This is a genomic window from Caballeronia mineralivorans PML1(12) (genome assembly GCF_001028175.1).
Taxonomy (GTDB): Bacteria; Pseudomonadota; Gammaproteobacteria; order Burkholderiales; family Burkholderiaceae; genus Caballeronia; species Caballeronia mineralivorans.
Genome location: NZ_AEJF01000194.1, coordinates 1 through 56012 on the forward strand (window position 1 = coordinate 1; position 56012 = coordinate 56012).

Sequence of the window (56012 nt, forward strand, 5' to 3'; positions counted from 1 at the left end):
AGCCGCCGCCTGCTGGCTGCTCAGAATCGTCCCGGCGAGCCTGGCATAGGCGGCGACATACATCCGCGTGCCGATCGTGCTGGCGACCGGTCCTAGGAGCGCGGTAGTTCGCGCGCAGCGGTGAGAAGTCAAAGAAGTGGGTCATGTGGTCGAGACTCTGTCTAAAGAAATTCCGGCCACTTTATGAGCGTTTCTGCGTTTCGAGAAGATGTTCAAATCTCGGCCAGATACGTTTCCGAGCATCGAAATCGATCACTCCCTTAGCTGTAGCGCTTCAATTTATTTTGAACGACTGTCGAGCCCACGCACGAATAGGCCCCTTTTCGAGCAGATAGAGAAGTAATAAAGGATAGAAAATTTTGCGAAGAACCGCATAAACCGTATTCTGCGCGGCAAGCAGACCGTCGGTATCTCAAGGGATTCTGACTGGATCTAGGGGTGATTTCTGCTCGGCGAGCAGACTGAGAGCCTTATCTGGCGGGGGTTTCAGCCGAAATCTGTGCTAGACGAAGAGTCGGACCCACGATACATTCGCGTCCATGGCATCGCGAAAGCGGGCGCCAAAAAGACGAAAGCCCAAGGTTTCGCAGACCTTAGGCTTTCAGACCGAACCGGATCGGCGGATCGGCAGTGCATTTGACAAGTGAAAGGGACGACTTAGGGCGTCCATGACAAGTACCAGTGAATACTAGCACGCCATGTTAATTTTTGGTAGGAGTGCTACATAGGTAAATTGCCTCTGCATTGCTGTACCGCCTTCGAATATTGAAGGCGCATCGTGCAAATCAGTTCCTCTACGGCTCCGGCCGTATCAATCAAGCCTGACGCTCCGACATTGTCGGCGAGCGAACTGGCCCGGCAATCATCCGCATTTCGCGCGACCCGTACCGGCGTTCCCGGCGTGGTCCGCGTCAACAATTCCGGTTCATTCCGCGCAACGTACGTCGCCGCCGACGGCAAGCCTGCGCGGCTCGGACTGTTCGATACGATCCCTGAGGCTGTGACCGCGATCAAGGGCGCATATGCCGCCCTGGTGGAGGTCGCGTAATGGCTCGCGCTCGCAATATCAAACCAGCCTTCTTCAAGAATTACGACTTGGCCGACTTGGGTCCGCATGTTCAACTGCTGTTCGCGGGTTTGTGGTGCCTCGCCGACCGTGAAGGCCGCCTCGAAGACAAACCGCGCTTCATCAAGGCCGAAGTGTTCCCGTACTATTCCGTAGACGTAGACGGTGGATTAACGTTGCTTCACGAAAGTGGTTTTGTTAAGCGGTACAGCGTGAACGGTCGTCGCCTGATTCAGGTCGAGGGATTCAATAAACATCAGTCTCCGCATTCGACAGAAAAGCCATCCGAGTTGCCTGGCATCGAACATGCGCAGCCCGCAAACCCTCGTCAGATGGGCGTAACGGTTAGCTCACCGTTAGATAACGTGAGTTCGCGAAAGGACTTTGGTGGAAATCGCCCTGATTCACTGATTCCTGATCCACTGATTCCTGATTCTCCGATTCCCGCACACACCGTCGCTCCCGTCGAAGCGGCAGCCGTGGATAACTCGGCGCAGCAACAAACCTCTGACGCGGGAGAGAGTGAAGGGTCGAATGGTTCTCAAACGCACCTCATTCCTGAAGACCAAGCGCCTCCGCAGGTAGCCGCCAAGTCCTCCGCAAACGATGCTGCGTTTGATGCTGCATGGTCGCTGTATCCGAAGCGCTCGGGCGGTAACAACCGGGCGGACGCGCTGAAGGCATGGAATGCGCGCCTCAAGTCGGGCAAGCGGGCCGCGGACATGATTGCCGGTGTCAAACGGTACGCGACGTTCTGCATGGCGAAGGGCAACGTCGGAACCGAGTACGTGAAGCAGGCATCGACGTTTTTCGGGACGTCGCTCCACTTCGAGGAGGCGTGGACGCTGCCGACAGTCGCAGGGCCGCAGGGTGGCGGCTTTATGACTACGCAGGAGCGCAACCGCGCTATCAGCGAGGCAAACATGCGCGCATTCCTTGAGGACGATGGCGTTACGCCACTTGACTCGCTGCCGGCCCCCGCAGACCCGTACACGATCGACATGGAGTGACCATGCAAACCCAAGACAAAGCCGAATTTACCCAAGCTCTGAACCTGTGCTGCTCGACCCTGCGCCAGCCACTGCCTGAACCGAACGCGCTGAAGCTCTGGTTCAAGATGCTCGCGCCGTACTCGATTGAGCAAGTGAGGGGCGCGCTTCGCCATCATATGCAGACCGGCCGCTTTGCGCCGGTGCCTGTCGACGTGATCGGCTACATCGACAAGAGCATTGATTGCTGGGTGTCCGATAACGAGGCGTGGGCTATCGCGAAGCTGGCCTATGCGAAGCCAGGCGATCCTGGGCGCAATACGGTCGTTGTCTGCAACGAAATCGAGCAGGCGCTCGACCATGTGCGGCATTTGCTGGACGAAGGCGACAACTTCAACGCGTCACGGGCATTCCGCGATTGCTATACGCGCATCGTTGACGTGGCACGCCAGAAGCAGCAAAAACCGCGCTGGCGCGTCTCACTCGGGACCGACAATTCGCAGCACGAGACGGTTATCGGGAAAGCCGTCAACGAGGGCCGCATTGCCCTTGCGGACGGGCGGGCGGCATTCCCCCTGCTTGCTTGCCCGGGCGACAACAAGCCCATCGATCCGAAGATCGCAGCAAAGAATCATTCGAAGATCGCCGAAGTGATGGCGGTTCTGTCGAAGCCGCGCGCCGCCGCCCCTGCTCGCGACAAGGCTCCGGAAATCTCCGAGGCCGAGCAGCAGAAGGCCGAGCAGAAACGTAGGGTCGAGGAGTATCAAGCATCGGAGGCGCGAAAGCATGCGCTTGATGAGCGTGAAGCGGCGCTGGCTCTGCGTGAAGCGGCGCTGACCGCGCGTGACCCGTGGGCAGTGCTGTCGATGGTCGCTTGCAGGCCAATCGACTTCCCTGACCTAGCGGCGCGCGTCAAGGCGATCATCGGCGGCAATAGTGGGGCGCCAGCATGAGTTTGCAACCAATCAGCCCGTCACGCTTTTATCGGTGTTGCGCGGGTTGCGCGTAATCGGGATGCCGCGAATTGTTACCGTCACGGGTGCATCAATGTCGGCGGCCAGCATGGCGGCGAATGCCGCCGCCATGGCGTGCAACTGCGCGTTGGTGGGAATTTTCGCTTGTGCGTATGCGGCCAGTTCTGCTGCTGCTCGATGTCGATGCGTGTGCATGCTGTGCCCCGTGGCATTGTTTCCGTTAGAGGAATGCACACTGCGCCGACGCGAGGCCAGATGTCCACTGCGCCGTTAGAGGTCGCTCACGGTTTTCGAGGCGCGACGCGGATTTGTGCGAGTGTGATCGACGAGGATCAGAAATTCGGAGCGTCGAAGGCTCAGGAATCGCAGGTTGTATATGGAGAAACTGCGTTGATGTGCATTGTGATGCGCATGACAGATGCACACAAAGGCGGTCGTGATTGGCAGAATGGAAACCACTGCAGCGAACGATTCGCGGCAGACAACCAGCAGTCAAAAGAGGAAATCAAATCTTCGCCGGGCAGTTTTTCTTAAAGGCGATTGAAATGATTTCAAACAGTAATTCCGGTAGTAGTTTGGTGGAGCGGGGCGACCTGATGGCAGTTCTGTCTCTTAATGGTGTAGCGATTCGCAGTGATGCGCTCGGACGCTACTCGCTTAACGATTTTCACAAGGCGGCCGGCGAAGCCGACAAGGATCGTCCGAATGAGTGGCTCAAGCTGAAGAAAACGAAGGCGCTGCTCGCTGAAGTCGAAATAGAGGGAATTCCATCTATTGAGGCGAAGCAGCGAGTCGGCACGTTCGCGGTCGAGAATCTAGTCATTGCATATGCGATGTGGATCTCGGCAAGGTTCCACGCGCATGTCATCGAGACGTTCAAGCAAGCGGCAATAGCGAAGGCCAACGCTGCACGCGTCGAACCCGAGTCCGCGAAGCCAGCGCTCGAAGACAAGACGATCGCGGTTGTTTCCAGGGGCGTCATGCTGCTCGATATCCTCGCCGGTTCGAAGTCGTACGGCCTTACGAAGGAAGAGCATCGCAACGGCATCCACAAGCTGTTCCGAACGAATGGGCTCCCGACTGACATGCTGCCCGCGCCGACCGATGACGCGTTTTCTGGCGAAGGAACGGCGACGCATATGCTGCTCTGGTTTGGCCGCTGCTTGCCCGCACAGCGCTTCTTCAAGCTACTTGAGGACCACGGGATTGTCTTTCGCCACGTGCGCCCGTCAACGAAGAAGGATTGCGTAATGCGTTATTCGTGGCGATTCACGACGGCCGGTCTGCGCTTCGGATTTGACAAGGATCTTCGCAGTGGTCGCGACTATCGCCCGCTGTTCTACCCGAGTCGGTTCTTGGACCTGCTGCGCATCATTGCTCCGGACGTGCAACGCCTCGTAGACGGAGGCGAGTACAAGCCGCGCTGGCCCAGGAGTGAGAACGAGCAGCACGCACGCGAGTACCGCGCGAAGTTCGAGAAGAACAAGCCGGTCGACCAGGCGAATTCGGCGCACGAGGCATACGCCCTGCGCTGAAGGCAGGCGAGGCTCGCTCCTCAAATTCAAGGGCGAGATCCTTCTGCCTAAACGACAGAGAACCCAATATATTTAAGGAGCACCCATATGAAGCGCACGCATATTTTCTTTCCCGAGCCGATGGTCGCGCGGCTCAAGGTATTGTCTGCGAAGCAGGGCCAGTCGATGGCGGAATTGATCCGCACGGCTATCCTGGCGCTCTTCGAAAAGCACGGCGTGTAAGCAAAATCCAAGCCGAAAGATCGGCACTTTACAAAATCTCAGGACTACATCCTTTTAAGGACATGCATCATGAGTAAAACATCAACCGATTGGACCGCCGACGTCGCCGAGATGGACGCCGACATCGCCGCGCAACGCGCTGCAGGTAGCAACGTAGTGCCGTTGAAGGCGAAGGCCGGCAAGCGCCCCACGCGACGCCCGGTGACGCGTGTTTGGGATGAAGCCGAGGTCGCGAAGCGTGCGCTGGACCTGTATGCGCTGGAGCGGACCGCGGTGGTCGCATACGACCGCGCGATCGAACGCGCCGAGCAGTTCAAAGAGAGTCGCGGCCTTGAGCGCGTCGACCATAAAGACCCGGACTTCCGCCGCTTCACTGCCAAGACGTGGGATGCCCATCTGAGTGCGAAGGCGGAAGTGAAGCTCTCGAAGGATCGGCTGACGACCGCATGCAGGAATTGTCTCGGCGGCGGCGCTCCAGTGAGGACCGCGAGCTCCTACTCGAAAGCGGATATCGCCAATGTGACCACGCTCCACGAGAAGATCGTGGCCGGGACTATCAGCATGCAAGACGCGCTCGCCGTGAAGTTCGAGAACGGGAGCCCGATGATTACCAGGGAGGTTTTCCTCGATATCTCGCGCGACGAAACGTACATTCCGTTCTGAACGCCACGACGCTCGCTCCGATCGTCGCCGAGCATGGGTTTGCCCATCCCATCCCGTCGCATCGGTCGGATTGGTGCATTGAGCTTCTAGCGCGGTGCATCGAAGGCCGGCGCCCTGGACAAAAAATCGTTTGGTGAGTCTGCTCCAAAAGCAGACGATTGTGCAGCAATGATTTGCGGGAATCCACGGGCAAAATTCTGCGTGTTAAGAAGATTTAATTCAATAAAATCAAATAGATATATTGATAAAACGGTTGCGCGAGATGTCTGCGCACGGTATTGTTTAGTCGTCGCTGAGACAAAGGCGACTCGGGCTTGGAACCCCGAAAACGTGGGCGGAAAGCTCCCGTCTTAGGGGGTTCCGTAAAATGCTTTGGCGCGTTCTCTATGAGCGGGGTCATGGCAGGGACGGTTTCGACCGTGCCGGTTCCTACGTTCCGGTGTTCCAAGCCTGCCATGTTTCCCCGCTCACCCGATTGGAACCGGGCCTGCGGGGTTTATACCTAACGTAGGAGTCCTCCATGAACGTCATCTCAATTCGTCTCGATCAAACTTCAATCGTTCAACACGTCTTGCTCGGAAGTACGGACCGCACGTTGTACACCGCCATAGAGGCGCTGGAGCTGCAGGCGATCTTGTTCGCCCGGATTGCGCCACTCCTCGCAACGGGCGATAACATCGCGGACCTTGTGCGGTTCGGGTGCGAAGCTACCCACGAGGCGGTTATCGATTGCCGCGAGCACGCTAACGAGGGGGGCGCCCTAGGAATCTTTGATTGCATTGGGCACGTTATCAGCGGGCATCGTGCGGCGAAAAACTTGCTTTCGGCCATCGTGGAGCTTGGTGATGATGAAGTGGGAAAGCTGGCTCAACTCGGCGTCAACCTCGCGACGGCGGTCATGAGTGATCTCGGCTGCGAGTGAGGCTCCGCGTATCTTGATGGCGCTCGCGGAGTACCGCGCGCTCCGCTTGAATAATCGGGGTGGTTTGTCCTCGACTGGCAAGCCGCCAGCCGTCGCCGGAAAGGACCATCGAATGAAGACAGTTTTCTTGTTAATGGCGATGTACGACGCCCAAGTCATTATCCCGATCGAAGTCGTATGCGCCGATTTCTTTGCGCCGCTGACACTGCCGAACCTCATGCGCAAGATTTCGGCCGGCGATATTGCTCTGCCGCTCATCCGTATGGAGCCCGCATCACAAAAGACTGCGAAGGGTGTGCATATCCAGGACTTCGCGAACTTCATCGACGCGCGGCGCGCCGCCGCAGTGAAAGAATGCGAACAGCTTTGCGGAGTTCGGTTGACGTAATCAAGATGCCCAACGAACAGGACATGCAGGACCTTTCCACTAAATGAACAAACCCATGAGGCCGATTTTTTTTGATCTCCAGACTGCGGCAGACATGACATCGCTGTCAACCAGGGGCCTTCAGGCGCTCGTACGAGCGGGAGACATCCCGAAGCCGCGCCCGGGATTCCGCGCCCACCCCGTGCGCTGGCCGCGTTCAGGGAGCCAGGGATGAACGTCGACGACCTCATGCGGAAGGCGTTCGCCCCCGCCCGCGATCCGCGCAGCACCGAATACAAGGCCGGCGTGCGCGCGCTTCTGGCGCTCCGCATCAACGGCGTCAAGTTGGTGCAGCCGTACGAGATGGGCACAGTACAGGCCGATGCGTTCTATGCTGGCATCGACGAAGGTCACCATATCTGGCGCGCGCTGCGGGAGATGGAAAGATGCGCCCGAGCCTCTTCGTAAAACTGGTCGACGTCACCAATGAGGTCGTGCACTGTACGCGCAACCCGATCGAACGCCGCGCCTCGACCAGTCTGCTATTCGACGTGCTGATGGCTCTACTGGCCGACACAGGGCTGACGCTCGGCGACGTTCGCGCGATGGCCCTGCGTGAAGCTCCGGGCGTGCGTGCGGTCCAGATCCACGCATCCGCCGCCGCTTATGAGGCCGTGCGCCGCCTTTCGACTCGCCTGTTGCTGGAAGATGCTGCGTGAGCACGCTCGCCATCGGCGTCGCCGTGGCCGTCCTGATCGTGGTGCGCGCCCGCATCAAGCGCAGAAGGCTCGCCCAGTCGGTCGACGCAGCATTCCGCTACAGGGGGCGCCCGTGATCACGCTCAAGCTGCGCGCCGGCGACGCGAACGACCCGACTGTGCCGGAGTTGCTGAATAGCATGCACCCGGCTTCCGCAAGCATCCGCAGCGATAGCCATGCCCCGCGCCGTGAAGGAGAGAGTTCGGGAGCTTGAGAGCGCCAAAATATCGACAGCGGTGCTACTTCACGCGTTTGCCGACTCCATCGCGCAATACCTGGCGAACACGACAGGAGGCCGGGTGGATATCGCGATGCACAGTCTGATCACTATTTCGAGACTTCCGACTGGAAACTCTTCCCAAAGGGATAAGCTTTGAAACTGCGAGGCACGCTATGATGCGCGTCGATAAAAACAAGATGTTTCGTTTCTAAACCGGGGAAAACGCATGAAAAAACTGATCATCGCCGCAACGCTCGGCGTACTGTTTTCCAGCGCGGCGAGCGCGGACGACGTGAAGCTAATCGAAGATAACGTCGGAATCGCCAAAATCCTGCATTCCATCCCGGCGATCAAGGGCGATCTTGGCAATCGGCTGGCTGGCGCTGGCTTGACCGTGACCGGCATTATGGTGCGCAAGATCTCGCGTGACGACGTGGCTGAAGACCCGCTGCACGTGACGTTGGGCGATTTGGAATACACGATTTACACCACCGGGGAAGCAGAGAATCCTCCCTGCGCGGTCCTCGGGACGCCGGAACTCATCAAGCGAGGCCGTCGCGCTATTCCTGAAACGCGCACCGCTGCATGGCTGCTTACGGGCACGTGCGATTTGCCAGATTGAGCAGGAGCACACCATGAAACGGGCCATTTTCGCCGCCGTACTGGCCCTCGCCGCCGTCGCCGCGCACGCTCAATCCGTCGTTGTCCAGTACGGAAACCTCGTCTACTTGCAGGCCTCGGGCGCGACCGAAGTGCTCACGGAGTCGGGTGCCGACGGGAATCCGGTGATCTCTCCGGACGGGAGCCTGATCGCCTTCACGCGTCTGCACCCTGGAGAGCAGGAGGACTCGGAGGATGCCGGGAGTGGCTTTCTGCGCGACGTGTACGTGATGCGCCTCTCAGACCGCGCGGTGAAGAAGATCGTTTCTGCCGCGCACTCGGAAAAGCCGGAGGGCGAACTCTCTGGAATCAACTCGCTTGCGTTCTCTCGGGACGGATCGAAGCTCTACTTCAACACGTCCGCATGGGCTACGTCAGAAGCGATTCATGCTGTTTCGGTTCAGGGCGGCCGCGAAAGGTTTGTTACCAATGGAAACGGCGTAGCGGTCGTCAGGCGCGGCAAATATGCGGGTTGCCTGGTGACGAAGCAGCATCGGTACATGGCTGGGCACGGCTCATGGAATCCGTACATCCTGCTGACGCCCGAGGGCAAGGAAATCAAAGCACTTGGCGAATTTGGTGACGATGCTCGCGCCGACAGCGCTGCCCTTCGAAACGTCGAGGCTCAGCAATAATTGTCGGCTACGCCGAGATTTTCGACATTCAGGTGTGCGCCGGGCTTTCGCATCCATCCGTGGCGGGTTAAGCGATGAGGGTGCACTGGTCGTCCTCCTGCGTTGCGGGTTTGAAAGTCGCTTTTGACCCTTCTCGGACCTTCGGGGCGTGCAGGTGCTGAAGGTCGCTTCCAACGCAAAGCAGCCGTTGAAGCCTTATGCGCAGTCATCAAGCCCCAAATCGAAGCTGGCACCTAAAGTGCGGAGATGACGATAAAATAGCAGCGTCAAGCAAGCGTGCGAACAGACCAACACTCAAAACTATGAACAAGAATTTTTTTCGTCAGGCGGCCGATATGGCCGATGAGGCCATTACCGCGCTTGCTGAATATGAGACATCTCGAAGTAGCACGGATCCCAAAATTTTCAACATAATCAGGAATATGGGCGTTATTTTCCTAGACGGCGATAAACTAGAATCTTCCGTTAAAGCTGCGATACCTCTAAAGCAGCAGCATGATTTTATTCAGGCAGTCTATACGGCGGTCCGTTTAAATTCGTTGCAGAGCGCGCCGGGAAAAAATGCAGCAACCGAGTCAGCCCTACACTTAATAAAGACAACGTGCCAATCGTTGGCAACGGCACCTGAACCTGAACCTGAGCCCAGCTCGCTCCGTACAGTGTTTTATTCTTGGCAATCACAGCTACCAAACAACACTAACCGTGGATTTATTAAGGATAGTTTAGAGCGCGCCATAAAGGATTTGAATTCATCGCTGCAATTGGAGGGCCGCGTTGGCTTGGATTCTGATACATCTAATACGCCGGGATCTCCCGACGTGATTAATACGATCCTCCAGAAAATTGATTCGACTGACATATTCGTTGCGGATGTTTCATTGATGGCCTGGAATCAGCCAAACTGCAACGTAATGTTCGAGCTTGGATATGCCATGAAGTCTTTGGGGGATAAAAAAATAATAATGCTCTTCAATGAAACTTATGGGGAAACAAAGGATCTTCCTTTCGATCTTGGATTCAAGAGGCAACTTATCTATCGCTGCGCCGAAACGGACGAGAATAAGGCTGATGCACGGCGACTGTTGGCGACGCGACTAAAAAACGCGATTGAACTCGTACTCTCACCGAGCAATGGCAGTTAGTGAGACGTGAAGCCAGGTTGGTCGTCGGCCCAGGTCGCTGGCGCGACGACGAAAGGGCGCTTGGGCTTCGTGAAGTCGGTTTGGGGGCGAAGGTGACGTTCGAATGTCTCTGTCGACGACCGGTCCAACGACTCGAAATGGCTGGACCCGGTCCGGCGTTGAACTGACGGAGTGGACCGCCATTGATCGGTCGCGTCGGGCAGAAGTCGATCCTCTACGGCCCCCAAGCTTTCTCGATAACGGAAAGTCGCGCGCCTCGTGAATAAAGAAGCGGCGGTGGTCGTAGAGTAAAAATACTGAGGGAGTCTCCCAAATATCGCGTGGTCTTGCGAAAGCGTGCCACCGACGCCCTCCACCCGGCTATTCATCGGCCGCTTGCACCGTCCATGGCTATTCCGATTTCCCGATCCACGAGTTGTAGTCCCATGCGTTGTAGTTCCATGGGGCGACTCGCTCAAGATGCGTGATTTTGGGCTTTGGCATCAGGATTGATAAGTCGCCCTCCGGTTTCACGAGTCAGGCCAGCTTGCGTTCAAGCAGGTCTTCGCGCTCCGACGGAATGAACACCCAAGGAGTGACCGGCCAGTCGACTGGTATGCACAGGTCACGGACAAGGGCGAGGCGAAGAGCAGGCCAGTTAGTGCACCAACCTGTCAGACGTTTCGAGAGCGCGTCGAGGGATTTCGAGTACGTGATCTCGCATAGGAAGACCTGCCTCTCGCGCATGTTGATGGCTACCGCATCGCAAAACCAATGCATCCCGCCTTCCGGATTTGAGCCGGGATGTAGCTGTATGCAGCACTCGGTGTTCACGAAAACGGCCCCATCTGCGCGCAAAAAACGGTTACCACGCCCTGATAGTAGTCCACGATTTTCCTATGTTCTTTTCACGAAAATTCAAGGTTTGGGCGGCGGCTGGGTATTCCGGAGCATCGTGACCGATGATTCCGGATGAACGTGACCGGCCATTCCGGTTCATCGTGACCGCCCATTCCGGGCGAACGTGACCGATTTCGGAGGGCTTCCGGAATCACTGGTCACGATGCCGGAATCATCGGTCACGATCACCGGAATACGCAGCGGCCACTCTTACAGTAGGCGCCAAGCTTAATGCTCCGGTATTCGCTGGGCCGCAGCATTACACTCTTTGGGCTAACAATTTAGCATGGCTACCGGAATGGCCGTTCGTGGCCGATCGTCGCTTGATCGCCATCGGCAACTGTGATCGGCTGTATCGTCATCGACTATCCATCGCCGAGCGCCGATCCGCGTGAGTGGTTGAATGCAACATTTTGCCACGCGGAAAGGACGGTGAACGATGGTGAACAGGATGGGGAACGATGGGGAACGCCACGCGGTTCGTGACCCTACGATGGTTCCATCGAATACATGGGGTAAGCATCATGGCAAAAGAGAGCCGCGTCAGTAATGAGGACATTGAGCGGGTGCGCCGAGAGTTTGAGGATTCGGGCCTTACCACGCAACAAGTGGCTGATTTACTTCATGTTTCCAAAACCTATGCCCACAAACTCATTACGACAAAGGGCTGGAAACGCTCCTCTGACGCGCCATTTTCGGAGAAGAACGCCTCTGCGGCTGCTGTCGGATTATTTACAGAAAATGCCCGCATTCCCGAGATCAAGACGCCGTCGCCCGATGGGGAACGCCGTCGCAATGATGCGCCTGCCACGGGATCGGCTCCGCCTTCTGCCCGTGCGCCATCCGCTCCTGCGCCGGGGACGTATCTCATTCCTGAGCCGCCCCTTGGCCTCACGGAATGGGAGTTGAGGGACTGGACCGAGGCTGAGTGCAAGAAGCTGCTGCAGGCGCAAAACGACCGTCACTCGCAAGAGTTGAGGGCGCTGCAGGCTGACTTTGCGGGCGAAATGCGCAAGCCGGGTGATGCGGCTGCTGCGCGGCGGATCAAGTCGCTGACTGAGGCGACGAAAATCCGGCAGGAGATGCAGCAAAAGGCTCTTGAGGGCTGGATTCGTATCAAGCTGCTGCAGTTGCCGGTGCTGGCTGCCGGTCGCGGCTCGGTGCGCATTGTGGTCCACCATATCCCGGGCGTGGCGATTAGCGAGGACAATTCGGACGAGGCTGTCGCGCGCCGGGCCGGTGCTGCTGCGGTCCAGATGCTTGCGATTGCCCGGCGACGGAATGCGGCTGAAGCGGCCGAGGATGTTGTCGCGCGCGAGGTTCGTTAATGTCTAAAGCCCAAGCAGCCCGAGCGCATCAGGCGTTCTACGACATGATCGACCAGCGCGACGCTGCCAAGCGTGCTCGGCGGCCCACGGTACCGGTGGGTGAGCCGGTGACTGTCCTGGTGATCGTGCCGGTGGTGTTGCCTATGTCGGAGATCCACGCGGCTGCCGATCGTTTGATGGACACGCCTGAGTATCAGGCCCATGCACGCATGCTTGATGCGATGCTCGCCGACATGCTCCTAGATCCGCTCCCGGATGTTCCCATCAAAGATTGAGCTTTTGCGTCTCGCCGCGTCAGCATCGGATGCCCGCTGCAATCTCGGGTAGTGCTTCGATTGGTGAGCAAGACAGTTACGCGGGATTTAGCATGGACTGGTTGAAAACGTATGTGCCATGAAACTCCAAGGTTTCTTCTCCACATTCGATGTACATGTGGTTGACATGCCGAACTGCATCGAGGCTCACGCCGAAGATTTGGTCCGCCGTGAACATGCCTGTACGGCGTGCTTTTTGCCAATCGCGTTGCATCTGCATGAAGTGATCGGAGAATTCGATTTCACCATTTGGACCCTCTAGAAAGCAGGCAAAAGCGGCTATCCCCTTTTGCGACGACAGTGCGCCGAACACTTGAGAAGAGACCTGGAAGAACTCCGCTGTTTTGGTCACCCGTGCAAGATGTTTCGCATTGACGTTGGTGAGGCGGCGTAGACGGCTAAAAGGATTGTTTAATCCCTTGAGGAAATCTATTTTTGACAACCCGAAGTCGACAAACGCCCAGTACGTCAGCAGCAGCTCAATCCTCCTCACAACTACGTGGATTTGCTGAAGTTCGTCGTCGTCGAGACCAATTTCGTTCCCGTGGGCGACGTTGTTGCGTACTTTTTTTATGAGTTGAAAGTCCTCATCAGAGATATTGATGATCCTGATAACGTCTACGTCGCTGGCCGCTATCGTCGCCTCGTATTTCTGAGAGAAACTCTGTCCTGGTCGGGACGAAAAAATTCGACTGACTGCGGCGAGTATGCTTGTAACGAGTGCTTTGTTAAGGCTAGGTGCGAGTTGTTCTAACGTCGCCTCCATGATACGCATTTTCCGAGACGGGGGCGCCACGACCGCTCCTTTTCGATGTCCCATGTGGTGACTGACGTAGCTATCGAGCAAAGTGACGTAGCCGAGCGCCTCGTACTCCCAAAAATCGTCGTAGCGTTGCATTCCAGCGAGGCGAGTCCAGCGAATTTTTCGATGCTCTGAGCCGAAGAAATTTTGAAGTATTGTCTGCCATTGACCATCAAGGAAGTGCTTTTGGATAAAACAGCTCAGTAGAAACCGATCATTGGAGAGGTCGCGCGGAACGGGCTTGAACGTTGGGAAATACAGTCCACAGAAATCTTGTGAGGTGGTCCGCAGGTACAATTCTAAGATTGAGATTGGATGACCAACAAGGATCGAAAAGAGACACGCAAGTTGCATTGCTTTCCCACGTGCCTCGTCGAAGGTGATAACCCCAGCCGTCGGCTGGATGCAAAAATCAACGTGTTCATGCAATATGTGATCTTCGCCTCGATGATCGAGGGTGCCGACATATTCTGTCGTGAGATTGAACTGGCGCCCCGCATCCACGAAATCTGTGTCTATGTGTTGAGGCAATCTTTCCCATGTCAGGGTGTCGCCGACCGTTCCATTTATGCTGCACCATTGCAAAAACCACTCTGATATATCGCTGTATCGAATATCCACGCGATCAAACTGAAGATCTGGTACTTCGCCCGTGATCAGATAGTCGGCGTAAATGGTGAGCCCGTATGCGACGCAACCGCATAGGGCATAGTGCTTCCCCTTATCGTCTATCGCCCGCACGACCCCAAGGGGATATTTATCTTCTGAATGTGGAATCGGACTGAGCATCGACAACTGAGCGCTTACCTGTTGGCCTCCGCCAAACGTCAGCTTCCCATTACCTAGATCTCCAAGCTCGTCGTGGCGCAGCTCGACCGCATATGTATGCTCTTCGGCAAACGTCATATTTTGACCCCTCGGTTTTGTTGGTTGGGCAATTATCAGCGGCGGATGGGTGGCACGCAATCGTCGAGGTAGCGTCGCGTCGGAGCCGCGTGAAATCGAACGGATAAACCGGTAGAAGATCACTCGATTCCACGCTATCGTGTGGCCCATGAAACCATCCACTACCTCGAACTACGCCGCCTTGGATGCTTGGCTCGCATGGCAAGCCAAGCTCGACGCGATGCCGCAACTATCGCCGGCCGAGAAGCAGCAGGCCACGGCGGTGCTGATCAGGCTGATGAAGTTGCGTGAGATGCGCCGCTCTGACGCTCGATAGCGCTGCGTAGAAGATAGGACGTTTCGGCATACCAGGATTCCGCAAATACAGCGCCGGAGGCACGCATGGCCCGCAAAATTATCGACCGCGAAGCATTGCTCAAGATCATCAACGACCACTTGGAAACCGTACACGTTTGTAGAAATCTCCATGTTTCTAGCCTTGGAGTCGACCTGCACAGAGCGAACGGCGGAAACTGGACGACTAACGGGCTCCGACTTTCTGGAGACGATCATGATCAAGTCGCATGCGGTGAAGCGATCATTGTGTTCATGCGAGACTTACAGGAACGCTACGATATTCGAGTGTAGGCTCGCCGTTCCCGGATGATCGGTACGCCGGGGGCGTTGCGGCAATGGGCCTTTGAGCGCTCTAATGGTCGATGTCGTCGACGACTCGCACCGCCTCAGCAAGCGCGAGGTAGTTAGTCGATGGCGAACCGCTGGTCTGCGCAGAGGCATTTTACTCTTCGTGGCTTGCTGGCAGCGATCGTCGTGCACCACTTGCAAAAATTAGGCGGCTCCCTGCTGTCGGAAGCGCTCGACCTGTTCCTCAATTGCCTGCTGGGGAATGGGGGGAACTATATTTACGGGTATGACGACCTCACAGTCCACGGGCTGCAAATTAGCGATCTGCAATTCTGCGATCCCATTTCCAAGTACATTGTAAAAGTATGTGGAATAGGCGCGGACGTCGGCTTCGTCAGGTCGGTTTTGTGGCGTATGGCAGAGACCGCCTTCCTCCAGTTGCGTGTGCGCTCTGCCGTGACGAAAATCCAATACAAATGGAAGGACTATTGTTAAACGCTCATTGAGAAGCACGACGCGAACTGCACCCGCACCGATCGCCTCGACGCGCATCGTCATTGCCTCTAGACCGGGGATTGGCCCGTCGGGCCAAAGACCAAGGGATACCTGATGGCCGTCAAGCTGATCAACTGTTTCCGGGACTTCCCCGGCCTCTAGCTGCGCTAGTGAGGCAGCCTCCATGAGGCCGCGCCACGGCGCCAGCCTATTTCGGTTGGCGTAGGTTTCGCGGTCGTTCTCTATCTGTAGCTCGCGTCCGACGTAGTAGCGCGCCAGCGCTTCCATGACGCAAAGATCACTCGATATACGTCGCCGGTCGGCTGGTATATCTGGATCTACGATCTCACCGTGTAGACTCGCATGCGCGACGGCACAACGTCCGCTCTCAAACAAGTGATCGCCCACATTCAAGCCACTAGCCCGAAGCTCCGCGATTCGAGCTACTGCTCTGTCGTCGGTCAGATTATCGAGATTGGCGTTGATCCATTGGCCTTTCGTTCTGCCATTGGCAAACTGCGACTCGATAACCTTGTGGAAACTCAGAAACGAATAGTTATCGTGGACATGGCGGAGGCGACTCCCTTCGCGATAAAAGCCAAGTGCCTTGCGAGCGCGTTCATCGCGAACAATCGGCATATGATTGCAATTGAAACTCTTTGCGCTCATGGTGCCGGTACTCGAATAGACGTTACGCGGATCGCCATACAGCATCGGGTGACTGCCGTAGGTATACCCACTCACGTCAACAAAGCCACATTTGTACCAGCCAAGAATTGACGTGAAACGATACACCTTCGCGAGGGCATCATCGACGTTGTCCCTGTCGCACGCGATTGTGATACCCGGGGGAGACGGCTGCTCATTTCGCTTGGAGCCCCGCAGAATAAAGTCGTCACCGTCATATGTCACCCAAACGTCGCTGGGTGGCCACGGAATCGAAGTAGCGACACCGGCCGTCAGCCAGCCGAGGCGACTCCGAAGCTTTTTATCGACTGCGTCACCAACATAATGTGGAACGTAGGGACCCGCCATAGTCACCCTCCATCCTCTGAGATAGCGCCGAGTATAGAGTGATTCTGGGAAGCCAAGCGTTTGTCGCTGACGAATTCGAACGCTTGATACTGATGCAGTTCTTCGCCGAGAAGAGGGCTGCACGCAGACGCTAGATCCGGGCGATGGCGAGTTTGTTGAGGCTGAGCGGCTTTGGCGCCTCGTGCTGCCGCCATACCGGCGATACCGGCAAACCGTCGAGCCCCAGGATCTTCGGAAACGGCCACACAACGGCTGGCCCACTGGGCCGGATGATGGCGACCCGGAGCTTGCATCCACACGAGACACGCTTGCCGTTGCGGACAAAGCGGACCGGCATGATCTTTTCTTGCCCACATTGATGGCAGTAGAACACCCAGCGCGCGCCGTTCTTTCCGTGGTTCAAGTAACGGATGGCGGTGAGCATGTTCCAACGCTTGCCGGTGTGGTCGATGGTGTTGATCATGAGGATGATTTTACCCAGCTTAGCGGCTCGGTCGCGGCGGATGCGTGCCGTGCCGCAATGGCCCGCGCGAAGGTCACCATGGCCCCCGCGTCGCCGTCGATCCCAAGCGTGTTGGCAAGCCGCGCAAGCTGCTCGACCGACAATCCTGCGAATACATCGCCCTGCGGTGCCGCGGGGGGCACGCGGCGCCTCAGATCCGTGCGGACGACACTGCCTCGCTCCGCCTGGCAACCGCAATCTGTCCGGCCGCCGTACCGGATATCTTTCGCGGTGGCGACGATGCTCGATCCGCAATCGCATGTGAACCGCCAACGGGCGCCGCGCGTCCCTCGCTCGACGTAGGCCGTCGCGGTCAACATGCCATAACGCTCGCCGGTGATGTCGAAGTAGCTCTGGCCGCGCAAGCATCCGCACGACTTCACTTTGCCCGTGGTTACCTGGGTGGCTAACAGTGGTTTGAAAGTGCCGCACGAGCACACGAATTCCCACCGCGTTTTGCCATTCTTCGAATCCTCAACCTTGCGGATGGCCGTCAAGCGACCGAATACCTTGCCGGTGATGTCGATAGCGCTGCTTCTGCGCGGTGCCGCCTGCTTTGCCAGCTCCGCCGCTTCTGGCGCAGTCTTGCGCTCTGCGCGCGGCTTGTCGCTTAGGTGCGTGGGGAGTGGGTGGCCGTGCCGCTGGTATCGCGCATACAGGGTGCTGTAGTGGATACCGGTGCGCTCGGCAATCTGTTCAAGTGTTTCGCCATCAAAGAGGAATGCTACAAATGACATGTCCGTACCATATCCGGTTAATTGATATTGATTCCACTATGCCGTAAAGGCCAACGTAAGAAAGGCCCGGTCTGACTCGGCCCAAATGCACGTGCGGATGGTTGACGGGTGATGTGATACTCGTCGATCAATCGACCACGCTTAATCGAGGCGAGCGTCGCGCGAGTAGCTGAACGTCGAGAGGCATCGCGCCCAACGGATGGCGGCCGGATCGTCCGCGGGGACCTCAATGCGGAACTGTCGGCTCTCTGTGCGCAACCAGGCGATGGTCTGCCGGTCGACCAGGCTGTCGGCGTACACGGGGATGGCGAGCGCGCGCAGCATGTCATCGGGGCTATGGTGTGCGCGACCAACGAGGACTCCGACGGGCGAATTCATGGTGATTTCCTTGGTGTACATGGCGATAGAGGTACGTTCAAGTCACGACACAGAGCGTGCGTATGCGTAGGTGCCGACCTGGATGCGATGCCAGCACGTCGTGCTCAGCCACGGGCGATAGGGCGGCGGAGCCTTGAGCGTGCGCAGGTAGGCAGCGAGATCGTGCGCAGGCTGCGCGGGCTCAGGCTTGGCGCCGCAGCCGCATGAGGTCGTGTGGCCGCGCAGGACGGCTTGAGCCGGGGCCTTGAATGTCGTGGCGCATAAGCAGCCGAACAGGACGATGCTCTTTTTGCCCATGTACTGATCGACGGCCAGCGGCATAACAGACCCGTAGAGCTTTCCGGGTTCGAAGCTGAGGCGCTTGAGTAACGGGTGGAATACCCGGCGAAGCTCTGCTGGTGCCTGCGGACGTACTGCGGGCGCAATAGCGGGCGGCGGACGAACTGCCTTGTGTGCATCGGGGAAGGGTGAGTCAGTGGCAAGCATCCTCGTCTCGATCACTGCCAGATCCTCACCACGCTCTGCCGCGATGTCTGTGAGTGCCCGGCCACGCCATGTGAGGGTGCCCACAACCGGCTCGATCGGCTTGGGCGACGCGATGGTGGCCGCGATCTCGGCGACCGGCTCCGCGTCGTCCTGATCGAACGACCGCTCATATGCGAGCGCCTGCTCGGGTGTCATCGGCGGGAGCGGCGCTCTGCGCCCGGCGCTGCGCTTCGTGCTGACGGGTTCGTCATCGAGGTCATCGCCGAACACAGACGACCAGGCGGGGCTGAGTTTGCCGCGCGGCTCACGGTCTTCAGTCTCTGCGGCCTCGCGCGCAGTGGCGATGCGCGGCGGCTTCTTGACCTTCGGTGCCTTGGGCGGCTTCGGTTCGAGCTTGGAGTTCTTCCCGCGTGCCCATTGCTCGGCAGTTCGCGGGAGCATGTCGAGCATGTCTTCGCCGCGCTCGCCGTCGATCCAGATTTGAACTAGGTCGAACTGCCGGCGCTCTGCGTGGCGACGTGCTTCGCTCGGGCCGGTAGATAAGCCGATGTCGACTGTATCGAGTTTTCCGCTCTCCAGGCGAATCACGAGGCTCGTAGGCCTCAGGCATGCCCCCCATTTGCGGGCCGGAGCGCCTTTCGAATTAAGTCCGCCATTGTTGGTTATCTCGCGCTCGCGATTCCAGCAAGACACACAAATGGTCTTGCTGCGGATCAGACGCATCCGGTTGATCAGCCGTTTATTCGTCGTCTCGTCGCGCAGGCAGCGAATACAACCCAAGCCGTTGGCGGCAGCGAACCTCAGGTGGCGGTCGGCGTTCGGATCGTTGAGGACATCCAGCTTGGTTCGCTCGACGTTCTTCTCGTGGACTTTGCAGCCTTGGCAGGAGACGGAGCGCGTGCCCCGGTTCGCATAGTTTGCGGCACACGCTGCCTGCGAAATGTCGGCCGATAGGGTTTTGCAGTGAAAAACGTACAGCGACGGGAATTCCTCGTGCTGGCGAATGACCACGTCGGCCTGAGTCATCATGAAGACCGGTAGACCACTCGCGCGCGTGACGCCCGCAATAACGTCGTTTCCATGCCGCATGGGATGCCCCACCTATCTATCTGCAATAGGTCTATAGGAAGGTCACGACCTCATGGCGAGAAGGGGCTAGATAGTGCGGTATGAAAAGGATTTTCGATGGTTCGGCGATGCCTGCCACGCCTCTTCGAATGCGAAATCGATCGTTCTACTTTGTAGCGGCGAATGTGGGCTCGAAGCCCGCCACTTTCCCCTTGATGTACCGCGTGAATCGGATGGCCCGCTGGTATGAATCGCGAGCACGCCGCCTCATTACCTGCCTGTTGATCCGTATATTTCGGTCCATGGCGAACTGATATGAACCTTCCGACGCACAAAAACTCGTGACGCCATCATTCAAATCAATAGTTCAATTTGAACTGTCCGAATCAACCCGAGCGAATGGGGGTCTCATGTGACAGACCATGTAACCGAAGGGCAGGGGGACGACCTCATTTCAGTTACGGAGGTCGCTGTGCTGCTGGCAGTTGGGCGCACGACGGTGTTCCGCCTCGCCAAAGAGCAGGGGTTCCCTAAAGCGTTCAAGCTAGGGAACAAGATCATTAAGTACAGCCGTATCGAAATGCTGGCGTGGCTCAAGTCGAAAAAGGATAGGTGACCATTTCAGAGACTGACCGCCGCCATGTAATGCGGCATATCGAAACGTAGCAGTGCGAGATTAATGAGAATCCGCATAAGACGATTGAAAACTCAACGACCAGCCTCGCCGATGGCGCTGGCCGAAAAGGAGCTAAGAAAGTGAAGACGAACTCAAATAAGGGTGCCTTTGAACACTTGCAAGCGGAACTCGCGCGGGCCGCGACGGGTGAGCCGATGGAGAAGTCGCAACGCGCAGGCGTGCCGGGGACGCAGGCCACGGAAGCGGGAGAACTCGACCAGGTCGAGCTTATCGCGCAGTTGAAGTCGACCAAGGTCGCTCGCGTCGACATGACGAAGGCACTTGCTCCTGCATTTGATAAGGCGCGTGCGCTGGTCAAGTCGCTGGAAGCGGGGTATGCAACCGATTCGGATGGCATGACTGGCGGCGATGCTCTGCGCAAGCAATCACTCCCCCGCAAAGTCTTCGTGAAGATGGAACCGGCGCCGCTGACTGGTGACCAGATCACGAAGGCCGCATCTGCTGCTCTCTCGGCCGGCGCGATTACCGGCGCTGAAGCGAACCATATCGCCACGCACGTCGCGCTGAACGGCGGCAAGCATTGCGATCCTGACCTGCTGAAGAAGATCGGGAGCCACGTTAAATGAGCGCGCGAAAAGTCCGCATGATTGTGCGCGTGCAACCGAGTGCTCAGGACGCGATGCAGATGGCCTCGAAGGGTATCGCCGCGGGCAAGCTGTCGTCCCACGATGCCCAAACCGTCGAGCGCTGCATCAACGGCAAAAAGGTTATCCCGGCTGACGTTCTCCACCGCGTAAAGCAAGGTGCCAAATGAGCAAACTACCTACCAAACGCGACCAGGAGGCCGCTATGTCGAACGTAGACCTGACGTCGAAAATCGCCGCTGCAAAGCTGGCTCTGAACACGGTTTTGCTCGAAGGCGGTGACACGTCGAAACATCGTGCGTCTCTCCGCGCGCTCGAAGGCGAGCAGCAGAAGCTCGATGCTGCCGTGGTCGCACAGGAAGCCGCACAACGGGTCGCCAAGGAAGCCGCGGCCCGGCTAATCAATGAGGACGCAGCGCGTCTGCTGGAGGCCAGGAATAACCGCATTGCAGCGATTGCAACACGTTTCGCTATTCCGTCTAACGCATAACCATTCGCATCTACTGACTCAAAGGATCAACTATGTCACATGCAATTTTCGCTCTCGCGGCTGCTCGTGCCTCCGTCGTTAGCGCTGCTGAAAATGCCGACGCTGCCCATAAGGCTCAATCGCAGTTGCTCGTTCGCAAGGCCGATGCTGAAGCCGCATCCGCTGCAGCCCTCACAGATTTCCGCGCCGGGAAGATCGACCAGGCGACGGCGTCTTTGCTCAAGGCATCCGCAGACGCGGACGTGCAGGACCTGCAGGCTCTGATCGACGGGAGCGCCACGGTTCTGACCGCGATCAATGACGAACTCGCTCAGGCTCAGGCGAAGGCGGCCCAAGCTGAAACGGCTGCTCGCAACGAGGAGCTTGCTCTCGTGGCGAAAGAGTTGGATGAGCAGATTCAGGCGCTTGAGAAGGTGTTTCTCGATGCCATTCGGGAGCGCGGTCGTATCTACGCGAAGCAGAACCCTAAATCCAGTGGCAGCATTGGCTCCGCATTCAACTTCTATCGCGCCTCCCCTGAGCTTGATGCTTTGGTGCGGCAGAACGCCATCCCCAAGGCAGCCTAACAGCACACGTAAGCCGGCCTAGTGTCGACTCGCTATCCCATAATATAAAGGATTCCTATCATGTATAAAGACTACGTCGGTGAAGCCTCAAAACGCCAACTGCTCCACCTTCGCGACTATCTCCTCAAAGAGACCCTTTCGCACGTGGAACGCCATCAAGAAGAACGCTGTGTCGGCATCGCTCCTACGGCGCTCACCGAAACGCAGATGCTCGAACTGATGGGCTACCGGATGCGTCTTCGCGACATCGAAAAGCATCCACAGTTCCCGCGCTATTCAAGCCTGCCGCCTGTTCCAGCATTCTGTGACATCGGAACTCCGCTCAGTCACGATAGGTTTGAGCGGAGCGTTTACCAGACCGCGTTCAGCAATCTCAGTGATGATGTGAATGCCGAAAGGCAGGCTGCGCGTGGCGTGCAGTCCGCATAAAGCATCGTGCGAGACGCTCGCGCGCGGCTCGTCATACATCCCAGCCATAAAATGGAGTTGCCACTATGAACCAGAAACGAATCCTCTCGAATCCTGGTAAGCCAGGCGGGGCGATCGATACCGTCGTGCTCGACGTGAATATGAACGTCACGTTTGCAGGCGAATACGGGGCCGTGACCCACAACAACAAAACGTCCGTGCTCGTTCCCCGTGGCTCCGGCACGCCGAACGTATCGGTATCCAACTGATGCAAGTCAATCTCCGCAATCCGAACATTCAGGTGCTGCTGCACAAGGTCGTCGACCGTACGACGGCTGCAGGCAGCGCGCCAGTTACGTCGACGAACGCCCCGACGAGCGGCGCGAATCTGTCCGTGACTGCCTCGGGCTCATTGACGTCAAACATTTACGACCTCACGCCGTGGCTTGGCGAGGGCTCGCAGGTCCGCGTGCAGAAGTCCGTTCGCGAGCCTGCGGGCGCGTTCTCGATCTCGTTCGCCGACAAACTCGATAGCGGCCTGAAAGACACGCTATACGCGCTGATCGAGCCGATGGATCTCATCGAGATCCGGTTCGCTGGCGATGCGTGGAAGTACGCTGGCCGCGCACAATTGCCGATCATGATGCGCGGCTTTGTCTCGGATATTGAGCGTAGGCAGTCGATGGGTTCGGATGGCAAGCCACGGCGCACGGTGGAAGTGGTGGGCCACGACTATCAGAAGATCCTGCAGCTTATCCAGATCTTCAATATCCCCACGAGCCCGGACTCGGCAGATCTGATCTCAAGTTTCCCGCTGTTTTCTAAGTACGGTGAAGCGTTCAACGTGCAGAAGTCGACCGCCTTCGTACTCGCTGCATTTAACTCGATCGTCAATCCGTATATCTCGAACATGCAGCAGGCGGTGTCTTCATCCGCCGCTGCGTTGCTTGAGATCGCTACCGATATCCAGGTTCCGGACGCGGTGGTGTCGGTGCAGCTAGGCGCGTTCAACAGCGGGACGGTGCAGCAGCTTCTGGAGGAGTACCTTGACATCGGGCCGTTCAATGAATTCTTTGTCGAGGACCGCGATGCGGGCGCATGGGGGCCTGCTGGACCGTATGCAGTCTATCGTCCCGTGCCTTTCCTCGACGCTACGCAACGATCCCCTCTGCAGCCCGTGGCTGGTTCGGTAACTACTGGCGTGTCTCCTTCGGGGATTTTCGCTCCCACGGCTAACTGCGTGACGATCAAGAGCGACTCTATTGTGTCGATTTCGGCCCGGCGCAACGACGCGAACGTCGCCAACTACTACTGGGTCGATGCGCCGAGGTTCAGCATGAACTATGACGATCCCTCGAAGATGATGGCGAACTTCTCGGCGCTGCAGGATTCGTCGCCTTACTACGTTCAGGACTATGGCAACGTCAATCCGTCGCTATACGGCACTCGCAAGCTCGAAGTGGCAACGCAGCAGGGCGGCGCAAGCGAAACGAACAGCGGGAATGGGACGCCTGCCGGAGATAACCGCTGGAAAAACCAGAACTCATTCCTCGACTGGATCACGAAACGGCGCAATTTGTTGATTCAACTCAACAGGGACAATGTCGTGTTGGAGAGCGGATCAATGCATCTGAAGGGCAACGAGAACATCAAGGCGGGCTCGTATGTCCAGGTCAACTACGGGGCCACGTCGAACAACGCGCTGGGCGGCATTCAGTCGATCCATTATGCCTATTCGGTGACACATGTCTATGAGCCGTTCGGCAACTACTTCACGGAAGTGGAGTACGACCGCGGGACGAACTTTATCGATCGGATCACTCAATCGCAGGGCGGCGTCCCGGCCTATTACGCTGAAAAACTCCAGCCACAATAGTAGGACTGGCTATGCTTTCCTCCCTTGACGATCCAACGAGTCCGCCGATTGCTGGCACGTAATGAGAAAGGCCCCTGTTGTGTTGAAGGGGCCTTTCCTTTGGAGCGGCGTATGCGCTAGTTGATAGCAGCAATCGACTTTGCTGTTCCGCCGTTGGCCTTGTAGTTCACCCATGCTTGATGAATGCTTTCACTGCAACTGACTATCCACTCGGCGTAATGCCGACGCGCTCCCATATCGATCACCCCAGATACTTCCTCAATCTCATGCTGATGCGCCAAGCCTTCCCTTGCATTTTCGATGGTTTGCTTGCATGACGAAATTTGCTTCGCTGCCTGTGCTGCCTTGTATTCCGGCGTGCTTTCAAGCGCGATCTGGGCCTGGCGATCGGCATTCTGCTTTGCAATCGCGGCATCGCGCGCTGCCACCCACGCCTCCTGTTGCTTCTCTCGGGTAGCCGCCTGTTCAGCAAGCATAGTCTGCGTGCGCGCTGCTTGCGCTGGATCGCGGCAAGTCCTAATCGGACCGTTGTAGGTGCAAATCATGCCGCCGCTTGATGTGTTATCGATCATCCATCCATCCTTTCCAAGCGTTACGCCGCCGCAGGCGCTCAGGGATGTTGCGATGACCGCGGCAAGAAGGAAGCGTTTCATGGTGGTCCCCGGTTTCTCAGGCTGTTATGTTTTTGCCACTGGCACACTACTCCACACCGAGAAACATCGCCACTCATTCGCGTATTTTTCGAGGGCGTCGAGAGGACACTACCACTCGTGACGGGAAAATCTAAATTAGGAACAAACGTCGAGCATCGTCCCTCGACCGCTTCATTGGCCCCTCTTCACCGAGGGGCTTTTTTTTGCCAGTCAACCAACAGAGGGGTGCGCCAAGACCTTCGTGAAACGCTGCTGAAAACGATCGTCTGAGAAGAAATCGTGACGCCAAAGTTGATTCATAACTTTGGAGTTCAGTCTCGACCATGCGTCTATTTGACCGTTTCAAGAAGGGGCCGACCGGGCTTTTTGTTCTCGATATCTATCGGGCCGGGAAGCTCATCGAGCACTTTGAGGAAAAGAACCTCATCGTCATCGGCTCTCAGCAAACCCACGCGCTGCTTCTCGGTGGCTCCGTGACCGGCCAAAGCGTTACGCAGTTCGGCATTGGCACAAATGCGACTGCACCTGTGTTCGGCAACACGACGCTGACGGGTCAGTACGCCAACGCTATTACCGGCGTCTCCTATCCGGCGATGAACGAAGTCCAGTTCGCATTCGCGATGGGTTCAGCGGATACGCCCGCATTCGGCATGGCGATCTCGGAGTTCGGTCTCCTGACCACAGTTGGAACTTTATATGCCAGGAAAGCGCGCAGCGCGCCCTTGAACTTCGCCAGCGACATCAGCCTGAGTGGTACCTGGGTGATCTCATTCTAATTAGGAGTAGAAAGTGGCGTATTTGCCCGAAGTAGAAAACTACGACGTTGGCGTATATCAAATTGCAATCAGCGACGGAGTAATTGGCTACAACCCGACCAATCCCAACACTGCCGCCAATCAGGGTATCAGCAACCAAGCTGCGCTCAACCTCGCGAATCGGACGAACTGGCTCTATACGAACCTGAATCTGGTCATCGCGGGCACGACTATCCCGCCGACGGTCGCGCCGCTGAATAGCGCGGGCTTGACGGGTACGCCGACGACGCCGACGCCGCCGCTCGGCGATAACTCGCTCAAGATCTCGAATACCGCTTGGGTGCAGTCCCTCGTGTCCGGTGTCTTGAATCTGAGCGTCGCGGGCGGCACAAACGTGTCCCTGAGTGCGGTGCAGGCCGGTAACGGTACGCTCAACTTCACGGGCGCGCTGACGGCCAACATCGCAGTCATCCTGCCGAACGTGCCGGGTAAGTGGGTCGTGGAAAACAACACGACTGGCGCTTTCACGCTGACGGTGAAGACGGCGGCTGGTACTGGCGTTGCGGTGACGCAGGGCAAGATCAATTCGCTGTTCGGCGATGGTACGAACATCTATCCCGAGCAGAACGACTTTTCCTCGATCCAGCTTACTGGTACGCCGACTACTGTGACGCCGCCCGTTGGCGACAATTCGACCAAAATTGCAACGACGGCATCCTGCTACCAGCTTAAGAATGGTGTTGTGACGGTCAATGTCGCGGGTGGCGCAAACGTGGTGCTGACTGCTGCTCAATACGGCAACGGCATCATCCTGCTTACTGGCGCGCTGACGGCAGCCATTGAGGTCATCGTGCCCGCGCAAGGGGGCACGTACGTTATCTCGAACCAGACGACCGGCGCGTTTGCTCTGACTCTTGGGGTTAGCGGCGGGGGTAGCACGGCAGTCATTCCGCAGGGCCAATCGGTGCTCGCGTACTGCGATGGTACGAACGTTGTGCTCGCGGGCAACAATTTTTCGAACGTGGCGCTTACGGGAACGCCGACGACGCCGACTCCGACTGCATTGGATAGCAGCACCAAGGTCGCGAATACGGCATGGGCGAACGCTATCGGCCCGGTTGTCGGAAGCGTGCGCAATGCCGCTATGTCAGTTACAGCGGCGAGTGCAAGCGCGACGTTCACGGCAGACGAGATCATCGTCGAGACTGCGCTCGGCGGTGCTCCCTTCCGGCTCGCTAGCTTCAACAAGACTATCAACCTCGCCGCGACAGGCGCGGGCGGCATGGATACGGGCGCCGCGCCGGTTAGCGGGTTCGTTGCGCTGTATGCGATCTACAATCCGACTACGCAGACGGCTGCGTTGCTCGCGACGAATGCCGCGGCGCTTCAACCGAACGTCTATGGCGGGGCTAACATGCCCGCTGGCTATACTGCATCCGCGCTTTTGAGCGTCTGGCAAACAAATGCATCTAAGCAGTTTGTTATCGGGTATCAGCAAGACCGAGCAGTGACCATGTCGCAGTACACTGCGCTTTCGACGTCTACCAGCGCGGTCACTTCGCTATCGTTGGGGGCAAACGTGCCGCCCAATGCTCGATCTGTAGATGGGGTTCTTCTCATCAGTAATACTGCTGCGTCGTCAATGATATTGTCGATCGCCGCGCTGTCTGGAATTCCGGGCAGGACACTGCAGATGAACCCCATCGCTGCGGGGCAGACGTTTCAAACCAGCTTTGTAAATGTGGGCTTAGCCACTGCCCAAACCATTTTCTACGCGGCAAGTAGCAGCTCGGGAACCCCGACATTCGGCATTTACATTACAGCGTACTATATCTAAATGACCACGATAAACGTTCAATTTTCGGATGCGACTGAAGCTTCCGTGACTTCGTATTTCGGATGTCCGCAAGATCCGGATTTATACCCGAATCAAGCGGAGATCAGCGCATCGGATGCACGGTGGAAAGCATATTTCGAAGCCCAACTGGCATCGATTCAACAATACCTGCCAGCGCCGGTTACTTCCTGAGAATCCAGATCGGCGCAAAAGCGAAGTATTGATCAAGATACCCTGACTTTGTTGCGTCAGTCGTCGATATCACAGCGACTGTTCCGCAACCTAACCTGGGCGACCTTTACGAAGACGGGGCATTTAGGGCTCCGCCCCCGATCGCCTAACCTTTTAGCTGACGGCCACTCTAGTTTTGAGCCCGGGCCAATGGTGCTTCTTTCGACGTTCTAAGCACGGAAATCGGCAACCTGGCGAAGTATTGCGGTAACACTTCCGGATGGTCATTGAGCGATTTTTCTAGGCTGGAATTGACGTCAACGCCCGGCACGTCTGTGAATACGCGGGCCACTTCTCCCATCGAAGTCGGAAGCCCAAGCGCGAGAGCGACAATCATCGCGGCCGCCGCTAAGCGCGGGCCAGTGACAATCAATTCTCCGGCGAGGATGGCGAGGACAGCCAATCCAGCCATCGACACTCGCATACCAAAATCGTTGTATGCGCCAGCCTTGTAGAGGGGAATCAGCATCAATGATGATAGCGCCACGATGAGCATTGCTCTACCGTCGCGTTTGGCGAACAGCAGGATGATTCCAAGAACAGCAAATTCGACTACTACGAATAGGAAATATGACGGCCAACTGAAACACGGTGCGCCGGCGCTTTCGCTCCATACGCATCTATTCGCTGGCGTGCCGATGAATCCGTGGGGGATTTGTCCGGCCGAATTGGTCAGATAGAGCATCGTCGGAAGAGCGATAAGCACGAGGGCAACTACCGGTCGCCAGTCGAATACGATTTCCTTGATACCGTTGCGCCATGCGAGCACCAACGCGAAAGGCGCGAGGCCGATTGCAGCGAAAGGCGACCATAAGCAGATCGCGGAAAACGCCAACGCAAGATATGGCAGGAGAGTCGGACGCTTGGCTTGCAATAATAATATTGCGGCGCCGAGCCAGACGGCGATCGCGTGCTGCGGGACCCAAAACAGGGACGTCATGTTGGATGCGTATTCAATCCATCCAGCCCACCATTCGATGTGGTAGATCAATCCGACCTGAAAGTGAGTGATGGCGCGGCCAACAATATCGGCGCCGCTGAACAAGATGAACACCAGCGGCATAATGACCGCTGCTCTCTTCGTGGTAATCAAGCTGTTGAGCATCCTGAAAAACAGAAAGATGCCCGCCAATGACCATAACCCGGATGGGCCGCTCTCGCTAGTGAGTGCGGCCGTACATAGAAATCGGCACGGCCTAGAATCGATATGTCACCATCAGCGTGCTCGGGCTGTAAATTCCTTTGCAATATCCTCAACCTGATCCAATCGGGTCACTGCCAAAAAAGCATTGAACAGTACGAAGGAACGGACGCGGATTTGTGACGCCAACCTGAATTTGCCCGCTCCTTCAACGCCGCGCTTCACATAGTCCTTCAGCCCGCCGAGAGCGGATTCTTTTTCGTCCCGCGCAAGGTGGTATTGCGCGACTTCGACCTGTTCAACCGTTAAAGCTCCACGGTCTACTGGTCCATGATCGACGGTTTGCGCCCGAGCAGGGCGTCGCGTAGCCGGCCGATCAGCGGCTCGGCTGATTCGTCGCGCTCGACCGCCTCAAGGAGCTTTAGGGTGTACGAGGCCAAGGCGTCGCGCACGCCGAGGCGAGTCTCGCTTATCCTTGACCCAATACCTGTTTTAGCGCTAATACTCCAATCGCTTTAATCGCCTCGAACGTCAGTTCGATGCCCTTGGTTTTTGCCGTTGACTTGATCGTTTCCCACACTGGCGACGATCGCATGGTGTCTAGGAGATCGTGCCCAGCCATAGTCAATCGTGGGGTCGATCGCCCATAAGATATGTGACCGTCGGCGCCTCTCAATACCCGCAGGCCTTCTACGTATCCGTTGTCAATGAGCATTTCAAGATGGCCGGCGATTCGGCCTTCGGCAGCGTTGTACTCCTTCGTCTGCTGCTCAAACTCCTCCCACGGTTGATCAGCCCACTTTGGCTCTTTAGGGATGTCCGCTAGGACGTCTCGTTCTTCTTCGATGTCGGTAAGCTGCTGCCGCAGAAGGTCCCATTCGCGTTTCATCGTTTTCCTTTTTAGCGGTGGCGTGTGGTTTGCTGTGCTGCCAGGAAGGACCGCAATTCACTGCTCAAGCATCATGTCGATTAGCACTTCTCCGCCGACCAGCGCGTCGCGCTTGAGCGTTAGTCCGCTCTCACGAGGTGGTCCTGGGAGCCCTTAGACTCCCCAAGCAGCGCGTCGCGCAGTTCATCTATCAGCGGTTGAATGAGCGTCGGCTCAAACTTGTCGCCCGGCTCATACGTGTCGAGTACCTTGTCGAAGAACCACATGAAGGCGTCGCGCACCGCAAGCCGCGTCTTGCCGTTGATGACGAGCGCCTTGAGGATGTACTCGCCAAGTTGATCCGGTGCGTTCCACGGGCCGGTCAGGTACTGGTCCGAGGGGATGATCCCGAGGAAAAGGCTGTTCATGCGCCGGCACTCGAAGTCGAGCCGCGCCATGAAATCCTGATGCCCGAGTAGCCCGAGCGTCTCCACCGTGAAGTCGCGGATGAGCCGATCGACCACGACAAAATCGCCAAGCGAAGGTTGTGCGTCGGGTAGTTTGGCCTTGTCCATGTGATCCCCGAGACTCAAAAATATGTTAAATAGATCAATGCCTTGGCCGAGCATTGAGCGTCATTTGTGCTCTGCGTGGGCCTTGCGTGCCCGCGAGGCTGCTCGCCCTTCGAGTTATTTAGTGAACTGGTGGCTTTCGTGCGTGATCTTTCGGAAAGTGCCGTCTGCGTCGAAGCTCAGAACCATGTGATACCCGGGCGCCTGCCATTGCAGCAGTATGCCGCCCGCAACGGCGCTTCGAGCCGACGGCGCTCCCACTGCGGCGATAATTTCATTCGCCGTCTTGCCGGTCATATTGCCGAGATCAATGAACCGCAACGCCAGTGCGCGGCCCCCGCTCAGTGGATCGCGCGGTTTCGCGCGAGCGCGAGAGCGCGATGCTGCTGCCAGCAGGAGAAGAAAAATAAAAATGACGGGTATTGCGGCGAGCATGGGTTTGCGATCCGGATTTTATTGTTTAAATGCCTGGAGCCGTTCCATGGCGCTGCACGATACCGTGTAACCCGTTGGTTTACCACTGGTTTTTGCGGTGCTGCTTACCTGCAACCGAGGTACAGGACGCCCGCGGCATCCGCGCTATCCTTCCCGAGTCTGAAGGCCGAGGTTTAACGCAGCAAAATCAAGCAGTTACGCCTGCTTTCGCTCAGGTCCAGAAGTGCCGAAGCAGCGCCTCCGCGAGGATGATGGTGACGCCGACTGCGTACAGCCTGCGTGTCATGCGGCGCTCGAAAGCGTCAAGTGTTGAATGCATCGCTTGATTCCTCGTTTCGACCGGTCTCGCCGCGTTGGATACACCATACCTCACGGGATCGCCGGTCGTCCACGTTGCCCGCACGTGCAACCTCGTGAACCTGCTTCGTTTGAAGTGCCGTCAAGGGTACAGCCGACTCGGGATCTGTATCTAGCTCCTTGGGGTCCGTGGTACTTGGCCCGTTTGCCTACGTGCAGCGTAGCAAGCTGTGGCCTTGCTGAGCGAGTAGGTATGGGAGACCAACGGGACCGCAGAGGTGCAGGACGCCCACAACGAACAATGCGGACTCCTGCCGTCGCGCTTGGTCTAGGATTTTCGGAATCCAGTTTGTGTTTCGTCGCCAGACCAGTTCAGACATGGTGTGGGGTATCAGTTCGATGCGCTTAGCGAGTAACGCCTCGAAATACGAGTAATCGCGGCTCTTCCACGCATCGAGCATCTGTCGGAATTCGGAGAGTCCTGCGTCACTCTGTGCAACATGGCTGAGAAACGCGATTTGCTCATCCATTGGTGCGCTTGACAATATGTGCATTTGGTCGGCGCGTGATTCAAGCTTGTCTACCTGCTTTGCCTCGCGCTTTGCTTGGCTGCGGAGTTGTTCGTCCACACCGAGATGGCCGTGGTATCCGGCCGCCGCCGCTGCGTGCACCATGAGTTGAAGAGCCACCCAGCCGGGTTTGGTGGTGTGCAGGCATCGTGCATCAAGGCCTAGGCGCGTCACGTGTGCTTGAACGTTGGCTAGGGTGTCGGCAGGAATGCGGTCGTGGGGTGGTGGCGTGCCTGTCGGCAACTGGATAGGGGTCGGGTCTAGGGCCTCGGTGGAGTCGAGTTCGAAGATCACACGAGCAGCGTTAGCGAACGCCGTGTACTCCGCGGGCAGAAGCTGAATAGGGTTCATGTCCGTTGCGTGGATCGACCCTAGGACATAGGTGTTGCTGCCTTGGAGGCGCCACAGCATTTGAACCTCGCGAGTTGAGAACCTTGAGAGCCCATTATCACCGTTCGGTTCGTCATTGTCCGGTCGGCTTCTCGCTAGCATTTATTCCGGAAATTCGGTGCGTTCGGATGCGATGTTGGAGGCGTGCAATAAATCTTGTCGGCGCGCCCGAGTTCAGTGTCGATCTGCCGCAGTAGTTGGTTTAGCAGCTTCATGCGAGCTTCGAGCGGCCGGTTGTTCACGGCAGCGGTGCGACAGCCCTCCGCGATGGTGCGTAGCTCCGAAAGGAAGTAGCGTTGTGACTGTACTTCGAGTATCAGGCGGCGAACGTCGTCTGCCTGGTACAGCCGCCACCATGCGCGAAGCTCCTCGTACTTCGGTGGGTCGAACAGGGGCAGGATCATTTCATGGACATTCAGTACTGTATGGATATACAGTATAAACCGTGTTCGGCGGCGCTATCACCGACCTTCAGGGAGGGGCGTATACGAGCTACAAGATTGGCGACACCAAGATCTTCGAGGCACTTTCGGAGTTTCCGGCTGCGAGCTTCGATTTCAAAGCCGAGACTTACAAGGACTACTCGGTGCCTGTCTTTCGCCGCGGCGCGGATGGCTTCGGCGCCGACGCAGCGACTTTCGGCATGGTGCCGCGCAAGCGCATCCTGCCAGGCGTGAAGATCTTTGACACGATGAACGCGCGGGCCGAGTCCGTCGGCGAGAAACGCATTTTCAGCGGTGCCTGGAAGAAACTGCAGCTTTGCTTGATCCCGTGTGAGAGTTTCTTCGAGCCAGACTACGGCACAGGTAAGCCGGTGCGTAGGACGTGCCTCGCCTTCCTCTTCCATACCAAAGACAGGCTGGCGAGGAAGATGGCAACGTGTGATTCGCGCCGCTGGCGCTGAATTGCCCCTTTGATGTGGCGAACATCGTTGCGCGACCTATCATGCATAGAGCGTCCTTTGATTCATTCACGATAAGGGGGTGCGCTATGGCCGACCACTGGAAGAGGGTTCTCTTTTCTCCACGCGGACGCGCACCTCGGTTGCACTGGTGGGTTTCGCGCCTCCTCTTTCTTCCGTTCATGGGTCCCGAAAGCGTCTATGAAGATCTGTCATTCGGATGGGGACTGGCGTTTTTTTGCTGCGCGCTTGTCTTTGGGTACGTGATAGTGGTCATCGAAATCAAGCGCTGGCACGACATCAATTATTCGGGCTGGTGGTTTTTGATCAACTTTGTGCCCTTGATAGGGTTTCTGGTGGCCCTCTTTCTTTGCGGTGGTCGAGAAGGCGACGCCGGGACGAACCGGTACGGACCGCCTACGACGCCGAACGTAAAAGCGCTGACGCCTGACTAGCCGCCGTGGTTCGCGGCCGAAGAGCGGTAGCCGACCCGACCTGGACCGATGTCCGATAGGCTTCGTAAGCGGTCGCTGCGGTCGCTGCGGTCGCTGCGGTCACGGTGGCCGGAAGGCGGCTACAGGGTCGACAAGTGACTATCGCGACTGGCAGTAGATACTCGGCAGCGCGAGCGCAATGCGCATACGGTAGCGTCGAAACAGAATGGCCTAGGCGCCTCATGCTCCAGTGGGGAACGGGATGTCCTGCGGATGCGTCCATGTCGCCTACGCGCAGAAAAGAGGTAGTGAAAGCAGTAGGTTAGGAGGTCGCGCGAGCCTCGCGAATCCTCAGCACCCTGAGCGGGATCTCTGTGGCGCGCTGCTTCTCGGCCGGTGTCAGGTGCGGCAGCGCGTTGAACTTGGTTTGCCATGCCTGCCATTTTTCGGCGCCCGTGCTCACGCCACCTCCAGTTCGGGAGCGCGGGAAACCTTCGGTGCGCCGTGTTGGCGAGCCTGCCAAAGGTCATACGATGCCTGCTTTGCAATCCAGAGGTCCGCGCGACCACCGCGCTCTACTCCGAGCCATCCTTCGATGCGCAGCGCCATCTCTGGCGAGATACCGGCGCGGCCGTGCAGCACGCGCGACAGGGTTGCCCGGGTAACGCCAAGCTGTTCGGCGGCTTCAGTGACATTCAGACCGAGCGCCGGGAGAATGTCCTCGCGCAGGGTTTCGCCGGGGTGCGGCGGGTTGTGGATTCGGCTCATTTTGCTTACCTCAGTGATAGTCCTGATAGTCGACCAATACGGCGTCCGTGCCTTCAAATCGGAAGGTGAGACGCCAGTTTCCATTTACTGACACGGCGTAGTGTCCTGCCAGCGCGCCATTAAGGGAATGCAATCGCCAGCCCGGCACGTTCATGTCCTGCGCAGATTGCGCGTCGTCCAGGTGGTCTAGCTGGCGGCGCAACTTGGAGGCGTGGTCCGGACGGATGCCGGCCCGACTACCAGTCTCAAAAAACGCCTGCAGCCCCTTGTGGTCGAATGTTTTTATCATTTCTAGTGTGTCGTGTATGGCTACACTATACATTTGAGCGCATGAAAGGCAAGCAGAATCGCTTAGGATGCAAGGGGAATGCTGGTGCGCCATTTAGAATCCGGCTGGCGGCATCGAACTGAGGCGGCGGTTCAGGTCGCCGTGCAACATCCGGCGCGGAAGCTTACTGGATAAGGCTAGAACGCTGCTGCATCATTGGGGTGTGCATTGTAGGAGAGCTGCAATTCGCCAATATTGATTCCCGGCATGCCGCTTTTAATGACAATCGCGTCGCTCTCGTGTCATTTGAACGGACAGCCGAAGCAACACGGCACCTATGGTGATTTACTCGTCTCGGTCGTCGGGCGAGAGTCGTTCCCAATTACGAGCAACCCAGTCGGCGAGCGCGCCGCATGCGTCGCGCAGTGTCAGGGAAAATGGCTCGCCTACGGCAATCTCGTCCTCGAAAAGTTCAGTGACTTCCAACTCGGTCGTGGTGGTCCCTCTTGGTCATAGTCACGGCAACAATAGGCGAAGGGCGGGCTTCGTACACCTCCTAAACTTGGGAGCCCAGCGACCGTCGACGTGGTGCTAACACGTATGGGAACATTCGAGGTTGTGCTGCAACCTGTGATAGTTGGGAACTGTAATCATCCCCTCGGTACACCGGTAAACGCACTGTCTGCCGGTATTGACCAGTCGATGGCTCGCGGAGCGCCAGCAAAATGTACGTAACTGCTGTCCAGTTCGCATGTTTCTCTTGGTTAGATAATTCGAGCGACTAAAATCAATCAAGCGCATTGCCGGCAATTTCTTTGTAGTTGGCCTTCGTCAGACCACGACGTGCTTCGGCGATATGTTCCGGGAATGGAGGACGAAAGATGCCCGACGCTACTCTTGATGTACTTACAACGCCACACGAACTCGCGAACAGCGTGTCATCAAAAGCGATAGTTTGTGTTCTCGTCTGGAGTGAAGGTCACGATGGGATGGAAAAGATCGCGCTCCTCCGGGATACCAATTCGTCTTGGTCACTACCCAAGGCATACATACAATCAAGTCTGGTGAATGACCGCAAGGCCGTTCTCGAGGCTGTGAAACTCAGTGTCGGGATCGACCTCCAGAAAATTGTTCATAGGTCCAGCGAGCAACTTGAAGTGGGTGATCTAACTCGAGTGTACTGGCACGCCCGTCTCAAGCCGGGTCAAGCATGCACCGTGTCATCAAACAAACTCGATTGGATGTCGCCACAAAAGGCGTTTCGTATGATGAACTCACGAGACGACGAGGAGGCCCTGCTCTTATACATCGCGACCCGACCTCATGTCATTGATGTTAGTAATCGCTATAGGAGCTCCTTCGTGGCTCGCCAATTTGCCTCGCCGAACGGTTTGCGATTGCTTGGGGACTTGCGTCGCGTCTCGACCCGTTTATCGGCCTACCCACAGACTCGCGCGCAAGATCTTAACTATTACGCTACGCAAATCATTCTTGCTAGGGCGTTAATGGCGTTTTACCAAAACGACTATGGTGGAAGCTGGAAGTGCCTTGGTGACGCGCTGCGACGCGAGCTTTTTCTCATGAATAAAGATGACCTAGCATCTCAGTGCAAGATTATCAAGGAGCAGGGTTTGAGGAAGCTCGACGGTTGGAGACTGGATGCGTTTCGCGACATCATGAAACTTAACTCAGAAAAGATCTCCCCCGCGCTACTGAGCCAAGCATCATGGTTAATTGCCGACTCGCAGGAAACCGCTTTTTACAGCATCCAACTCATACAGCGTCAGGTAAATGTCATCGTCACGACGTTGGTGGTTAGCAGCGGACTTTTCTTGCTGAATATGAATGCGTTGGGAGCGTTAAATGTCGGCGCCGTCAATTTCAGCGTGAAGCAACTTACTGGATCCTTTTTACTTGGGGCAATTGGCGCATGTGTCAGTACGCTGATCGCATTAGCCGGCCCTCAGAAGCTGCGCATTCCAGATCGGTTGATGAACTCTGTTATTGCCTTTGCAAGGCCATTCGTCGGCGGGGGTTCAGCCTTAATCAGTTCGTTCTTTCTCATGAGCGGTGTTATTGCGACTGACAGGCTGTCACTACCTTTAATTTATGTTGTCGCATTTGCCTTCGGATTTAGTGAGCGTCTTGTCATAAGTACTGTCTCGCGGCTCGATAAGTGAAGCGTCTGCACGGCAGTTTCTTAATGCTTGACCGGCTAGTCGTTGCGCACTGAGTGGTTAATGTGAGTGGGTTATGCGTGCAACTGCTTGATTTCAAAAGAGTTGCAGCGGCCTGCAAAGCCGTTTAGGCCGGTTCGCATCACGCGCGTAACCGGTGGTGGCCTCATCGTTGTAGATGGTGTCGCTTTCGACCCTGCGCCAGTTATGCGGCACGCAATGAAGCTGGCCCACAACACGCACGTACCTCTGTGGCAAAAATGGCGCTACGGCACTAGGCGAGAGTTGTCCTGGGCAACCGCGGCCGATCGCTCGATCTCTGAGCGTGTCGACTCGCCGCCGTCTAGCCAACGAGATCGTAGCCGAGAGAGCTTCGGGAAGGGTTTCTCGAAAATAGCCGTGAGAGTCTCCATGAGGAGGGTTACGCAGTGGCGTTGATCGAGACTACATTCCACGGCCGACCCGCGGCGCACGCAACGATGAACGCGGCCCATAGTTCTAGTGCTTCCCGACGTTCGGGGATGTCTTCCCGCACGTCGTAAATCCGCTCCATGCCCTTGAGCTTGTGATTGAGTGCGAGTTCCGTGATCTCATTGGGGATTTTCATGTTGCGCATGTGGCCCTTGGCGGTGCTTCGGGTGTCGTGTGGTGTGAAGCGGCGAATGTCCAGCCCTCCGCGGGTGAATGCGCGATCAATCGAAGCCCATAGAGTCGTGTTTCCGACGTGCGTGTCGCCGTGTTTTTTCCGACGAAGAGCAGTGCGAGCAGGGAGTACCCATTCGGAGTCACCGGCGATCGCCTTCAGGCACTCGAACCAATGTCGCACGGTCGGCGTAATCGGCACAAGGAAGCCCGCTCGCGTCTTGACCGATTGATCCGGTACGACCCACGTGTTCCTTTCGAAATCGACATGTTCCCATCGTGCTTTTGCCAACTCGATCGAGCGAACACAAGTGGCGAACAGGATGCGAAGCGCAAGGCCATTCTCGCGTCCGATCGTATCGTCGATTCCGACAAGCAATGTACGCATCTCGTCTTCGGTGAGCATCACGCGGGGCTTCACCGGAGGCCGCGGACCCATAAGCGCCTTGAGTGTGATTCCGACGCAAGGGTTGACATCGATCATGCGCTTGCCGCAGGCGTGCGCGAATAACTGCGTGGTTGTTGTGAGGAGGCGTTTGCAGACTGTCCATGAACGCCCGCTCTTTTCGATCATGTGTACGATATCGGCCGGCGCTACCTTGCGCACCTCAAGCGGACCGAGCTTTGGCCGTACGATATTTACGAGGTCCCACTTTCGATAGTAGATAGTGCCGTCGGCCAACGGTGGCTTCAGCACTTTTTCCTCGAAGTCGTCGGCCAGATCTTTGATCGTCCAGGCAGACACGGCGCGTGCGCGCTCGGTGCGCTTCTCGGTAGCCGGATCCGCGCCGCTGTCGATCGCTGCTCGGTGGGTTCGTGCCAATTTGCGCGCGGCAGCTAGAGCCAGATCGGGATAGTTACCGAGCGTCAGTTCTTTTCGTCGGCCCCCACCGACTCGATACCGCAGGATCCAACTGGCCGTACCGCCCGCCGAAAGCGTAAAGGTTAGGCCATCACCATCGGATATTGCAACGGGTTCGCCTTTCGCGACCCAGCGTCTGATCTGTAGATCCTCAAGCTTGTGCGTTTGCTTTGGCATGGCCGTCCGGGTGGGTAGCTAGAAGCAATCATTATATGCTGGCTACCCACCTAGCTACCCAATCCATGTGAGCGAGGCGGAGACAAATTGAGACATCTGGGGCTTGATGCACAAGGGAAAGCGGATGATTGCCGGGGTGAGAGAGCCATGCTGAAACATGCTGAGACAACAATGAAGATTGCAGGTGGCAATTTTCATGATTTTGCAGCGCCTTTGCTGACAGTGCTTTTCGAGTGATTAGACAAGTATTTTCTCTGCTGGCTGCCCATGCAACTATCCACCTGGCTAGCCAGTCGGCGTGTAGTGACGAAGCCTGCATATGGTCCTCGATGATATCGCGTGCTATCACGTTGGCAAGCACCTTCAAGGCACGACAACGATCGCGCGCGTGAGACCGATCAGCTTCGTGCAAACGTATGATCATGTCGAATTCTCCCAGGTCCGCGGCATGCTAAATATTTACTCATAGGGATAACAATAGAGTGTTGCAGGTAGCTGCAACCGGCGTGTTGACGCCGGATGGCCGGTTTTCCTACTATGATCGGCATCCGGGCATCCGGGCATCCGGGCATCCGGGCATCCGGGCATCGCCGCAATCGACCAATCGGCTAAGGCCGAGACAAGCCCTCTGACTGCCGGTTCTGTCCCGCTACAATCCCTGAAACGCCAAGCAAAAGGACAACCCCATGGACCTGATCATTCGACGCGCGGCGCTCGGTTCTTCACGCGAACTCGTGGACATTGGCATCGAAGGCGGGCGTTTTGCCGCGATCGAACCGCATCTCGCGGCGATCGGTTCTGAGGAAATCGACGCCGCAGGCTCTCTTGTCACCGCGCCGTTCGTCGACGCGCATTTCCACATGGACGCCACGCTGTCCTACGGCCTGCCGCGCGTGAACGCATCGGGAACCCTGCTCGAAGGCATCGCGTTATGGGGTGAGTTGAAGCCCGAGCTGACACAAGAGGCGCTGGTCGACCGGGCAATGCAGTATTGCGACTGGGCCGTCGCGCGTGGCTTGCTCGCGATTCGCTCGCACGTGGATGTCTGTGATCCGCGTCTGCTTGCCGTGGAAGCGCTCCTCGAAGTGAAGCGGCGCGTGAGCCCGTATCTGGACCTGCAACTCGTCGCGTTCCCGCAGGACGGCGTTTTGCGCAGCAAGGGTGCGTTCGACAATTTGAAGCGCGCGATTTCGATGGGCGTCGATGTGGTCGGCGGGATCCCGCATTTCGAACGCACCATGGCCGAAGGCGCCGAGTCCGTGCGGCTTCTATGCGAGTTCGCGGCGGAGAAGGGCGTGCGCGTGGACATGCATTGCGATGAATCCGACGATCCCATGTCGCGCCATATCGAAACGTTGGCGGCAGAAACGCATCGGCTAGGGTTACAGGGGCGCGTCACGGGTTCGCACCTTACGTCGATGCATTCCATGGACAACTACTACGTGAGCAAGCTGATCCCGTTGATACGCGATTCCGGCGTGGCCGCGATCGCGAACCCGCTGATCAACATCACGCTGCAGGGCCGCGCCGATACCTACCCTAAACGCCGGGGCATGACACGTGTGCCGGAGTTGATGGCAGCAGGCATAGACGTCGCATTCGGCCACGATTGCGTGATGGACCCGTGGTACAGCCTGGGCTCGGGCGACATGCTCGAAGTGGCGCACATGGGTTTGCACGTCGCGCAGATGACGGGCATCGACGCAATGCGCGCCGCCTTCGAAGCGGTGACAACCACGCCAGCGAAGATTCTGGGTATCGATGGGTATGGAATTGCCGTCGGCAACAATGCGGATTGCGTGGTGCTGGATGCACGCGATCCTGTCGAAGCAATTCGATTGCGGGCGGCACGTACCGCTGTGCTTCGTCGCGGCAAGGTGATCAGCCGGGCGCCGGCGATGCGGGCGAAACTCAGCCTGCAAGGGCGTCCCGATGAAGTGAATTTCCGCCTGGATCGATAAGACGGGAACCGCAAGGAGAAGGCCGCTCCAACTCACGCTGGAACGGCCTTCTTCGATCATGCAAACAGCATCGACGCTGTCACAGCATCAATGCGCCGCCTCTGGCGACATGCCGTTATGCCGTAATAGCGCATCGATATTCGGTTCGCGGCCGCGGAATGCCTTGAACGAGTCCATCGCGGGCCGGCTGCCGCCCACTTCCAGAATCTCGCGCCGATAGCGAATCCCCGTTGCCGCATCCAGCACCGAACCACCGGCCAGTTTCGCGGCTTCCTCGAATGCCGCATATGCATCCGCTGACAGCACTTCCGCCCACTTGTAGCTGTAATACCCCGCGGCATACCCGCCCGCGAAAATATGCGTGAAGGTATTGGTCCAACGCGAGAAGGGCGCTTGCGGCACGACGTGGAAACGCTCGTTGATCTCGCGCGCGAAGTCGTTGACGTTGATCGAACCCGCCGGATCGTAGTCGCTGTGAAGCTGGATATCGAACATGGAAAGCACGATCTGGCGCAACGTGCCGAGCCCGCTCTGGAAGTTCTTCGCGGCGAGCATCTTGTCGAAGAGTTCGCGAGGCAGGGTGGCGCCGGTGTCCACGTGGCCGGACATGTCGGTGAGGACGTCCCACTCCCAGCAGAAATTCTCCATGAACTGCGACGGCAGTTCGACCGCGTCCCATTCCACGCCGTTGATACCCGATACGCCCAGTTCATCGACGCGCGTGAGCATGTGATGCAAGCCGTGCCCGAATTCGTGGAACAGGGTGATGACTTCGTCGTGCGTAAAGCAGGCGGGTTTTCCACCGACGGGTGCGGAGAAATTGCAGGTCAAATACGCGACGGGCGTCTGCACGCCACCTTCACGGCGTTTGTGCCGCGAGCGGGCATCGTCCATCCACGCACCGCCGCGCTTGCCTTCGCGTGCATACAGATCCAGATAGAACTGCGCGACCAGCGAGCCGTCCTTGTTTTCGACGCGGAAAAAGCGCACGTCCGGATTCCAGACGGCGGCTTCATCGCGACGAATGGACACGCCGAACAACGTCTCCGTGACCTTGAACAAGCCCTTCAGCACGGCTTCTTGCGGGAAATACTGCTTCACTTCGTTTTCCGAGAACGAATAACGCTGCTGGCGCAAGCGCTCGGCGGCGAAGGTCGAATCCCACGGCTGCAATTCCGGCATGCCGAGTTCGGTCGCGGCGAACGCGCGCAACTCCATCCAATCTTTCTCCGCGTGCGGACGCGCGCGCACGGCCAGGTCCTCGAGGAACGCGATCACCTGTGCCGGCGACTCCGCCATCTTCGGCGCCAGCGATACCTCAGCGAAGTTCTGATAACCGAGCGCGTGCGCTTCTTCAGCGCGCAGCTTCAGCTGCTCGACAACATTCGCCGTGTTGTCCCATTCAGGCTTGCCGTTACCGTAGTTCGCGCTCAGCTCGGATGCTCGCGTCACATACGCGCGATACATCGCTTCACGCAGCGGCCGATGTTCGGCGTACTGCATCACAGGGAAATACGAGGGGAAATGCAGCGTGAACTTCCAGCCTTCGCTGCCTTCTTTCTGTGCGGCTTCGCGTGCCGCTTCGATCACGTCTTCCGGCAGCCCTGCAAGCTCGCTTTCCTTCGTGACGATGTACGAAAACGCGTTGGTGGCATCGAGGACGTGATCGGAGAATGCCTTCGATAACGCCGCCTGTTCTTCCTGCACGCGCGCAAAACGGGGTTTTTTATCTTCGGGCAACTCAGCGCCCGACAAACGGAAACCGCGCAGCTCGTTGCTGAGCATTTTCTTCTGTTCGACTGAAAGCGATGCGTGTTCTTCGCTCGCCGCAATCGCCTTGTATTTCTCGTACAGCGCCAGATTCTGCCCGACGCTTGCTGAAAATTCGGTCACGCGGGGCAAATTCTCGGCGTGGGCGGCGCGCAATTCGGGGGTATCGGCGACGGCATTCAGGTGGCCGATCACACCCCACGCACGCGACAGCTGCTCGCTCGCGCGTTCCACGCTTTCCACGATGTCGCGCCAGGTAGCCGGCGTGTCAGGCGCGCTGGCGTGATCGACGGCGGCTTTGGCGTCGGCGAGCAGGACGTCGAGCGCCGGCGTGACGTGTTCCGGTTTGATGTCGCCGAAGCGGGGCAGGTCGGAGAAATCGAGCAGGGGGTTGCCCTGAGCTTGGGTCTGAGCCTGATTCGCTGAATTCGCGGTACTCGATGGTGTCGAACTGGACATGGCTCTCCCGGTCTCGGATAAAAATGAATGCGAAGATGAATGTGAAGCCGCGCCCGACACAGCACGCGATTTCGACGGTTGGGCTTTCACTATTGTGGGGACGCACCCGCCGATTCTCAAATCGATTCTGGCTAAGGCGGCGATTTACGCGATCGGCGTTGCGCTTGCGCGTTTCAGCGCTGCCTTGCCTTTAATCCCGGTCCTGCTGCATCGCACGTTCGGCGGCTTCGATGGTATTCACCAGCAGCATGGTGATGGTCATCGGCCCGACGCCGCCCGGCACGGGAGTGATGAAACCGGCCACTTCCTTCACGCCCGCGAAATCCACATCGCCGCAGAGTTTGCCGTTGTCGTCGCGATTCATGCCCACGTCGATCACCGTTGCACCCGGTTTGACCATGTCGGCAATCAGGATGTTGCGCCGGCCGGTTGCCGCGACGACGACATCCGCGTTGCGCGTCAGCGCAGCCAGATCGCGCGTTTTGCTGTGCGTGATGGTGACCGTGGCGCCGGCTTCGAGCAGCAGCATGGCCATCGGCTTGCCGACGATATTCGAGCGTCCGATCACCACCGCATTCGCGCCTTCCAGCGCAATATTGTGCGCTTCGAACATCTTCATGACGCCATAGGGCGTGCACGGCCGGAACAGCGGTTTGCCGGTCATCAGCGCGCCCGCGTTCTCGACGTTAAAGCCGTCCACGTCCTTGGCCGGAGCGATGGCTTCGATGACCTTGTGGCTGTCGATGTGTTTCGGCAGCGGCAGTTGCACGAGGATTCCGTGCACGTTCGGATCGTTGTTCAGGTCGTCGAGCCGTGTCAGCAATTCGCTTTCAGTCAGCGTGGCGGGAAAGCGGTCGAAGACGGAATGCAGGCCGTTGTCCTGGCAGGCTTTCACTTTGTTGCGAACGTAGACCTCGCTGGCCGGATTGTCGCCGACGAGGATGACTGCGAGGCCGGGTTGCTGGCCACGCGCGGTCAGGGCGGCGGCGCGTGCGGCGACATCGGCGCGAAGAGTCTTGGAGAGGGCGTTGCCGTCGATGATTTGGGCAGTCATAGGAGGTCTGGGCGGGAGAAAGCCCGCTGCTTTTCTTGAGGGCGCAGGGTCGCAGGAGGCCTGTTTGCGCCGGTGGGGCGCGGCTTTGCGGTCGGTCTTGAATTATACCGGACGGGGTGATTGCTGGCGCTTCAGGGCAATTCTGCTGGGGGCAGAATCCAGCGTGTGAAACTCTGGTGCGAACGCAACGAAACCTTGGCCGCTGGCAGAACCCGGCCAAACCCGAGCGCCCGCGAACTGCCCGCTGACTATGCCGGGAGAACCAACCCCCCGGCATGCCAGCGAGAAAAGCTAAAAGGCTTACTGAGCCTGCTGCGCCTGCGGCTTATTGGAAAGCGCAAGCCGGAGCAAATCGGCGACGGTATTCACGGAGAGCTTCTCCATGATGTTCGCGCGATGCGCCTCGACCGTCTTGATACTGATCCCGAGATCATCGGCGATTTGCTTATTGAGGCGCCCGGCGATAATCCGCTCCAGCACCTGGTGTTCCCGCGCTGTCAGCTTACCCAGCCGTTCAGCCGCAGCACGTTGCTGCTGCACGCTCGAACTTTCGGTACGCGCCTTATCCAGCATGCGTTCGACCAACTTTCGCAGCTCGGCTTCATCGAACGGCTTCTCGATGAAATCCATCGCGCCTTTCTTCATGGTCGACACGGCCATCGGCACGTCGCCGTGACCCGTGACGAAGATGATCGGCAGTAGCGAATTCTCCGCGATCAGCCTCTCCTGCAATTCGAGACCACTCATGCCGGACATTCGCACGTCGAGTATCAGGCACGAGATCGCGCCGGAATGGGCGATCGGGAGGTACGCATCGAGGTACGCTTCCGCGCTCGCAAAACACGAGACGCGGTAGCCATTGGCTTCAAGCAGCCAGCGCAAAGAATCACGCACGGCCTCATCGTCGTCGACGACAAACACCGTTTCCTGAGTGGTGACTGTGCTCATAGCTCTCCCGTAACAGTTTGTTGTGTGGGTTGGTGACTGAGAACTTCCGGTCCGCTATTACCCGGACCATCGGCTTCTCCGATTGGCAAACTGCAATGGAATGTGGCGCCCGTCACGTTGCCCGAGGCATCGATATTGTTCACCACCCAAAGACGTCCACGATGCGATTCAATGATCGATCGGCAAATGTTCAACCCCATGCCCATACCGTCGGACTTGGTGCTGTAGAAAGGCTCGAACAGGCGCTCAGCCGTAGCTTCGTCCACGCCCGGTCCCTGATCCACCACGCTCACGCAGACAAAGCCGCCGTCCACGCGCTGCACGATCACGCGGATCACAGGATCGGCGGCGTTCGGCTTGGCGTCGTGCATGGCTTCGGCTGCGTTTTTCAGCAGGTTCACGAGCACTTGTTCGATCAACACCGGATCCACATGGATCACGGGCATGCGCGAGCGGATTTCAGTGAGAATGCGGATCTTGCGTTTGCGCGCTTCGATTTCGGCCAGACCGACCGCATCGGCGACGATATCGGCAACACGCGTGGGTTGGCGTTTCGGTTCGCTGCGCTTCACGAATTCGCGAATGCGCTTGATGATCATGCCCGCGCGCACCGCTTGCTGCGCTGTTTTTTCGAGCACGGGCAAGAGCGCGTCCTGCGTCATGCGGCCGGATTTCACCAGCGCGACGCAACCCGAACAGTAATTATTGATCGCGGCCAAAGGCTGATTCAGTTCGTGCGCCAGCGATGACGCCATTTCGCCCATCGTCATCAAACGGCTCGTGAACTGCAGCTTTTCTTCCTGCTGATCGGCGAGTTCCTGTGCTTGCTTGCGCGTGGTGATGTCGGTCGCGATCTGCATCTGCGCGAGATGGCCGTCCACCCATTGAATGTACTGGCGACGCACTTCGAACCATTTCTGAATGCCTTCTACATACACTTCCTGCGCGTCCGATGTGCTTTCGGTCAATGCAGTAGCGGGGAGGCCGGCGTAGGTATCGACCATATCGATGGAATCGGACGACGCCTGTGCCGTATCGAAACCCGCACCCGCGAGTTCCAGATGACCGTCCGGACGAATGCCGAACAAGTGCCGGTAATAGCGATTCGCGAACAGCAGTTCGGCTTCGTCGGCGGCGAGCACGGACACGGCGGCGTCGAGGCTTTCCAGCACGGTCGTGAACCGTTCATGCGCGGCGGCGAGATCTTCGCGGGCGCGGCGTGGTTCGGTGATATCCGTCATCGACGACATCCAGCCCGTCTGCCGTCCCGAACTGTCGATAAGCGGCGAGACATAAAGCCGCGCGTGGAAGAACGAACCGTCCTTGCGGCGCACGCGCAATTCGAAACCGGACGAGGGCGCTTTGCCGCGCAAGGTCATGTCGAGTTGCCGCTGCATTTCCGGGTAGGCGTCTTTCGGCCAGTATGGAAACGGCGCCACTTTGCCGACGAGATCGCTTTCATCCCAGCCGGTCATCCGGCAAAACGCCGGATTCACGTGGGTGATTCGGCCGTGCATGTCGAGCACGCGCATGCCGATCAGCACAGAATTTTCCATCGCGCGGCGGAAGAACGCTTCGGCGTAGAGCGCTTGTTGCGCCTCGAAGCGTTGCCGCGTGTGTTTCCAGAGACTCCACAAGCTCCACAACACAAAACACGACAAGCCGGCGACGAGCCAGACGAGCGTGTTATTGGTGAAATTCGTGAGTTGCGGATACGAATAAACGCGTACCGATACCCCTTGTCCTGGTGGATCGAGCGGCAGATCGTAGAACATGTCGCGCGGCAGGCGCGGCCGGCTCGAGGTCGTCGCGAGCTCGCGATTGTTCAGATCGGTGATGGAAATCTTGTACTTCGCGGAGAGCTCGCCGGGAATGTCGTGCTTGAGAATGCCTTCGATTGAAAACACCGCCGCTATGGAGCCGAGAAACTCGCGGTCGCGATAAACCGGCGTCTGCAACGTGATGTAGCCGTTGCCAAGGTCGTCGTAGAGAAGCGGGGAGTAGATCTGGCGGCGGGTGGTGCGGGCTTCGTCGAAGGCGGCCTGGACGGCGTCGTCCATTTGCGCGTCGGTGGGTTTGGCCAGCCGGGAGCCCAGCACGGGCAGCGGCGTATTCGGCCAGCGCGGCTTGTGCTGCGCCGTGTACCAGTTCATGTAGAGGATCTCGGGATGCCCCTGCATGATGTCGCCGGTGGAACTCTGGAACGACTGCGGGTCGCCGTGACCGCTCGCAATGTCGCGCGCCAATGCCTGAATCTGTTCCTGCGCACCAGTCATGGAAAGCCGGATTTGCTGCTGCGCCCAAGCGACGTTACGGTAGAGCGTGTCTTCCTGCTGCTGCTGCTCGCGCCGGTTGAGACTCCACAAAATCAGGCTCATCACGACCAGAAAAACCAGGATCGAGATAAGCGGGGTCAGCAAGTACGAGTTTGACCACCACGGTCCGTGGTGCCAGCGGGTCGGCGCCGTGTCGTTAAGTTTCTTCGACGAACGCGCCGAGCGTGCGAAAAGCCGTTCGGTCAACATGCGCGCAATTGTAACGCAGCGCCCGGCTGTTAAATGGCGTAAAAAGACGGGAAAAGGCCTGCTATTGATCGCAAGGACACCAAACGTCTATCAAAAAGTCCTTATCCCACGGTGCATTGCAGCATTTTTCCGCATTATGAGATTGACTCTCATGATTCGAAAAATTGCTTGCACTACCGTTCGGAGCCTCTTTAGAATTGCCGCACGCGCGCTTGTCCCTCATTGTTTTCCGCGATTGTGTCTTGCGGATGGCTTAAAGGCTCGCGTCGTCTGTTCACAGAGCGTTCCTCAAATCAGGAGACGAGCATGTCCGCTGTACCCGACGAAGTGATGAAATATGTCGCCAACGCCAAGGACGACGAAGATCCCCAGGAAACCGCTGAGTGGCTAGAAGCCCTCGACGGCGTGATTTCGGCAGTAGGCCCGGATCGCGCGCATTACCTGATCGAAAAGCAGATCGAATTCGCCCGCGTGCACGGCGAACACCTGCCGTTCTCTGCCAACACCCCGTACATCAACACCATTCCGGTCGCCGCCCAGTCGAAGATTCCCGGCGACCAGGACATCGAGCACAAGATCCGCTCGTACACGCGCTGGAACGCCATCGCCATGGTGCTGCGCGCCGGCAAGGACACGAACGTGGGCGGGCATATTGCTTCGTTCGCGTCGGCGGCCACGTTGTATGACGTCGGTTTCAACCATTTCTGGCACGCACCGTCCCCCGAACACGGCGGTGATCTCGTGTTCGTGCAGGGCCATTCGTCGCCTGGCGTGTACGCACGTGCGTTCCTGCTCGGCCGCCTGAAAGCGAGCCAGCTCGATAACTTCCGCCAGGAAGTGGGCGGCGAAGGCATTTCGTCGTATCCGCATCCGTGGCTGATGCCGGACTTCTGGCAGTTCCCGACCGTGTCCATGGGCCTCGGCCCGATCATGGCGATCTATCAGGCGCGTTTCATGAAGTACTTGGACGCGCGCGGCATCATCAAGGCAGGCAGCCGCAAGGTCTGGGCATTCCTCGGCGACGGCGAAACGGACGAACCGGAATCGCTCGGCGCGATCGGCATGGCCGGCCGTGAACGGCTCGACAACCTCGTCTTCGTGATCAACTGCAACCTGCAGCGTCTTGACGGCCCGGTGCGCGGCAACGGCAAGATCATCCAGGAACTCGAAAGCGAATTCCGCGGCGCCGGCTGGAACGTGATCAAGGTGGTGTGGGGCAGCCGCTGGGACTCGCTGTTCGCCCGCGATAAAACCGGTGCACTGATGCGCCGGATGATGGAAGTCGTCGACGGCGAATATCAGACCTACAAGTCGGAGTCGGGCGCCTACGTGCGCGAGCATTTCTTCAACACGCCGGAACTCAAGGCGATGGTGGCGGAATGGTCCGATGAAGACATCTGGAACCTGAATCGCGGCGGCCATGATCCGCACAAAATTTACGCGGCATACACGGAAGCATCGAAGACGAAGGGTCAGCCGACCGTCATCCTCGCCAAGACCATCAAGGGTTACGGCATGGGCGAAGCCGGTCAGGCGATGAACATCACCCACCAGCAGAAGAAGCTTCATACCGATCAGCTGATGAAATTCCGCGATCAGTTCAAGCTGCCGATCCCCGACGACCAGATCGCCGACGTGCCGTACCTGACGTTCGAAGAAGGTTCGAAGGAACTCGAGTACATGCGCGCTCGCCGCCAGGACCTTGGCGGTTATCTGCCGGCTCGCCGTCAGAAGGCCGAGTCGCTGCCGGTGCCGGATCTGTCGGCGTTTGAACCGGTGCTCAAGGGCACGGGTCCGGGCCGCGAAATCTCCACGACCATGGCGTTCGTGCGGATTCTCAACATCCTGCTGAAGGACAAGGCGCTCGGCAAACGCATCGTGCCGATCGTGCCGGATGAATCGCGTACCTTCGGTATGGAAGGTTTGTTCCGCCAGATCGGCATCTGGAATCAGGACGGCCAGAAGTATGTGCCGGAAGATTCCGATCAGTTGATGTTCTATCGTGAATCGGAAACCGGTCAGATCCTGCAGGAAGGGATTAATGAAGCCGGCGGGATGTGTGACTGGATCGCGGCTGCGACGTCGTATTCGACGCACAACGAGATCATGATCCCGTTCTACATCTTCTACTCCATGTTCGGCTTCCAGCGTATCGGTGACCTCGCATGGGCCGCAGGTGACATGCGTTCGCGGGGCTTCTTGCTGGGCGGCACGGCTGGACGCACGACACTCAACGGTGAAGGCCTGCAGCACGAAGATGGTCATTCGCTGATGTGGGCGGCCTCGGTGCCGAATTGCGTGAGCTACGACCCGACCTTCGGCTACGAACTCGCGGTGATCATGCAGGACGGTTTGCGTCGCATGGTGGCGGAGCAGGAAGACGTGTATTACTACGTCACGGTGATGAACGAGAACTACGAACACCCGGCGATTCCGCAGGGCGATGGCGTAGCTGCCGACATCATCAAGGGCATGTATTCGTTCCGCAAATCGGACGCCGATGCAAAGGCACCGCGCGTTCAGCTGATGGGCGCGGGCACGATCTTCAATGAAGTGATCGCCGCCGCCGATCTGCTGAAAAACGACTGGAACGTGGCCGCCGATCTCTGGAGCGTCCCGAGCTTTACGGAACTGGCACGCGAAGGCATGGATGTCGATCGCTGGAACCTGCTGCATCCGACGGAAGAGCGTCGTGTCTCGCACGTGACCAAGCTGCTGAAGGACGCGAAGGGTCCGGTGATTGCATCGACGGATTATGTGCGCGCACTCGTCGACCAGATTCGCGGTTATGTGCCGAACAAGTTCGTCGTGCTCGGTACGGATGGCTACGGCCGTTCGGACACGCGCGAAAGACTGCGCCATTTCTTCGAAGTTGACCGCTACTGGGTCACCGTCGCGGCGCTCAATGCGCTGGCCGACGAAGGCACGATCGACCGCAAGCTTGTCGCCGACGCGATCAAGAAGTACGCGCTCGACCCCGCCAAACCCAACCCGATGACGGTTTAACGCATCGGCCCCCGAGTGTTGTTGCGCGAAGTCGCCTTGCCTAAAAGCAGGGCGATTTTCGTGTCGCGACCCAGGAGACAATAAACAATGAGTCAAGCGATCGAAGTCAAGGTGCCGGATATCGGCGATTACACGGACATTCCGGTGATCGAAGTGCTGGTGAAAGTTGGGGACACCGTCGAGAAGGAGCAATCGCTCGTCACGCTCGAATCCGACAAGGCGACCATGGACGTGCCGAGTTCGGCAGCCGGTGTCGTGAAGGAAGTGAAGGTCAAGGTAGGCGACAACGTGTCGGAAGGTGCGTTGATCGTTGTGCTGGAAGCGGCTGAATCGGGCGCGGCTGCTGCGCCCAAGGCTGCTGAAGCGCCTGCCCAAGAGAAGGCCGCTGCGCCGGCCGCGTCTTCGGGTGGTGGATCGGTCGAAGTGAAGGTGCCGGATATTGGCGACTTCAAGGACATTCCGGTCATCGAAGTGAACGTGAAGGTTGGCGACAAGGTCGAGAAGGAGCAATCGCTCGTCACGCTCGAATCCGATAAAGCCACCATGGACGTGCCGTCGCCCGCAGCGGGCACGGTCAAGGAACTCAAGGTCAAGGTTGGCGACAACGTGTCGGAAGGGACGTTGATTCTTGTGCTGGAAGGCGGTGCTGGATCGGCTCCTGCTGCTGCGCCGAAGCAGGAAGCTCCGAAGGCTGCAGCGCCTGAGGAGGCTGCGCCGGCGAAATCCGCGCCGGCTCAGAAAGAAGCACCGTCCGCACTCGCACTCGCACCGGCTATTCCTGCTGGCGAAGGAGCGCGTACATCGAGCCACGCGTCGCCGTCCGTGCGCAAGTTTGCGCGCGAACTGGGCGTCGATGTGTCGAAGGTAACGGGTTCGGGTCACAAGAACCGCATCACGCAAGCCGACGTCACCGCGTTTGTGAAGGGCGTGATGACCGGTCAGGGCAAGGCGCCGGCTGCGGCGGCCGCTGCACCGGCCGGTGGCGGCGAGTTGAACCTGCTGCCGTGGCCAAAGGTCGACTTTACGAAGTTCGGTCCGATCGATCCGCGGCCGCTCTCGCGCATCAAGAAGATTTCGGGCGCGAACCTGCATCGCAACTGGGTGATGATTCCGCACGTCACGAACAACGACGAAGCCGATATCACCGACCTCGAAGCCCTGCGCGTGACGCTGAACAAGGAAAACGAAAAGGCCGGCGTGAAGTTCACCATGCTCGCGTTCGTGATCAAGGCGGTGGTTGCCGCGTTGAAGAAATTCCCGACGTTCAATGCGAGCCTCGACGGCGATAACCTCGTCTTCAAGCAGTATTACCACATCGGTTTTGCCGCCGACACGCCGAACGGTTTGATGGTTCCGGTGATCCGCGATGCCGACAAGAAGGGCCTCGTCGACGTCGCCCGCGAAATGGCCGATCTGTCGAAGGCGGCGCGCGAAGGCAAGCTCAAGCCCGACCAGATGCAAGGCGGATGTTTCTCGATTTCGTCGCTGGGTGGCATCGGTGGGACGCATTTCACGCCGATCATCAATGCGCCTGAAGTGGCAATCCTCGGGTTGTCGCGGGGCGCGATGAAGCCGGTATGGGACGGCAAGGCGTTTGTACCTCGCCTGATTCTGCCTTTGTCGCTGTCTTACGATCATCGGGTTATCGATGGCGCCGAGGCCGCGCGGTTCAATGCCTATCTTTCTGCTGTGCTGGCGGATTTCCGTCGCGTGAGTCTTTGAGGTTTTTGCTTGGCGGGCCGCTCTATTGTGGTCCGCTGACCGCCTCGTTGAACTTGCATTGCACTGCATTTTGCTAGTCGCCCCTCTTGCGGGGCGGCACTTACTTTCTTTGAATTGCCAAAGAAAGTAAGCAAAGAAAGGCAAGTCTGCCGACGGCAGAACCAAGGGCTAGGCTTTGCGTCTTTTGGTTCCGCCCGCTTCCTTCTTAGGGGACAACATGAGTCTCACCGAACTTAAAGTACCCGATATCGGCGATTTCAAAGACGTCGATGTCGTCGAAGTCAGCATCAAACCCGGCGACGCCATCGAAAAAGAACAAGGCGTCCTCACGCTCGAATCGGATAAAGCTTCCATCGAAGTGCCGAGCGATCTCGTGGGTACGGTCAAGGAAGTCAAGATCAAAGCTGGCGATAAAGTCTCGCAGGGCACCGTGATCGCATTGGTGGAAACGGCTGATGCCGGCAGCGAAAAGCCTGCGGCTCCTGCTGAAAAGCCCGCCGCGACCAAGGAAGCCGCTGCTTCCAAGCCTGCTGAACAAAAACCCGCAGGCGGCGGATCGCAAGACGTGAAAGTGCCGGATATCGGCGATTTCACTGACATTCCCGTCATCGAGATCCACGTGAAAGTCGGCGATACGGTCGAGAAGGAACAATCGCTCGTCACGCTCGAATCCGATAAGGCGACCATGGATGTACCGTCGCCCGCAGCGGGCACGGTCAAGGAAATCAAGGTCAAGCTCGGTGATAATGTCTCCGAAGGCTCGGTGATTCTCACGCTCGAAGGCCAGGGCAGCGGCATCAGCCAGGTTGAGGAGAAGCCGAAGGCCGCTGCGTCGCAACCCGCCGAAAAGGCGACGGCCGCGCCCGCGCCGAAGGCCGCTTCGTTCTCAGGTGCCGCCGATATCGAATGCGACATGCTGGTGCTCGGCTCAGGCCCCGGCGGCTATTCCGCCGCCTTCCGCGCAGCCGATCTTGGCATGAACACGGTTCTCGTCGAACGTTATGAAACGCTTGGCGGCGTGTGCCTGAACGTTGGCTGCATTCCGTCGAAAGCCTTGCTTCACGCTGCCGCGATCACCGACGCCGCGAAGGATCTCGCGCACCATGGCATTTCCTTCGGTGAACCGACGATCGATCTCGACAAGCTTCGCGACTTCAAGTCGGGCGTCGTCAAGAAGCTGACCGGCGGGCTGGCCGGCATGGCGAAGATGCGCAAGGTTCAGGTGGTGACGGGCGTCGGTAAGTTCGTTGGCCCGAACCACATGGAGATCGAAGGCGAGGGCGGCAAGAAAGTCGTGCAATTCAAGAACGCGATTATCGCGGCGGGTTCGGAGGCCGTGAAGCTGCCGTTCATGCCGGAGGACCCGCGCGTTGTCGACTCGACCGGCGCACTCGAGTTGCGTCAGATTCCCAAGCGCATGCTCGTGGTCGGCGGCGGCATCATCGGGCTGGAAATGGCGACGGTGTATGCGTCATTGGGTGCGGAAATCGATGTCGTCGAAATGCTCGATATCCTGATGGCCGGCGCGGATCGCGACCTCGTGAAGGTGTGGGAGAAGTTCAACGCCAAGCGCTTCGCGAACGTCATGCTCAAGACGAAAACGACCAAGGCGCAAGCGAAGGACGACGGCATCTACGTGAGCTTCGAAGGCGAAAAAGCGCCCGCCGAAGCGCAGCGCTATGACCTCGTGCTCGTGGCTGTCGGACGCAGCCCGAACGGCGGCAAGATTGGTGCGGACAAGGCTGGGGTGGCCGTGTCCGATCGCGGTTTCATCAACGTCGACAAGCAGATGCGTACGAACGTCGAGCATATTTTTGCTATCGGCGATCTGGTCGGCCAGCCGATGCTCGCGCACAAAGCCGTGCATGAAGGCCACGTTGCGGCGGAAGCGGCGCACGGCGAAAAGTCCTACTTCGACGCATTGCAGATCCCGTCGGTGGCCTACACCGATCCCGAAGTGGCGTGGGCCGGCAAGACCGAAGACCAGTGCAAGGCCGAAGGCATCAAGTACGGCAAGGCCACGTTCCCGTGGGCCGCATCGGGCCGGGCGATTGCGAACGGTCGCGACGAAGGTTTCACCAAGCTCATCTTCGACGAAGCAACGCACCGGATCATCGGCGGCGGGATCGTGGGATTGAACGCGGGCGACCTGATCAGCGAAGTGTGTCTCGCGATCGAAATGGGCGCGGACGCGGAGGATATCGGCAAGACGATCCATCCGCACCCGACGCTCGGCGAGTCGATCGGCATGGCGGCCGAACTGTACGAAGGCGTGTGTACGGATTTGCCGCCGCAGCGGAAGAAGTAACGGTTGAGTTGTCGGTAAAAAAAGCGGCGCATTCCGAGAGGAACGCGCCGCTTTTTGCTTTGCCTGCACTATTCAGCGTGCTCAGATCGCGAGCTCCTGGCCGCGATAGCGCGAAAAAAGCCGTTCCAACGTGGGTTGGAACGGCTTTCTCATCCTGCGCGACTGCTACCACAACTACGCCAGGTTCCCCGGCGTTGCCGTGCCAAGCGAATACGCTTAAACAGCCTTCTTGGCGACGCGCGAAGCTTGAGCCGTAGCTTGCGACGCAGCCTTCGTGGCGGCCGTAGCGGCTGCGTTGAAGTTGCTTTCCGCGATCTCGACAGCTTGCTTGCTTGCCTTGTGGATCGTTTCGTACGTGGTGTTGGCGGCGGTGATAGCCGACTTCATCACGGCGACAGCCGTTTCCGAGCCTGCCGGTGCGTTCTTCGCGACGTTTTCGACGAGCGTTTGCACCTTGCGGTTCTGCTCTTCGTACTGCTCTTCAGCGACACGGGCGAATTCAGCTTGCGTCGACGATGCGATTTCATACAGATGACGGCCATACGACAGCGCCTTTTCTGCGACCGGCTGAGCCAGGCTGGCTTGCAGTGCGAGCAGCTCTTGCGCATCTTTCACCGACAACGCGCGCTGCGCGTTTTCCTGGCTTTCGGCCAGCGTCGACTTCACCACTTGCAGGTTCAGCTCGAGCAGCTTTTCCATGCCTTCGAATGCCTTGTTCGTCAGGCCGAAGAGGGTGTCGAACTGAGCTTTATTAGCGGCGGCGAATTGTTCCGGGGTCAAAAGGGTCATATCACGCTCCTGAAAAAGTCGACCCATCATCAGCGCGGGTCGTGGGTTTTGGCGGCGCCCGGAAATCCGGAAACCGTATGAGGCGATCAGCGGTTGGTGCGTCGCAACATGGAACCTATTCTAGGCATATTCCGATAGATGTCAAGCATATTTTTGTGCGACGCAACATTGTACGATCGCTTATTAAACAAAGGTTTACGAGTGAACTTCGGTGTAGTGGAACTACATTTCGAGATAAGCTGCACCAGCTTGGGGCGGAGCACGCAAACGCTTCCGACTTACCGATCCCGGTTCCAGAAAAGTGGAATTTCATTTCGAATGAGAGCTTTTTATAGTGACCGTTTCATGTTGCCGCTGCCGGCTGGCCACCAGTTTCCGATGCAAAAATATTACCTTCTTCGTGAGCGGGGGCACCCATCATTCAACTTGCCGCCGTTGCATACGCCGCCAGACGCAGCGCAACGGTGCCCGGCACGCACTTTTCGGCGAAATTCATTTGAAACGGTTTGAAACTCAGTAAACCAAATGTGTTAACCCGACGTTAACATTCCAGATCGACCGATTTCGTTAAAGTTTGTGTGAACAAAAACTTTCGAAGCCGGTCGAAATGCCGGTCGAGAATCGGCATGTCTTGCCGAAAAGCATCGTTTCCTGTCGCCGCCCACGCCATTAGTGAAATTTTTGTCTTGAGGAAGGGATCAAAACCCCACCCTTAAGTCTTACCAACTATTGCCGATATCACGTGATAGCCAGAGTCGGGCAACAGCGTGTGGCAGTCAAAAACGATTGCGGCATCGGCGATGATTTTTTACGATCGGAACTCCGAACTTGTTCGTTCCCATAAATCGCGGCTTACAAAGCGGTTTAAGTAGTGCGGATAAGTGCTTAATATTGCTAATTTTTCGAAGCTTTACTACACTGGCGACACTCTCTCGCCGGTCCAGAACAGAACACTAATGAAAACCGAAATGTTTTCGTCGCTCAGGGTGATCCACGGCGTTGCGGTCCGCACCGCGCTGTCGGTCGCCGTGTCGGTGGCGCTCGCGACGTCTTTCGCGGTCGCACCGGTCGACGCTTTTGCCAAGACCACAACCTCGAAATCCACCAAGAAACTGGCCAAGGGCGCCGCCGCGGCGCCGCAAGCTAAAACCGTCAAGTCATCGAA

Annotated in this window: 59 protein-coding genes (1 of these 59 running past the window's edge); 36 read left to right on the plus strand and 23 right to left on the minus strand. The window is 57.9% G+C overall.

What is annotated here, in order from left to right; genetic code table 11:
- The first annotated feature begins 778 nt into the window (after positions 1–778).
- From EOS_RS32910 to EOS_RS43750, 3 genes are read left to right on the plus strand one after another with little or no spacing between them, the layout of a single operon-like run.
- Positions 779–1048, plus strand: coding sequence for a hypothetical protein (locus EOS_RS32910; protein ID WP_152693208.1), 270 nt, complete (start codon positions 779–781; stop codon positions 1046–1048).
- Positions 1048–2076: a hypothetical protein gene (locus EOS_RS43745; RefSeq protein WP_053064104.1), complete on the plus strand. Its 1029-nt coding sequence runs from the start codon at positions 1048–1050 to the stop codon at positions 2074–2076. The genes EOS_RS32910 and EOS_RS43745 overlap by 1 nt, the downstream gene beginning before the upstream one ends.
- A gap of 2 nt (positions 2077–2078) precedes the next feature.
- Positions 2079–3008 carry a hypothetical protein gene (locus EOS_RS43750; RefSeq protein ID WP_053064105.1) on the plus strand — a complete coding sequence of 310 codons (930 nt, stop codon included), beginning with the start codon at positions 2079–2081 and terminating at the stop codon, positions 3006–3008.
- 12 nt (positions 3009–3020) lie between these two features.
- On the opposite strand, the gene EOS_RS32930 is transcribed toward EOS_RS43750, so the two are convergent.
- Entirely contained in the window at positions 3021–3224 is a 204-nt protein-coding gene (locus EOS_RS32930) for a hypothetical protein (protein ID WP_047896398.1), read from the minus strand.
- 60 nt (positions 3225–3284) lie between these two features.
- Here EOS_RS32930 and EOS_RS32935 point away from each other — a divergent pair, with 60 nt between their 5' ends.
- The 13 genes from EOS_RS32935 to EOS_RS33005 all read left to right on the plus strand — a co-directional run bounded on the left by EOS_RS32935 (position 3285) and on the right by EOS_RS33005 (position 12635).
- Entirely contained in the window at positions 3285–3563 is a 279-nt protein-coding gene (locus EOS_RS32935; protein ID WP_047896399.1) for a hypothetical protein, read from the plus strand.
- A 62-nt stretch (positions 3564–3625) separates the two neighbouring features.
- Complete coding sequence (locus tag EOS_RS32940) at positions 3626–4564, plus strand: KilA-N domain-containing protein (protein ID WP_047896400.1); 939 nt, start codon at positions 3626–3628, stop codon at positions 4562–4564.
- An 87-nt stretch (positions 4565–4651) separates the two neighbouring features.
- Entirely contained in the window at positions 4652–4786 is a 135-nt protein-coding gene (locus EOS_RS45785) for a ribbon-helix-helix domain-containing protein (RefSeq protein ID WP_082163598.1), read from the plus strand.
- A 69-nt stretch (positions 4787–4855) separates the two neighbouring features.
- Complete coding sequence (locus EOS_RS32945; protein ID WP_047896401.1) at positions 4856–5449, plus strand: hypothetical protein; 594 nt, start codon at positions 4856–4858, stop codon at positions 5447–5449.
- 520 nt (positions 5450–5969) lie between these two features.
- Positions 5970–6371, plus strand: coding sequence for a hypothetical protein (locus tag EOS_RS32950; RefSeq protein ID WP_047896402.1), 402 nt, complete (start codon positions 5970–5972; stop codon positions 6369–6371).
- Between the two features lie 16 nt (positions 6372–6387).
- Positions 6388–6759 (plus strand): pyocin activator PrtN family protein, encoded by a 372-nt coding sequence (locus EOS_RS32955; protein WP_407639199.1) that lies wholly within the window; start codon positions 6388–6390, stop codon positions 6757–6759.
- 210 nt (positions 6760–6969) lie between these two features.
- Positions 6970–7206, plus strand: a complete 237-nt coding sequence (locus EOS_RS32960; protein ID WP_047896403.1) for a hypothetical protein — start codon at positions 6970–6972, stop codon at positions 7204–7206.
- Positions 7185–7457, plus strand: a complete 273-nt coding sequence (locus EOS_RS32965) for a hypothetical protein (protein WP_047896404.1) — start codon at positions 7185–7187, stop codon at positions 7455–7457. The genes EOS_RS32960 and EOS_RS32965 overlap by 22 nt, the downstream gene beginning before the upstream one ends.
- 485 nt (positions 7458–7942) lie before the next feature.
- Positions 7943–8338, plus strand: coding sequence for a hypothetical protein (locus EOS_RS32975; RefSeq protein ID WP_047896406.1), 396 nt, complete (start codon positions 7943–7945; stop codon positions 8336–8338).
- A gap of 13 nt (positions 8339–8351) precedes the next feature.
- Positions 8352–9011, plus strand: a complete 660-nt coding sequence (locus tag EOS_RS32980) for a TolB family protein (protein WP_047896407.1) — start codon at positions 8352–8354, stop codon at positions 9009–9011.
- 302 nt (positions 9012–9313) lie between these two features.
- Positions 9314–10153 (plus strand): hypothetical protein, encoded by an 840-nt coding sequence (locus EOS_RS32985; RefSeq protein WP_152693209.1) that lies wholly within the window; start codon positions 9314–9316, stop codon positions 10151–10153.
- Positions 10154–11556: 1403 nt separating this feature from the next.
- Entirely contained in the window at positions 11557–12360 is an 804-nt protein-coding gene (locus EOS_RS33000; protein ID WP_152693210.1) for a hypothetical protein, read from the plus strand.
- Entirely contained in the window at positions 12360–12635 is a 276-nt protein-coding gene (locus tag EOS_RS33005) for a hypothetical protein (protein WP_047896410.1), read from the plus strand. The genes EOS_RS33000 and EOS_RS33005 overlap by 1 nt, the downstream gene beginning before the upstream one ends.
- Positions 12636–12711: 76 nt before the next feature.
- Here the strand turns inward: EOS_RS33005 and EOS_RS33010 are convergent, their stop codons facing one another.
- On the minus strand, positions 12712–14532 hold the full coding sequence (locus tag EOS_RS33010; protein ID WP_152693211.1) for an ApeA N-terminal domain 1-containing protein: 1821 nt from the start codon (positions 14530–14532) through the stop codon (positions 12712–12714).
- Here EOS_RS33010 and EOS_RS47265 point away from each other — a divergent pair.
- Positions 14531–14698, plus strand: a complete 168-nt coding sequence (locus tag EOS_RS47265) for a hypothetical protein (protein WP_160312556.1) — start codon at positions 14531–14533, stop codon at positions 14696–14698. The two genes, EOS_RS33010 and EOS_RS47265, sit on opposite strands and share 2 nt — an antisense overlap.
- 65 nt (positions 14699–14763) lie before the next feature.
- Complete coding sequence (locus tag EOS_RS33015) at positions 14764–15009, plus strand: hypothetical protein (protein WP_047896412.1); 246 nt, start codon at positions 14764–14766, stop codon at positions 15007–15009.
- A 201-nt stretch (positions 15010–15210) separates the two neighbouring features.
- Here EOS_RS33015 and mauJ read toward each other — a convergent pair whose 3' ends face one another.
- The 5 genes from mauJ to EOS_RS33040 all read right to left on the minus strand — a co-directional run bounded on the left by mauJ (position 15211) and on the right by EOS_RS33040 (position 19668).
- Positions 15211–16536, minus strand: coding sequence for a methylamine utilization protein MauJ (gene mauJ, locus EOS_RS33020; RefSeq protein WP_047896413.1), 1326 nt, complete (start codon positions 16534–16536; stop codon positions 15211–15213).
- Between the two features lie 130 nt (positions 16537–16666).
- Positions 16667–16999, minus strand: a complete 333-nt coding sequence (locus EOS_RS33025; RefSeq protein ID WP_047896414.1) for a hypothetical protein — start codon at positions 16997–16999, stop codon at positions 16667–16669.
- Entirely contained in the window at positions 16996–17775 is a 780-nt protein-coding gene (locus tag EOS_RS43760; RefSeq protein ID WP_053064108.1) for a hypothetical protein, read from the minus strand. Before EOS_RS43760 ends, EOS_RS33025 begins: the two co-directional genes overlap by 4 nt.
- Before the next feature lie 141 nt (positions 17776–17916).
- Positions 17917–18153 carry a hypothetical protein gene (locus EOS_RS33035; RefSeq protein ID WP_047896415.1) on the minus strand — a complete coding sequence of 79 codons (237 nt, stop codon included), beginning with the start codon at positions 18151–18153 and terminating at the stop codon, positions 17917–17919.
- Between the two features lie 42 nt (positions 18154–18195).
- Positions 18196–19668: a hypothetical protein gene (locus tag EOS_RS33040; protein ID WP_152693212.1), complete on the minus strand. Its 1473-nt coding sequence runs from the start codon at positions 19666–19668 to the stop codon at positions 18196–18198.
- A gap of 451 nt (positions 19669–20119) precedes the next feature.
- Between EOS_RS33040 and EOS_RS47270 the strand changes: the two genes are divergently transcribed.
- The 8 genes from EOS_RS47270 (at position 20120) to EOS_RS33080 (ending at position 24328) form a co-directional block, all read left to right on the plus strand.
- Complete coding sequence (locus EOS_RS47270; protein WP_047896417.1) at positions 20120–20323, plus strand: helix-turn-helix transcriptional regulator; 204 nt, start codon at positions 20120–20122, stop codon at positions 20321–20323.
- A 140-nt stretch (positions 20324–20463) separates the two neighbouring features.
- Positions 20464–20970 (plus strand): hypothetical protein, encoded by a 507-nt coding sequence (locus EOS_RS33050; RefSeq protein ID WP_047896418.1) that lies wholly within the window; start codon positions 20464–20466, stop codon positions 20968–20970.
- Complete coding sequence (locus EOS_RS33055; protein ID WP_047896419.1) at positions 20967–21158, plus strand: hypothetical protein; 192 nt, start codon at positions 20967–20969, stop codon at positions 21156–21158. Before EOS_RS33050 ends, EOS_RS33055 begins: the two co-directional genes overlap by 4 nt.
- A 35-nt stretch (positions 21159–21193) precedes the next feature.
- Positions 21194–21478, plus strand: coding sequence for a holo-ACP synthase (locus EOS_RS33060; RefSeq protein WP_047896420.1), 285 nt, complete (start codon positions 21194–21196; stop codon positions 21476–21478).
- Positions 21479–21603: 125 nt separating this feature from the next.
- Complete coding sequence (locus EOS_RS33065; RefSeq protein ID WP_152693213.1) at positions 21604–22044, plus strand: hypothetical protein; 441 nt, start codon at positions 21604–21606, stop codon at positions 22042–22044.
- 60 nt (positions 22045–22104) lie between these two features.
- Positions 22105–22473, plus strand: a complete 369-nt coding sequence (locus EOS_RS33070) for a hypothetical protein (protein ID WP_047896422.1) — start codon at positions 22105–22107, stop codon at positions 22471–22473.
- Positions 22474–22538: 65 nt separating this feature from the next.
- On the plus strand, positions 22539–22721 hold the full coding sequence (locus EOS_RS33075) for a hypothetical protein (RefSeq protein ID WP_047896423.1): 183 nt from the start codon (positions 22539–22541) through the stop codon (positions 22719–22721).
- Entirely contained in the window at positions 22721–24328 is a 1608-nt protein-coding gene (locus EOS_RS33080) for a hypothetical protein (protein ID WP_047896424.1), read from the plus strand. Before EOS_RS33075 ends, EOS_RS33080 begins: the two co-directional genes overlap by 1 nt.
- A gap of 116 nt (positions 24329–24444) precedes the next feature.
- On the opposite strand, the gene EOS_RS33085 is transcribed toward EOS_RS33080, so the two are convergent.
- A complete protein-coding gene (locus EOS_RS33085; protein WP_047896425.1) occupies positions 24445–24981 on the minus strand; it encodes a hypothetical protein in 537 nt (178 codons plus the stop codon).
- Positions 24982–25304: 323 nt separating this feature from the next.
- On the opposite strand from EOS_RS33085, the gene EOS_RS33090 reads away from it, so the two are divergent.
- Both EOS_RS33090 and EOS_RS48390 read left to right on the plus strand, forming a co-directional pair.
- Positions 25305–25757, plus strand: a complete 453-nt coding sequence (locus tag EOS_RS33090) for a hypothetical protein (protein WP_047896426.1) — start codon at positions 25305–25307, stop codon at positions 25755–25757.
- Positions 25758–25770: 13 nt separating this feature from the next.
- Positions 25771–27573, plus strand: coding sequence for a hypothetical protein (locus EOS_RS48390; RefSeq protein WP_235443036.1), 1803 nt, complete (start codon positions 25771–25773; stop codon positions 27571–27573).
- A 361-nt stretch (positions 27574–27934) separates the two neighbouring features.
- On the opposite strand, the gene EOS_RS33105 is transcribed toward EOS_RS48390, so the two are convergent.
- The 6 genes from EOS_RS33105 to EOS_RS33130 form a co-directional block, all read right to left on the minus strand.
- Positions 27935–28936 carry a hypothetical protein gene (locus EOS_RS33105; protein WP_047896428.1) on the minus strand — a complete coding sequence of 334 codons (1002 nt, stop codon included), beginning with the start codon at positions 28934–28936 and terminating at the stop codon, positions 27935–27937.
- A 478-nt stretch (positions 28937–29414) separates the two neighbouring features.
- Positions 29415–29834, minus strand: a complete 420-nt coding sequence (locus EOS_RS33110) for a DUF2513 domain-containing protein (protein WP_047896429.1) — start codon at positions 29832–29834, stop codon at positions 29415–29417.
- 119 nt (positions 29835–29953) lie between these two features.
- Positions 29954–30388, minus strand: coding sequence for a hypothetical protein (locus tag EOS_RS33115; protein WP_152693214.1), 435 nt, complete (start codon positions 30386–30388; stop codon positions 29954–29956).
- Positions 30389–30502: 114 nt separating this feature from the next.
- The gene (locus EOS_RS33120; RefSeq protein WP_047896431.1) at positions 30503–30820 is read right to left on the minus strand and encodes a hypothetical protein; all 318 of its coding nucleotides are present in this window, start codon (positions 30818–30820) and stop codon (positions 30503–30505) included.
- A gap of 506 nt (positions 30821–31326) precedes the next feature.
- Positions 31327–32178, minus strand: coding sequence for a TraB/GumN family protein (locus EOS_RS33125; protein ID WP_082163600.1), 852 nt, complete (start codon positions 32176–32178; stop codon positions 31327–31329).
- Positions 32172–32480, minus strand: a complete 309-nt coding sequence (locus EOS_RS33130) for a hypothetical protein (RefSeq protein ID WP_047896433.1) — start codon at positions 32478–32480, stop codon at positions 32172–32174. The genes EOS_RS33125 and EOS_RS33130 overlap by 7 nt, the downstream gene beginning before the upstream one ends.
- 41 nt (positions 32481–32521) lie before the next feature.
- Between EOS_RS33130 and EOS_RS33135 the strand changes: the two genes are divergently transcribed.
- Positions 32522–32980 carry an SOS response-associated peptidase family protein gene (locus EOS_RS33135; RefSeq protein ID WP_053064109.1) on the plus strand — a complete coding sequence of 153 codons (459 nt, stop codon included), beginning with the start codon at positions 32522–32524 and terminating at the stop codon, positions 32978–32980.
- Between the two features lie 86 nt (positions 32981–33066).
- Positions 33067–33432, plus strand: a complete 366-nt coding sequence (locus tag EOS_RS33140) for a DUF805 domain-containing protein (protein WP_160312558.1) — start codon at positions 33067–33069, stop codon at positions 33430–33432.
- 301 nt (positions 33433–33733) lie between these two features.
- On the opposite strand, the gene EOS_RS47275 is transcribed toward EOS_RS33140, so the two are convergent.
- The 3 genes from EOS_RS47275 to EOS_RS33150 are packed head-to-tail and all read right to left on the minus strand — an operon-like array spanning position 33734 to position 34468.
- The gene (locus EOS_RS47275; protein WP_160312559.1) at positions 33734–33874 is read right to left on the minus strand and encodes a hypothetical protein; all 141 of its coding nucleotides are present in this window, start codon (positions 33872–33874) and stop codon (positions 33734–33736) included.
- Positions 33871–34179, minus strand: coding sequence for a HigA family addiction module antitoxin (locus tag EOS_RS33145; RefSeq protein WP_047896435.1), 309 nt, complete (start codon positions 34177–34179; stop codon positions 33871–33873). Before EOS_RS33145 ends, EOS_RS47275 begins: the two co-directional genes overlap by 4 nt.
- A 10-nt stretch (positions 34180–34189) precedes the next feature.
- A complete protein-coding gene (locus EOS_RS33150) occupies positions 34190–34468 on the minus strand; it encodes a type II toxin-antitoxin system RelE/ParE family toxin (protein WP_047896456.1) in 279 nt (92 codons plus the stop codon).
- Between the two features lie 860 nt (positions 34469–35328).
- Between EOS_RS33150 and EOS_RS33160 the strand changes: the two genes are divergently transcribed.
- Complete coding sequence (locus EOS_RS33160; protein WP_152693215.1) at positions 35329–36627, plus strand: hypothetical protein; 1299 nt, start codon at positions 35329–35331, stop codon at positions 36625–36627.
- Positions 36628–37045: 418 nt separating this feature from the next.
- Here EOS_RS33160 and EOS_RS33165 read toward each other — a convergent pair whose 3' ends face one another.
- Positions 37046–38305, minus strand: a complete 1260-nt coding sequence (locus EOS_RS33165; protein WP_047896438.1) for a tyrosine-type recombinase/integrase — start codon at positions 38303–38305, stop codon at positions 37046–37048.
- Positions 38306–38991: 686 nt separating this feature from the next.
- Between EOS_RS33165 and EOS_RS33170 the strand changes: the two genes are divergently transcribed.
- Complete coding sequence (locus tag EOS_RS33170; RefSeq protein ID WP_047896439.1) at positions 38992–40266, plus strand: amidohydrolase family protein; 1275 nt, start codon at positions 38992–38994, stop codon at positions 40264–40266.
- An 87-nt stretch (positions 40267–40353) separates the two neighbouring features.
- Here EOS_RS33170 and EOS_RS33175 read toward each other — a convergent pair whose 3' ends face one another.
- The 4 genes from EOS_RS33175 to fixL form a co-directional block, all read right to left on the minus strand.
- Positions 40354–42495, minus strand: a complete 2142-nt coding sequence (locus EOS_RS33175; protein ID WP_047896440.1) for a M3 family metallopeptidase — start codon at positions 42493–42495, stop codon at positions 40354–40356.
- A 190-nt stretch (positions 42496–42685) separates the two neighbouring features.
- The gene (folD, locus tag EOS_RS33180) at positions 42686–43549 is read right to left on the minus strand and encodes a bifunctional methylenetetrahydrofolate dehydrogenase/methenyltetrahydrofolate cyclohydrolase FolD (RefSeq protein WP_047896441.1); all 864 of its coding nucleotides are present in this window, start codon (positions 43547–43549) and stop codon (positions 42686–42688) included.
- A gap of 300 nt (positions 43550–43849) precedes the next feature.
- The gene (gene fixJ, locus EOS_RS33185) at positions 43850–44497 is read right to left on the minus strand and encodes an oxygen response regulator transcription factor FixJ (protein ID WP_047896442.1); all 648 of its coding nucleotides are present in this window, start codon (positions 44495–44497) and stop codon (positions 43850–43852) included.
- Positions 44494–47022, minus strand: coding sequence for an oxygen sensor histidine kinase FixL (fixL, locus tag EOS_RS33190; protein WP_047896443.1), 2529 nt, complete (start codon positions 47020–47022; stop codon positions 44494–44496). The genes fixJ and fixL overlap by 4 nt, the downstream gene beginning before the upstream one ends.
- Positions 47023–47328: 306 nt before the next feature.
- Between fixL and aceE the strand changes: the two genes are divergently transcribed.
- The 3 genes from aceE (at position 47329) to lpdA (ending at position 54058) form a co-directional block, all read left to right on the plus strand.
- A complete protein-coding gene (gene aceE, locus EOS_RS33195) occupies positions 47329–50028 on the plus strand; it encodes a pyruvate dehydrogenase (acetyl-transferring), homodimeric type (RefSeq protein ID WP_047896444.1) in 2700 nt (899 codons plus the stop codon).
- 87 nt (positions 50029–50115) lie between these two features.
- On the plus strand, positions 50116–51750 hold the full coding sequence (gene aceF, locus EOS_RS33200) for a dihydrolipoyllysine-residue acetyltransferase (protein WP_047896445.1): 1635 nt from the start codon (positions 50116–50118) through the stop codon (positions 51748–51750).
- 217 nt (positions 51751–51967) lie between these two features.
- Positions 51968–54058 (plus strand): dihydrolipoyl dehydrogenase, encoded by a 2091-nt coding sequence (gene lpdA / locus EOS_RS33205; RefSeq protein ID WP_075645428.1) that lies wholly within the window; start codon positions 51968–51970, stop codon positions 54056–54058.
- 216 nt (positions 54059–54274) lie between these two features.
- Here lpdA and EOS_RS33210 read toward each other — a convergent pair whose 3' ends face one another.
- Positions 54275–54847: a phasin family protein gene (locus EOS_RS33210; RefSeq protein WP_047896446.1), complete on the minus strand. Its 573-nt coding sequence runs from the start codon at positions 54845–54847 to the stop codon at positions 54275–54277.
- A gap of 956 nt (positions 54848–55803) precedes the next feature.
- Between EOS_RS33210 and pbpG the strand changes: the two genes are divergently transcribed.
- Positions 55804–56012, plus strand: partial view of a D-alanyl-D-alanine endopeptidase gene (gene pbpG / locus EOS_RS33215; RefSeq protein ID WP_047896447.1) — the start only. Its footprint extends 988 nt past the window's final position; the window shows 209 of its 1197 coding nt (coding positions 1–209); its start codon is at positions 55804–55806; the stop codon falls past the right edge of the window.

Bases quoted from the DNA above. Each gene is read 5' to 3' on its own strand.
- EOS_RS32935 (WP_047896399.1), top strand. From the start codon at position 3,285: ATGTCCACTGCGCCGTTAGAGGTCGCTCACGGTTTTCGAGGCGCGACG.
- EOS_RS33085 (WP_047896425.1), bottom strand. From the start codon at position 24,981: ATGAAACGCTTCCTTCTTGCCGCGGTCATCGCAACATCCCTGAGCGCC.
- EOS_RS33150 (WP_047896456.1), bottom strand. From the start codon at position 34,468: ATGATAAAAACATTCGACCACAAGGGGCTGCAGGCGTTTTTTGAGACT.
- EOS_RS33130 (WP_047896433.1), bottom strand. From the start codon at position 32,480: ATGATCCTGCCCCTGTTCGACCCACCGAAGTACGAGGAGCTTCGCGCA.
- EOS_RS33055 (WP_047896419.1), top strand. From the start codon at position 20,967: ATGAGCGCGCGAAAAGTCCGCATGATTGTGCGCGTGCAACCGAGTGCT.
- EOS_RS33070 (WP_047896422.1), top strand. From the start codon at position 22,105: ATGTATAAAGACTACGTCGGTGAAGCCTCAAAACGCCAACTGCTCCAC.
- EOS_RS33120 (WP_047896431.1), bottom strand. From the start codon at position 30,820: ATGCTCGCCGCAATACCCGTCATTTTTATTTTTCTTCTCCTGCTGGCA.
- EOS_RS33110 (WP_047896429.1), bottom strand. From the start codon at position 29,834: ATGAAACGCGAATGGGACCTTCTGCGGCAGCAGCTTACCGACATCGAA.
- EOS_RS33160 (WP_152693215.1), top strand. From the start codon at position 35,329: ATGCCCGACGCTACTCTTGATGTACTTACAACGCCACACGAACTCGCG.
- EOS_RS32975 (WP_047896406.1), top strand. From the start codon at position 7,943: ATGAAAAAACTGATCATCGCCGCAACGCTCGGCGTACTGTTTTCCAGC.
- EOS_RS33080 (WP_047896424.1), top strand. From the start codon at position 22,721: ATGCAAGTCAATCTCCGCAATCCGAACATTCAGGTGCTGCTGCACAAG.
- EOS_RS33210 (WP_047896446.1), bottom strand. From the start codon at position 54,847: ATGACCCTTTTGACCCCGGAACAATTCGCCGCCGCTAATAAAGCTCAG.
- EOS_RS33025 (WP_047896414.1), bottom strand. From the start codon at position 16,999: ATGATCAACACCATCGACCACACCGGCAAGCGTTGGAACATGCTCACC.
- EOS_RS33060 (WP_047896420.1), top strand. From the start codon at position 21,194: ATGTCGAACGTAGACCTGACGTCGAAAATCGCCGCTGCAAAGCTGGCT.
- folD (WP_047896441.1), bottom strand. From the start codon at position 43,549: ATGACTGCCCAAATCATCGACGGCAACGCCCTCTCCAAGACTCTTCGC.
- EOS_RS33010 (WP_152693211.1), bottom strand. From the start codon at position 14,532: ATGGGCCACACGATAGCGTGGAATCGAGTGATCTTCTACCGGTTTATC.
- EOS_RS33090 (WP_047896426.1), top strand. From the start codon at position 25,305: ATGCGTCTATTTGACCGTTTCAAGAAGGGGCCGACCGGGCTTTTTGTT.
- EOS_RS43760 (WP_053064108.1), bottom strand. From the start codon at position 17,775: ATGTCATTTGTAGCATTCCTCTTTGATGGCGAAACACTTGAACAGATT.
- EOS_RS33165 (WP_047896438.1), bottom strand. From the start codon at position 38,305: ATGCCAAAGCAAACGCACAAGCTTGAGGATCTACAGATCAGACGCTGG.
- EOS_RS33005 (WP_047896410.1), top strand. From the start codon at position 12,360: ATGTCTAAAGCCCAAGCAGCCCGAGCGCATCAGGCGTTCTACGACATG.
- EOS_RS32960 (WP_047896403.1), top strand. From the start codon at position 6,970: ATGAACGTCGACGACCTCATGCGGAAGGCGTTCGCCCCCGCCCGCGAT.
- EOS_RS33035 (WP_047896415.1), bottom strand. From the start codon at position 18,153: ATGAATTCGCCCGTCGGAGTCCTCGTTGGTCGCGCACACCATAGCCCC.
- EOS_RS47265 (WP_160312556.1), top strand. From the start codon at position 14,531: ATGAAACCATCCACTACCTCGAACTACGCCGCCTTGGATGCTTGGCTC.
- EOS_RS33175 (WP_047896440.1), bottom strand. From the start codon at position 42,495: ATGTCCAGTTCGACACCATCGAGTACCGCGAATTCAGCGAATCAGGCT.
- aceE (WP_047896444.1), top strand. From the start codon at position 47,329: ATGTCCGCTGTACCCGACGAAGTGATGAAATATGTCGCCAACGCCAAG.
- fixL (WP_047896443.1), bottom strand. From the start codon at position 47,022: ATGTTGACCGAACGGCTTTTCGCACGCTCGGCGCGTTCGTCGAAGAAA.
- EOS_RS43750 (WP_053064105.1), top strand. From the start codon at position 2,079: ATGCAAACCCAAGACAAAGCCGAATTTACCCAAGCTCTGAACCTGTGC.
- EOS_RS32930 (WP_047896398.1), bottom strand. From the start codon at position 3,224: ATGCACACGCATCGACATCGAGCAGCAGCAGAACTGGCCGCATACGCA.
- EOS_RS33015 (WP_047896412.1), top strand. From the start codon at position 14,764: ATGGCCCGCAAAATTATCGACCGCGAAGCATTGCTCAAGATCATCAAC.
- EOS_RS32940 (WP_047896400.1), top strand. From the start codon at position 3,626: ATGGCAGTTCTGTCTCTTAATGGTGTAGCGATTCGCAGTGATGCGCTC.
- EOS_RS32980 (WP_047896407.1), top strand. From the start codon at position 8,352: ATGAAACGGGCCATTTTCGCCGCCGTACTGGCCCTCGCCGCCGTCGCC.
- EOS_RS33075 (WP_047896423.1), top strand. From the start codon at position 22,539: ATGAACCAGAAACGAATCCTCTCGAATCCTGGTAAGCCAGGCGGGGCG.
- EOS_RS33115 (WP_152693214.1), bottom strand. From the start codon at position 30,388: ATGGACAAGGCCAAACTACCCGACGCACAACCTTCGCTTGGCGATTTT.
- EOS_RS45785 (WP_082163598.1), top strand. From the start codon at position 4,652: ATGAAGCGCACGCATATTTTCTTTCCCGAGCCGATGGTCGCGCGGCTC.
- EOS_RS43745 (WP_053064104.1), top strand. From the start codon at position 1,048: ATGGCTCGCGCTCGCAATATCAAACCAGCCTTCTTCAAGAATTACGAC.
- EOS_RS33170 (WP_047896439.1), top strand. From the start codon at position 38,992: ATGGACCTGATCATTCGACGCGCGGCGCTCGGTTCTTCACGCGAACTC.
- lpdA (WP_075645428.1), top strand. From the start codon at position 51,968: ATGAGTCTCACCGAACTTAAAGTACCCGATATCGGCGATTTCAAAGAC.
- EOS_RS32950 (WP_047896402.1), top strand. From the start codon at position 5,970: ATGAACGTCATCTCAATTCGTCTCGATCAAACTTCAATCGTTCAACAC.
- EOS_RS33145 (WP_047896435.1), bottom strand. From the start codon at position 34,179: ATGAGCCGAATCCACAACCCGCCGCACCCCGGCGAAACCCTGCGCGAG.
- EOS_RS32985 (WP_152693209.1), top strand. From the start codon at position 9,314: ATGAACAAGAATTTTTTTCGTCAGGCGGCCGATATGGCCGATGAGGCC.
- EOS_RS33000 (WP_152693210.1), top strand. From the start codon at position 11,557: ATGGCAAAAGAGAGCCGCGTCAGTAATGAGGACATTGAGCGGGTGCGC.
- EOS_RS33125 (WP_082163600.1), bottom strand. From the start codon at position 32,178: ATGCTAGCGAGAAGCCGACCGGACAATGACGAACCGAACGGTGATAAT.
- EOS_RS33140 (WP_160312558.1), top strand. From the start codon at position 33,067: ATGGCCGACCACTGGAAGAGGGTTCTCTTTTCTCCACGCGGACGCGCA.
- fixJ (WP_047896442.1), bottom strand. From the start codon at position 44,497: ATGAGCACAGTCACCACTCAGGAAACGGTGTTTGTCGTCGACGACGAT.
- EOS_RS32965 (WP_047896404.1), top strand. From the start codon at position 7,185: ATGCGCCCGAGCCTCTTCGTAAAACTGGTCGACGTCACCAATGAGGTC.
- EOS_RS33040 (WP_152693212.1), bottom strand. From the start codon at position 19,668: ATGATGACTCAGGCCGACGTGGTCATTCGCCAGCACGAGGAATTCCCG.
- EOS_RS32955 (WP_407639199.1), top strand. From the start codon at position 6,388: ATGGCGCTCGCGGAGTACCGCGCGCTCCGCTTGAATAATCGGGGTGGT.
- mauJ (WP_047896413.1), bottom strand. From the start codon at position 16,536: ATGGCGGGTCCCTACGTTCCACATTATGTTGGTGACGCAGTCGATAAA.
- EOS_RS32945 (WP_047896401.1), top strand. From the start codon at position 4,856: ATGAGTAAAACATCAACCGATTGGACCGCCGACGTCGCCGAGATGGAC.
- aceF (WP_047896445.1), top strand. From the start codon at position 50,116: ATGAGTCAAGCGATCGAAGTCAAGGTGCCGGATATCGGCGATTACACG.